This window comes from Bacillus sp. Xin1, from assembly GCF_013314535.1.
Lineage (GTDB): Bacteria > Bacillota > Bacilli > Bacillales > Bacillaceae_G > Bacillus_A.
This window is the reverse complement of record NZ_JABUAE010000012.1, coordinates 1-57671: the sequence shown is the minus strand read 5'-3', so window position 1 is coordinate 57671 and position 57671 is coordinate 1. Positions and strand designations below refer to the sequence as shown.

The 57671-nt window shown below is 35.6% G+C and carries 58 protein-coding genes, 2 pseudogenes, 2 riboswitches and 1 other annotated feature (1 of these 63 running past the window's edge); of the genes and pseudogenes, 44 read left to right on the top strand and 16 right to left on the bottom strand.

Annotation, left to right across the window (positions count from 1 at the left end):
• Window positions 1-1040: the 3' portion of a threonine ammonia-lyase gene (gene ilvA, locus HRG09_RS13280; RefSeq protein WP_174101247.1), read on the top strand. It extends 169 nt beyond the left edge of the window; the window shows 1040 of its 1209 coding nt (coding positions 170-1209); its start codon lies off the left edge, out of view; its stop codon occupies window positions 1038-1040.
• 49 nt (window positions 1041-1089) lie between these two features.
• Here the strand turns inward: ilvA and HRG09_RS13275 are convergent, their stop codons facing one another.
• From HRG09_RS13275 to HRG09_RS13265, 3 genes are all read right to left on the bottom strand, one after another.
• Complete coding sequence (locus tag HRG09_RS13275) at window positions 1090-1632, bottom strand: DUF3267 domain-containing protein (protein WP_174101246.1); 543 nt, start codon at window positions 1630-1632, stop codon at window positions 1090-1092.
• Window positions 1633-1750: 118 nt separating this feature from the next.
• Window positions 1751-3064: an anaerobic C4-dicarboxylate transporter family protein gene (locus HRG09_RS13270; RefSeq protein ID WP_174101245.1), complete on the bottom strand. Its 1314-nt coding sequence runs from the start codon at window positions 3062-3064 to the stop codon at window positions 1751-1753.
• Window positions 3065-3300: 236 nt separating this feature from the next.
• The gene (locus HRG09_RS13265; RefSeq protein ID WP_174101244.1) at window positions 3301-3681 is read right to left on the bottom strand and encodes a cytochrome-c oxidase; all 381 of its coding nucleotides are present in this window, start codon (window positions 3679-3681) and stop codon (window positions 3301-3303) included.
• A gap of 131 nt (window positions 3682-3812) precedes the next feature.
• A riboswitch (TPP riboswitch) is annotated at window positions 3813-3914 on the top strand.
• Window positions 3915-4018: 104 nt separating this feature from the next.
• Here HRG09_RS13265 and HRG09_RS13260 point away from each other — a divergent pair.
• The 5 genes from HRG09_RS13260 (at window position 4019) to HRG09_RS13240 (ending at window position 8839) form a co-directional block, all read left to right on the top strand.
• Window positions 4019-4339: an MTH1187 family thiamine-binding protein gene (locus tag HRG09_RS13260; RefSeq protein WP_174101243.1), complete on the top strand. Its 321-nt coding sequence runs from the start codon at window positions 4019-4021 to the stop codon at window positions 4337-4339.
• Window positions 4311-5087, top strand: coding sequence for an ABC transporter permease (locus tag HRG09_RS13255; RefSeq protein ID WP_174101242.1), 777 nt, complete (start codon window positions 4311-4313; stop codon window positions 5085-5087). The genes HRG09_RS13260 and HRG09_RS13255 overlap by 29 nt, the downstream gene beginning before the upstream one ends.
• The gene (locus HRG09_RS13250; RefSeq protein WP_174101241.1) at window positions 5084-6082 is read left to right on the top strand and encodes an ABC transporter substrate-binding protein; all 999 of its coding nucleotides are present in this window, start codon (window positions 5084-5086) and stop codon (window positions 6080-6082) included. The genes HRG09_RS13255 and HRG09_RS13250 overlap by 4 nt, the downstream gene beginning before the upstream one ends.
• Window positions 6079-6828, top strand: a complete 750-nt coding sequence (locus HRG09_RS13245; protein ID WP_174101240.1) for an ABC transporter ATP-binding protein — start codon at window positions 6079-6081, stop codon at window positions 6826-6828. The genes HRG09_RS13250 and HRG09_RS13245 overlap by 4 nt, the downstream gene beginning before the upstream one ends.
• A gap of 469 nt (window positions 6829-7297) precedes the next feature.
• On the top strand, window positions 7298-8839 hold the full coding sequence (locus HRG09_RS13240) for an ABC-F family ATP-binding cassette domain-containing protein (RefSeq protein ID WP_174101239.1): 1542 nt from the start codon (window positions 7298-7300) through the stop codon (window positions 8837-8839).
• 64 nt (window positions 8840-8903) lie between these two features.
• Here HRG09_RS13240 and HRG09_RS13235 read toward each other — a convergent pair whose 3' ends face one another.
• Complete coding sequence (locus HRG09_RS13235; protein WP_174101238.1) at window positions 8904-9221, bottom strand: hypothetical protein; 318 nt, start codon at window positions 9219-9221, stop codon at window positions 8904-8906.
• A 195-nt stretch (window positions 9222-9416) separates the two neighbouring features.
• A riboswitch (SAM riboswitch) is annotated at window positions 9417-9530 on the top strand.
• 88 nt (window positions 9531-9618) lie between these two features.
• Between HRG09_RS13235 and HRG09_RS13230 the strand changes: the two genes are divergently transcribed.
• From HRG09_RS13230 to HRG09_RS28925, 10 genes are all read left to right on the top strand, one after another.
• Window positions 9619-10431: a MetQ/NlpA family ABC transporter substrate-binding protein gene (locus HRG09_RS13230; RefSeq protein ID WP_174101237.1), complete on the top strand. Its 813-nt coding sequence runs from the start codon at window positions 9619-9621 to the stop codon at window positions 10429-10431.
• A 12-nt stretch (window positions 10432-10443) separates the two neighbouring features.
• Window positions 10444-11484, top strand: a complete 1041-nt coding sequence (locus tag HRG09_RS13225) for a methionine ABC transporter ATP-binding protein (RefSeq protein WP_174101236.1) — start codon at window positions 10444-10446, stop codon at window positions 11482-11484.
• Window positions 11459-12127 carry a methionine ABC transporter permease gene (locus HRG09_RS13220; RefSeq protein WP_174101235.1) on the top strand — a complete coding sequence of 223 codons (669 nt, stop codon included), beginning with the start codon at window positions 11459-11461 and terminating at the stop codon, window positions 12125-12127. The genes HRG09_RS13225 and HRG09_RS13220 overlap by 26 nt, the downstream gene beginning before the upstream one ends.
• 350 nt (window positions 12128-12477) lie before the next feature.
• A complete protein-coding gene (locus tag HRG09_RS13215) occupies window positions 12478-12849 on the top strand; it encodes a DnaJ family domain-containing protein (protein ID WP_174101234.1) in 372 nt (123 codons plus the stop codon).
• A 10-nt stretch (window positions 12850-12859) separates the two neighbouring features.
• A complete protein-coding gene (locus HRG09_RS13210) occupies window positions 12860-13174 on the top strand; it encodes a thioredoxin family protein (protein WP_174101233.1) in 315 nt (104 codons plus the stop codon).
• A gap of 13 nt (window positions 13175-13187) precedes the next feature.
• A complete protein-coding gene (locus HRG09_RS13205) occupies window positions 13188-13433 on the top strand; it encodes a hypothetical protein (RefSeq protein ID WP_174101232.1) in 246 nt (81 codons plus the stop codon).
• A gap of 287 nt (window positions 13434-13720) precedes the next feature.
• Complete coding sequence (locus HRG09_RS13200) at window positions 13721-13867, top strand: histidine kinase (protein WP_174101231.1); 147 nt, start codon at window positions 13721-13723, stop codon at window positions 13865-13867.
• A gap of 77 nt (window positions 13868-13944) precedes the next feature.
• Window positions 13945-14529, top strand: coding sequence for a TetR/AcrR family transcriptional regulator (locus HRG09_RS13195; protein ID WP_174101230.1), 585 nt, complete (start codon window positions 13945-13947; stop codon window positions 14527-14529).
• A gap of 63 nt (window positions 14530-14592) precedes the next feature.
• Window positions 14593-15834 carry an MFS transporter gene (locus HRG09_RS13190; protein WP_174101229.1) on the top strand — a complete coding sequence of 414 codons (1242 nt, stop codon included), beginning with the start codon at window positions 14593-14595 and terminating at the stop codon, window positions 15832-15834.
• Between the two features lie 76 nt (window positions 15835-15910).
• A complete protein-coding gene (locus HRG09_RS28925) occupies window positions 15911-16162 on the top strand; it encodes a helix-turn-helix transcriptional regulator (protein ID WP_098360104.1) in 252 nt (83 codons plus the stop codon).
• Window positions 16163-16430: 268 nt separating this feature from the next.
• Here the strand turns inward: HRG09_RS28925 and HRG09_RS13180 are convergent, their stop codons facing one another.
• Together HRG09_RS13180 and HRG09_RS13175 are read right to left on the bottom strand one after the other, a co-directional pair.
• On the bottom strand, window positions 16431-17714 hold the full coding sequence (locus HRG09_RS13180; RefSeq protein ID WP_174101228.1) for an MFS transporter: 1284 nt from the start codon (window positions 17712-17714) through the stop codon (window positions 16431-16433).
• Between the two features lie 107 nt (window positions 17715-17821).
• Window positions 17822-19135: an alkaline phosphatase family protein gene (locus HRG09_RS13175; RefSeq protein WP_174101227.1), complete on the bottom strand. Its 1314-nt coding sequence runs from the start codon at window positions 19133-19135 to the stop codon at window positions 17822-17824.
• A gap of 152 nt (window positions 19136-19287) precedes the next feature.
• On the opposite strand from HRG09_RS13175, the gene HRG09_RS13170 reads away from it, so the two are divergent.
• A complete protein-coding gene (locus tag HRG09_RS13170) occupies window positions 19288-19572 on the top strand; it encodes a YesK-like family protein (protein ID WP_262386308.1) in 285 nt (94 codons plus the stop codon).
• A 105-nt stretch (window positions 19573-19677) separates the two neighbouring features.
• Window positions 19678-19887: a binding site (T-box leader), on the top strand.
• 44 nt (window positions 19888-19931) lie between these two features.
• Window positions 19932-21362: a proline--tRNA ligase gene (gene proS, locus HRG09_RS13165; RefSeq protein WP_174101225.1), complete on the top strand. Its 1431-nt coding sequence runs from the start codon at window positions 19932-19934 to the stop codon at window positions 21360-21362.
• 308 nt (window positions 21363-21670) lie between these two features.
• Here proS and HRG09_RS28920 read toward each other — a convergent pair.
• Window positions 21671-21883: pseudogene (locus HRG09_RS28920) on the bottom strand (LPXTG cell wall anchor domain-containing protein); the annotation flags it as partial.
• 401 nt (window positions 21884-22284) lie between these two features.
• Here HRG09_RS28920 and HRG09_RS13155 point away from each other — a divergent pair.
• The 7 genes from HRG09_RS13155 (at window position 22285) to HRG09_RS13125 (ending at window position 28864) form a co-directional block, all read left to right on the top strand.
• Complete coding sequence (locus HRG09_RS13155; protein ID WP_174101223.1) at window positions 22285-23163, top strand: ROK family protein; 879 nt, start codon at window positions 22285-22287, stop codon at window positions 23161-23163.
• 128 nt (window positions 23164-23291) lie between these two features.
• Window positions 23292-23888: a TerD family protein gene (locus tag HRG09_RS13150; protein ID WP_174101222.1), complete on the top strand. Its 597-nt coding sequence runs from the start codon at window positions 23292-23294 to the stop codon at window positions 23886-23888.
• 23 nt (window positions 23889-23911) lie between these two features.
• Window positions 23912-24496 (top strand): TerD family protein, encoded by a 585-nt coding sequence (locus tag HRG09_RS13145; protein WP_174101221.1) that lies wholly within the window; start codon window positions 23912-23914, stop codon window positions 24494-24496.
• A gap of 79 nt (window positions 24497-24575) precedes the next feature.
• Complete coding sequence (locus HRG09_RS13140) at window positions 24576-25154, top strand: TerD family protein (protein ID WP_174101220.1); 579 nt, start codon at window positions 24576-24578, stop codon at window positions 25152-25154.
• 71 nt (window positions 25155-25225) lie between these two features.
• Window positions 25226-26011, top strand: coding sequence for a TerC family protein (locus HRG09_RS13135; protein WP_174101219.1), 786 nt, complete (start codon window positions 25226-25228; stop codon window positions 26009-26011).
• A 116-nt stretch (window positions 26012-26127) separates the two neighbouring features.
• Window positions 26128-27759, top strand: a complete 1632-nt coding sequence (locus HRG09_RS13130) for a YceG family protein (protein WP_174101218.1) — start codon at window positions 26128-26130, stop codon at window positions 27757-27759.
• Window positions 27760-27778: 19 nt separating this feature from the next.
• On the top strand, window positions 27779-28864 hold the full coding sequence (locus HRG09_RS13125) for a toxic anion resistance protein (RefSeq protein ID WP_174101217.1): 1086 nt from the start codon (window positions 27779-27781) through the stop codon (window positions 28862-28864).
• 34 nt (window positions 28865-28898) lie between these two features.
• Here the strand turns inward: HRG09_RS13125 and HRG09_RS13120 are convergent, their stop codons facing one another.
• Together HRG09_RS13120 and HRG09_RS13115 are read right to left on the bottom strand one after the other, a co-directional pair.
• Window positions 28899-31565, bottom strand: a complete 2667-nt coding sequence (locus HRG09_RS13120) for a cation-translocating P-type ATPase (protein WP_174101216.1) — start codon at window positions 31563-31565, stop codon at window positions 28899-28901.
• A gap of 296 nt (window positions 31566-31861) precedes the next feature.
• Window positions 31862-32086 carry a DUF1128 domain-containing protein gene (locus tag HRG09_RS13115; protein ID WP_174101215.1) on the bottom strand — a complete coding sequence of 75 codons (225 nt, stop codon included), beginning with the start codon at window positions 32084-32086 and terminating at the stop codon, window positions 31862-31864.
• A 166-nt stretch (window positions 32087-32252) separates the two neighbouring features.
• Between HRG09_RS13115 and HRG09_RS13110 the strand changes: the two genes are divergently transcribed.
• The 3 genes from HRG09_RS13110 to HRG09_RS13100 are packed head-to-tail and all read left to right on the top strand — an operon-like array spanning window position 32253 to window position 34105.
• On the top strand, window positions 32253-32717 hold the full coding sequence (locus tag HRG09_RS13110) for a low molecular weight protein-tyrosine-phosphatase (RefSeq protein ID WP_174101214.1): 465 nt from the start codon (window positions 32253-32255) through the stop codon (window positions 32715-32717).
• A gap of 53 nt (window positions 32718-32770) precedes the next feature.
• On the top strand, window positions 32771-33229 hold the full coding sequence (locus HRG09_RS13105) for a DUF4075 domain-containing protein (protein ID WP_174101213.1): 459 nt from the start codon (window positions 32771-32773) through the stop codon (window positions 33227-33229).
• Window positions 33230-33235: 6 nt separating this feature from the next.
• On the top strand, window positions 33236-34105 hold the full coding sequence (locus HRG09_RS13100) for a YihY/virulence factor BrkB family protein (protein WP_174101212.1): 870 nt from the start codon (window positions 33236-33238) through the stop codon (window positions 34103-34105).
• 251 nt (window positions 34106-34356) lie between these two features.
• Here the strand turns inward: HRG09_RS13100 and HRG09_RS13095 are convergent, their stop codons facing one another.
• A complete protein-coding gene (locus tag HRG09_RS13095) occupies window positions 34357-36282 on the bottom strand; it encodes a heavy metal translocating P-type ATPase (protein ID WP_174101211.1) in 1926 nt (641 codons plus the stop codon).
• A 269-nt stretch (window positions 36283-36551) separates the two neighbouring features.
• Here HRG09_RS13095 and HRG09_RS13090 point away from each other — a divergent pair, with 269 nt between their 5' ends.
• The 4 genes from HRG09_RS13090 to HRG09_RS13075 all read left to right on the top strand — a co-directional run bounded on the left by HRG09_RS13090 (window position 36552) and on the right by HRG09_RS13075 (window position 39616).
• Window positions 36552-37502 carry a DMT family transporter gene (locus HRG09_RS13090; RefSeq protein ID WP_174101210.1) on the top strand — a complete coding sequence of 317 codons (951 nt, stop codon included), beginning with the start codon at window positions 36552-36554 and terminating at the stop codon, window positions 37500-37502.
• Window positions 37503-37635: 133 nt separating this feature from the next.
• On the top strand, window positions 37636-38316 hold the full coding sequence (locus tag HRG09_RS13085; protein ID WP_174101209.1) for a lysoplasmalogenase: 681 nt from the start codon (window positions 37636-37638) through the stop codon (window positions 38314-38316).
• A gap of 329 nt (window positions 38317-38645) precedes the next feature.
• Window positions 38646-39179 carry a signal peptidase I gene (lepB, locus tag HRG09_RS13080; protein ID WP_174101208.1) on the top strand — a complete coding sequence of 178 codons (534 nt, stop codon included), beginning with the start codon at window positions 38646-38648 and terminating at the stop codon, window positions 39177-39179.
• 14 nt (window positions 39180-39193) lie between these two features.
• Window positions 39194-39616: a hypothetical protein gene (locus tag HRG09_RS13075; protein ID WP_174101207.1), complete on the top strand. Its 423-nt coding sequence runs from the start codon at window positions 39194-39196 to the stop codon at window positions 39614-39616.
• A 61-nt stretch (window positions 39617-39677) separates the two neighbouring features.
• On the opposite strand, the gene HRG09_RS13070 is transcribed toward HRG09_RS13075, so the two are convergent.
• Window positions 39678-42455: a coiled-coil domain-containing protein gene (locus tag HRG09_RS13070; protein WP_174101206.1), complete on the bottom strand. Its 2778-nt coding sequence runs from the start codon at window positions 42453-42455 to the stop codon at window positions 39678-39680.
• A 433-nt stretch (window positions 42456-42888) separates the two neighbouring features.
• Between HRG09_RS13070 and HRG09_RS13065 the strand changes: the two genes are divergently transcribed.
• The gene (locus tag HRG09_RS13065; RefSeq protein WP_174101205.1) at window positions 42889-43485 is read left to right on the top strand and encodes a DedA family protein; all 597 of its coding nucleotides are present in this window, start codon (window positions 42889-42891) and stop codon (window positions 43483-43485) included.
• A gap of 8 nt (window positions 43486-43493) precedes the next feature.
• Here the strand turns inward: HRG09_RS13065 and HRG09_RS13060 are convergent, their stop codons facing one another.
• The 3 genes from HRG09_RS13060 to HRG09_RS13050 form a co-directional block, all read right to left on the bottom strand.
• A complete protein-coding gene (locus tag HRG09_RS13060; protein ID WP_174101204.1) occupies window positions 43494-43922 on the bottom strand; it encodes an EamA family transporter in 429 nt (142 codons plus the stop codon).
• Window positions 43923-44080: 158 nt separating this feature from the next.
• Entirely contained in the window at window positions 44081-44227 is a 147-nt protein-coding gene (locus HRG09_RS13055; RefSeq protein WP_000817786.1) for a BH0509 family protein, read from the bottom strand.
• 153 nt (window positions 44228-44380) lie between these two features.
• Window positions 44381-44797, bottom strand: coding sequence for a pyridoxamine 5'-phosphate oxidase family protein (locus HRG09_RS13050; protein ID WP_174101203.1), 417 nt, complete (start codon window positions 44795-44797; stop codon window positions 44381-44383).
• Window positions 44798-44967: 170 nt separating this feature from the next.
• On the opposite strand from HRG09_RS13050, the gene cax reads away from it, so the two are divergent.
• A complete protein-coding gene (cax, locus tag HRG09_RS13045; protein ID WP_174101202.1) occupies window positions 44968-46023 on the top strand; it encodes a calcium/proton exchanger in 1056 nt (351 codons plus the stop codon).
• A gap of 280 nt (window positions 46024-46303) precedes the next feature.
• Window positions 46304-47101 (top strand): YfkD famly protein, encoded by a 798-nt coding sequence (locus tag HRG09_RS13040; RefSeq protein ID WP_174101201.1) that lies wholly within the window; start codon window positions 46304-46306, stop codon window positions 47099-47101.
• A gap of 46 nt (window positions 47102-47147) precedes the next feature.
• Here the strand turns inward: HRG09_RS13040 and yfkAB are convergent, their stop codons facing one another.
• Complete coding sequence (yfkAB, locus tag HRG09_RS13035) at window positions 47148-48275, bottom strand: radical SAM/CxCxxxxC motif protein YfkAB (RefSeq protein WP_174101200.1); 1128 nt, start codon at window positions 48273-48275, stop codon at window positions 47148-47150.
• Between the two features lie 258 nt (window positions 48276-48533).
• Between yfkAB and HRG09_RS13030 the strand changes: the two genes are divergently transcribed.
• Window positions 48534-48716: an SE1561 family protein gene (locus tag HRG09_RS13030; RefSeq protein WP_002174720.1), complete on the top strand. Its 183-nt coding sequence runs from the start codon at window positions 48534-48536 to the stop codon at window positions 48714-48716.
• A 160-nt stretch (window positions 48717-48876) separates the two neighbouring features.
• Here the strand turns inward: HRG09_RS13030 and HRG09_RS13025 are convergent.
• Window positions 48877-49271 (bottom strand): annotated as a pseudogene (locus HRG09_RS13025) (transposase); the annotation flags it as partial.
• A gap of 125 nt (window positions 49272-49396) precedes the next feature.
• Between HRG09_RS13025 and HRG09_RS13020 the strand changes: the two are divergent.
• The 8 genes from HRG09_RS13020 to HRG09_RS12985 all read left to right on the top strand — a co-directional run.
• Window positions 49397-49849 (top strand): hypothetical protein, encoded by a 453-nt coding sequence (locus HRG09_RS13020; protein WP_174101199.1) that lies wholly within the window; start codon window positions 49397-49399, stop codon window positions 49847-49849.
• Window positions 49830-50711, top strand: coding sequence for a tetratricopeptide repeat protein (locus HRG09_RS13015; RefSeq protein ID WP_174101198.1), 882 nt, complete (start codon window positions 49830-49832; stop codon window positions 50709-50711). Before HRG09_RS13020 ends, HRG09_RS13015 begins: the two co-directional genes overlap by 20 nt.
• A gap of 14 nt (window positions 50712-50725) precedes the next feature.
• Window positions 50726-51982: an AAA family ATPase gene (locus HRG09_RS13010; RefSeq protein WP_174101197.1), complete on the top strand. Its 1257-nt coding sequence runs from the start codon at window positions 50726-50728 to the stop codon at window positions 51980-51982.
• Between the two features lie 179 nt (window positions 51983-52161).
• Window positions 52162-53685: a class I fumarate hydratase gene (gene fumA, locus HRG09_RS13005; RefSeq protein ID WP_174101196.1), complete on the top strand. Its 1524-nt coding sequence runs from the start codon at window positions 52162-52164 to the stop codon at window positions 53683-53685.
• A 129-nt stretch (window positions 53686-53814) separates the two neighbouring features.
• Window positions 53815-54597, top strand: a complete 783-nt coding sequence (gene pdaA, locus HRG09_RS13000) for a delta-lactam-biosynthetic de-N-acetylase (protein ID WP_174101195.1) — start codon at window positions 53815-53817, stop codon at window positions 54595-54597.
• Between the two features lie 59 nt (window positions 54598-54656).
• Window positions 54657-55520: a DNA-3-methyladenine glycosylase family protein gene (locus tag HRG09_RS12995; RefSeq protein WP_174101290.1), complete on the top strand. Its 864-nt coding sequence runs from the start codon at window positions 54657-54659 to the stop codon at window positions 55518-55520.
• A 10-nt stretch (window positions 55521-55530) separates the two neighbouring features.
• Complete coding sequence (rlmD, locus tag HRG09_RS12990; RefSeq protein WP_174101289.1) at window positions 55531-56916, top strand: 23S rRNA (uracil(1939)-C(5))-methyltransferase RlmD; 1386 nt, start codon at window positions 55531-55533, stop codon at window positions 56914-56916.
• A gap of 329 nt (window positions 56917-57245) precedes the next feature.
• Window positions 57246-57671, top strand: a 426-nt coding sequence (locus HRG09_RS12985) for a peptidoglycan-binding domain-containing protein (protein WP_174101194.1), incomplete at its 3' end; no start/stop codon positions are given.

The following is a 57671-nucleotide window of genomic DNA, read 5'->3' as shown; positions in this document are numbered from 1 at the left end:
ATAAGATGGTTTCTCTTGATAAAGGTGAATTAGAAAATGGGGTTGTTGCAGCGTCTGCTGGAAATCATGCACAAGGTGTTGCCTATTCAAGTAATATGCTTGATATTCCCTGTACGATTGTGATGCCAAAAGGTGCACCGCTTAGTAAAGTACTTGCGACTAAACGATATGGCGCACATGTAGAGTTGCAAGGTAATGTATTTGATGACGCATTAGCTCATGCGCTAGATTTGAAAGAACAAACAGGAGCAAAGTTTGTACATCCATTTGATGATGATGCTGTAATTTCTGGTCAAGGGACGGTAGGTTTAGAAATATTGCAACAGCTTGATGATGTCGAAGCTGTTATTTGTCCTGTTGGTGGTGGTGGCTTAATTGCAGGTGTCGCGATGGCGATTAAAGAACAAAAACCATCAGTGAAAGTATATGGTGTACAAGCGCTTGCTTGTCCGGGAATGAAGCAATCCCTTGAAGAAAAGAAAGTAATGACGGTAGAGTCCTCACCAACTATGGCAGATGGAATTGCGGTGAAAAGACCGGGAGAACTTACATTTCAGCTTGTAGAGCGATATGTAGATGATATTTTTTGTGTAGATGAAATGGAAATTGCGAGAACGATGTTAATGCTATTGGAACGGAATAAATTATTAGTAGAAGGCTCAGGGGCTAGTTCGTTGGCCGCATTGCTCTATCAAAAGATTCCTGTGAAAGAGAAAAAAGTTGTGTCGATTTTAAGTGGTGGAAATGTTGATGTTAACTTTATTACTCGCATTATTGAACATGGGATGGTTGAAGCTGGCCGCTTTGTTCATATTGCAACAATGATTAAAGATAAACCAGGACATTTGCAGTACTTACTTGAAGTTGTAACGAGTTTTGAAGCAAATGTATTACATATTCATTTAGAGCGGATTGGAACAAAGGTGTTTCCGGGATATGCACAGCTCCATTTATCATTAGAAACGAAAGATAAAAACCATATTGAAGAAGTGTTAAGTGGGATAGAAAAGAAAGGGTACAACGTAGAAATTGTTGAATGAATAATTTAAACAAACGTTTGATGAAATGAAATAAGAGTTGACGAAATTGTCAGCTCTTATTTTCTAAGGCAATGCATCCAGGTTCGCTCGGATGATCTTGAATCATTGTTTCGCTGGGAAGGTTTTTGATGAGCTGATAAATCATCATATCACCTACACCGCTAGCCACTAGACCTACACTAACAAAAGTAAGTAAACCATATTCAAATGTAATACCGATTAGGAGCGGAATGATTCCTGTCACAATGACTGGGAGTAGCAGGGCTTTTTTATAATTTTGATTTTGCATAGGTATTTTGCAATGAGCATAGGGCATGAAATAACGCAGGATAATACCAAACTTAATGTCTTTATAACCGGCTTTTCCGAAAACAATAAAGCCGATTGCATGTAACAATTCGTGCGCAATTATCAATACGAAGTAAAGCACAAAAGAGGTTGTTAAAAATATATAATCAAGATTAATAGAAATTCCCCATAATAGAGAATAAATAATAAAAGTGATAATTCCCAATAGAAGAAGAGAAATATTAGCTATTTTTGTGCATTTTTTTACATCGATTAACAATTCTTTTTTCTCGCTTTGTACCATATTTCACCTCGAATAAATACTTTTCATATGAATTATATAACAAAAAATTCCTTTTTTAAGTTATGTGTGTAAAAAAAGGTACAAACCTTTTTATGATAAAAGATTTGTACCTGTAACACTAAAACATAATTGAAATTAACAACATCCCAATTCCAATGGAAGCAAACGTTGCGACAAGACCAGGAATCATAAAGCTATGATTTAATACATATTTACCGATACGTGTTGTTCCTGTACGGTCAAAATTGATTGCGGCAACGATTGTCCCATAGTTTGGAATAAAGAAATATCCGTTTACGGCAGGGAACATCGCAATGAGAAGTGCTGGTGAAATACCAAGTGATAATCCAAGAGGCATTAAAGCACGTACTGTTGCTGCTTGGCTATACAGTAAGATAGATAGGATAAATAACGCAATAGCGAATAACCATGGTGCACTTGTTACTAAATGTTGAATGGATCCTTGAATCATATTTAAGTTTCCGTTAAAGAATGTGTCTCCCATCCAAGCGATACCGAAGATTGCCACAACAGCTGTAGCACCGGCTTTAAAGACATTTCCAGATACAATGCTTTCTACATTTGGTTTACAGAAGATAATAATAAGAGCAGCAATTGTAAGCATGACCATTTCGATTGTATTTGGCATAGAAAGACGAACTAATTTTCCGTCTATCATCCATCCTGGACGAAGTGTTTCGAATGAACCAAGAAGAACAACAAGAACAGTTGCGAATAAGAAAAGAATAACAGATAATTTGGCACCTTTCGCACCGATAAATTCTTTCTTTTCTTCAAGTTTAGGAATCATACCTTCTTTTAAACGCTTTAAGTATTCTGGATCTTTATTTAACTCTTTGCCCATTTTGCTTGCAACGAAAGCCGCTAACATACAAGCAATAAAAGTAGAAGGAATACTCACTTTTAAAATATCTAGCAATGTAATTTTATAATCAGCTAGCATTGCTAAAAGGGCCACTGTTGCAGCAGAGATTGGACTTGCTGTAATTGCTTGTTGTGAAGCGATAACGGCAATTGACATCGGGCGTTCCGGTCTAATTCCTGATTCGCGTGATACCTCCGCGATAACAGGAAGTACGGAATAGGCAACGTGTCCAGTTCCAGCACACAATGTAAATAAATAAGTTACAATTGGTGCGAAGAATGTGATGCGCTTTGGATTTTTACGAAGTGCTTTTTCTGCAAGATGGACAAGGTAATCCATTCCGCCCGCAGCTTGCAGGGCACCGGCAGCAGTAATGACTGCTAAAATCATCAGCATAACGTCAATAGGAGGAGCGGTAGGTTGTAAGTGGAAGACAAAAACGAGGATTGCCATACCAACTCCACCCATTACTCCTAGGCCGACTCCGCCAAGGCGTGCGCCGATAAAAATGCAGACTAGTAAGGTAAGAAATTGTAGCCAAAACATGATAAAATACCTCCAAAATCCATATGGTAAGATATTTTTTGAATAATTTAATTTGAGTGATAATTATTAAATTAAACAAATGAAGTTCTGTTATATAAACCTTTTTTATTATATAACACATAAAAAGTAACATTCATTATATTTAGTAAAATTATTTTAAGAAAATGTGAAATGAGGATGTTAAGAGGGGAAAAGAAAAAAGCAGAAACGAGTTTATTCGTTTCTACTTTTTCCTTTTAAAGAATGCTATTGTTTTCTTTTATATGCACAAAAATATTAATAGTAAAGATAATAATGGAAAGAACAACAAGAATACTTCCACCAGCAACAAAAGGGATAGCTGCATGGTAACCGTAAATCTCAAAGGCAAGTGCAATCATCATAATCGGTAGTCCGATATTTAAGAGCCAAAAATGTAATTTACCAAGTTTTGAGGTGCCAGCTTCTTTGAAAATATAATATAAAATACCAGCTATCATCATAGAAGTCCATCCTAGTAATAAAACATGCACATGAACTGCGGTCAATTTGAAATTAGATGAAATTGACATAAATAATCCCATACAAACACCGATGACAAAATAAATAGAAGAGATTTGAATGAAGCGAATTCCCATTTTTATCCCCCTTAATATACTTGTAGTTTTGCTATGATAAAATATATGACCAATAGATTGTAAGCAGTATTATATTATAAAAAAATGTGCATTTGTTTGTTTGAAAAAATAAATCATGCTACAATGAAAACGAATTAAGACCGGGGAGCCAATTGGCTGAGAGGATGTAAGTAAGCATCGACCCTCAACCTGATCTGGATAATGCCAGCGTAGGGAGTTACTTAAAGTGATGTAAGCACATGTTATTGTATAATAACTTGCATACAAGGCTTTCCTGCGTATTTTGCAGGAAAGCCTTTTCTTTTTACAAAACATATTTTGCAAGGGGGATTTTAGTATGTCACAACAAGTTACCATTTCATTTTCAGTTGTACCACAAGCGAAAACGCAAGATGTGTATTCCGTTGTTGATAAGGCGATTGAAGTCGTACAACAATCTGGTGTTCGCTATGAAGTAGGTGCAATGGAAACAACGCTGGAAGGAGAATTAGACGTGCTTCTTGATGTTATTAAGCGTGCACAACAAGCTTGTGTCGATGCTGGAGCAGAAGAAGTGATTACTTCTATTAAAATTCACTATCGTCCAAGTACTGGTGTAACGATTGATGAGAAAGTTTGGAAGTACCGTGATGAATATGAAAAACCAGAAACGATTTAACATAACAATTACAACGATTTGGCTTATCCTTCTCATTACTATATGGGAAGGATCTGTTTCATTATTTCGAATTGAACCGTGGATTTTGCCAAAACCTTCTGTGATTGTTCAAGAGCTAATTGGAATGAAAGATTTATTGTTACCAAATACAATGCAAACACTACAAGAAGTTGTAATTGGTTTGTTTTTTGCGATTTTACTTGGAACAAGTATTGCAATTATTATGGATGTTATTCCGCTATTTCGCATTTTAATTAACCCGTTACTTGTTATCTCACAAACGATACCGATTGTCGTGCTAGCACCTTTATTTATTATTTGGTTTGGATATGGGATGCTTCCAAAGGTGATGGTCGTTATTCTTGTTTGTTTCTTTCCAATTGCTCTCAGTATTTTAGAAGGCTTTCAAACAGTAGATAAAAACATGCTTAAGTTATTACAAACAATGCGTGCAACCAAATGGCAAATCTACCAAAAGGTAAAATTTCCAGCCGTGCTTCCATACTTTTTCTCGGGGCTGAAAATTGCCGTTACATATAGCGTGATGGGAGCGATTATTGGGGAATGGCTTGGCGCGAGTGAAGGATTAGGTGTCATGCTTACGCGTGCAACAAAATCCTTTTTAACAGCGCGTGTATTTGGAATCGCAGCAATTATCGTCATGGTGACATTACTCTTGTATTTTATCGTAGAATTTATGGCAAGACTAACAGCACCATGGATCTATAGAAAGGACGATAAAAAATGAAAAAAGGTTTAAAAGTTATGCTAGCAGCGTTGTTAGCTGTAGGCGTGGTCGGTTGTAATGCGGCGAAGAAAGAAGAGAGTCCAGATAAAGAAAAGAAAGTAAAAGTTGTTTTAGATTGGTTTCCAAATACGAACCATACTGGGTTATACGTAGCAAAGACGAAAGATTATTATAAAAAGCAAGGGTTAGATGTAGAAATCATTCAGCCAGGTGATAACGTATCGGCAGAGCAAATGATTGCATCAGGAAAAGCGGACTTCGGTGTAAGTTATCAAGAAAATGTAACATCAGCTCGCGTTGAAGGAATCCCGGTCGTTTCTATTGGAGCAATTATTCAACATAATACATCTGCATTTGCATCGTTGAAAAAAGACAATATTACTTCTCCGAAAGATTTTGAAGGAAAACGTTATGGAGGTTGGGGAGCACCAGCAGAAGAAGCGACGCTAAAAACAATTATGGATAAACATCAAGCTGACTTTAGTAAAGTGGAAAAGATTGTTCTTGGACAAACTGATTTCTTTAAATCAATTGGTAGAGATGCAGATTTTGAATGGATTTATTATGGCTGGGATGGTATTGAAGCGAAACGACAAGGAAAAGAATTAAATACAATTATGGTAAAAGACTTAGATCCAGCATTAGATTTCTATAGCCCAGTCATTATTACAAGTGAAAAACATACGAAAAATGATAAAGACTTTGTGAAAAAATTCATGAATGCAACAGCAGAAGGATATAATTTTGCAATTAAAGAGCCAAAAGAAGCGGCTGATATTTTAATTAAAAATGTACCAGATATTAATAAAGAACTAGTACAAGAGAGCCAGAAGTGGCTAAGTACAAAGTATCAAGACGATGCAAAAGCATGGGGAGTGCAGAAGGAAGAAGTTTGGACGAATTACATGAATTTCTTATATGATAACAAAGTTATTAAAAAGAAAATTGATGTGAAAGATGCCTTTACAAATGAATTCCTTCCAAGTGAAAAATGAACGGATTACAAATAAAAGATGTTGTAAAAGCATTTGATGGAAAAAATGTACTAGAAAAGATTAGCGCTTCTATACAAGAAGGTGAGTTTGTCTCATTTGTAGGTCCAAGTGGTTGCGGGAAAAGTACGTTATTAAATCTGATTGCGAGCGTTGAAGAGGCGACTAGCGGTGAGGTAATCTACAACGATACTCTCGTTCAAAAGAAGGATATTGTAAGTTATATGCCGCAGCAAGATTTGTTGCTTCCGTGGCGCTCAGCACTGCAAAATATTGTTTTGCCATTAGAAATTGATGGAAAGCCAAAAAAAGAGCGATTGGCAGAAGGTATGGAAGCGTTGAAGCAATTTGGTTTAGCTGAATACGCAAATCATTATCCAGATGCATTGTCAGGTGGTATGCGTCAGCGCATTAGTTTCCTTCGTACGTATTTATGTGAAAAACCGATTATGTTGCTTGATGAACCTTTTGGTAAGTTAGATGCATTTACAAAAATGGAAGTGCATCGTTGGCTTTTAGATTCTTGGCATCAAGAGAAGCAAACGATTGTGATGGTAACGCATGATTTGGATGAAGCAATTCTATTATCTGATCGTGTATTTATTCTATCGCAAAGGCCAGCGACGGTTGTTGGTGAAGTGCATGTAAAATTACCACGTCCTCGTACAATGGATATGCTGACATCCATTGAGTTAAAAGAAGACAAAGAGAAGATTTTAGAGATATTAGCTCCTTATATGCGGAAGTAACAAAAGCCTCTTAATAATTTTTGGTATAATGATTGTTAAGAGGCTTTTTTGTGTGGAAATCGTTAATTTTAGATGTTACAAGTCCTTACGCAATGGAGAAGATGTATGAAGAAATTTTTTTGTGAAAAAGAGGAACAAACAGATTTATAACGAATAAAATATAAGAGCATGGTACATGCTTATTATAAGACAATAATGATTTATAAAGGAGTGAAAGGATAAGATGACTTTATCAACTGTTCTTCAAATGGTTTTAGCTTGATATGGGAGAAGTCTGCCCATTTTTAAAGTTTAAGCCAAATTGAAGACAGCAGATAAAGAACCTTAATCCTTTTTTACAATAATATTTTGTGATGGGTAAGGTGTATTCACCTTACCCATTTTTCATGTATACACAATTTAATAAGACCTTTATTTTGCTGTTCTCTCTATTTGGCTTGTTAGCGATAAAGAAAAGGAGAGAACAAAAATGAGTGTATTAACAGTAGAAAATCTTTCGCATACGTATGGGGATAAAACCATTTTATATAATGCTTGCTTTCGGTTATTACAAGGTGATCATGTTGGACTTGTAGGAAGTAATGGTGCCGGAAAATCTACATTGCTTCGTCTTTTAGCAGGAGAGATTTTACCAGATGGGGGAACAATTGAATGGTTTCCACATGTGAAAGTCGGTTTTTTACAGCAGCATATTGATCTACAAGAAGGAACAACAATAGAAGAATATTTGCAAAGTGCATTTTCTCATCTGTATAAGGTTGAACGTGAAATGATGGGTATTGCTGATAAGATGGCAAAGGAAACAGATTTAGAGAAGTTATTAGTACAGTATGGGGAATTACAAAATAAACTAGAAGGCTCAAATTTTTATCAACTTCATACAACAATAGAAGAAGTAGCAACTGGTTTAGGCTTGTTAGATTTAGGGATGAAAAAAGATGTTTCAAAATTAAGTGGTGGTCAGCGCACAAAGTTATTACTTGGCAAGCTTCTTTTAGAGAAGCCACACGTTTTATTACTTGATGAGCCGACAAATTATTTAGATACGCTTCATATTGATTGGCTAAGAGCATATTTACAAACGTATGAGCATGCTTATATTGTCGTTTCACATGATGAATCATTTTTAAACAGTATTACGAATGTGATTTATCATTTAGAAGGGAAAACAATAAAGCGCTACGCGGGGAGTTATGAAAGCTTTTTAGAAAGCTATCAACTTCAGAAACAACAATTACAAGCAGCTTATACAAGGCAGCAAAAGGAAATTGCAAATTTAGAGGGTTTTATTCAAAAAAATAAAATCCGAAAAGCAAAGCAAGCAAAAAGTCGTGAAAAGGTATTGGAGAAAATGAAAAAGGTTGGAAAGCCTAACGATGCACAAAGGCCGCGTTTTCATTTTCAAGTTCACAATGAGCCTGTGAGCCGCATATTACAAGCACAGCAGATCCAAATTGGTTATGCAGAACCATTGTTTACAGCCCTTAATTTACAAGTGAAAAGGGGCGAAAAGATTGCAATTGTTGGGCATAATGGAATTGGAAAAACCACAATGTTAAAAACATTACTAGGGCAATTAAAACCATTAAGTGGAACCGTAAGTATTGGAGAACGAGTACACCCTGCATATTTTGCTCAAGAAGAATTTGCGAAAGAAATTACGCCACTTGAGCAAATCTGGTCAGGACGTCCGGATATGACGCAAAAAGAAATCAGGCAATCTTTAGCAAGATGTGGTTTAAAGGAAGAGCATATTCGGCAGTCTCTTCACTTGTTAAGTGGTGGAGAACAAACAAAGGTACGTTTATGTGAGCTTATGTTAACGCGGAGTAATGTATTAATTTTAGATGAACCAACCAATCATTTAGATGTGTATGCGAAAGAAGCGCTAGAAGAAGCTTTGCAAAATTATCAAGGAACGGTTTTACTCGTTTCTCACGAGCCATCTTTTTATGAGTCTTGGGTGACACGAATTTGGAATTTGGAGGAAATGAATCGTACTAAAAAATAAGAGGGAAAGTTATTTAGGAGTATAAAATGAAAGCAGCCACAAAAAGTGGCTGCTTTCATTATGTTCATTGATTTACTTGCAAACGTTCTTGAATGAACAACAGCAACCTAACGATGCTGTCTTCTGTGTAAATATCAAATTTTTGTCGATGAAATTCACCATGTTCGTGATAGAAAATACATTCACCTTTGCCGGCAACTTCGTCTATTGACATATGAAAACTAAGAGGTGTCGCTACAATTGATCCGTTATCATCCCTTAAAAGAATTTGGCATAGCGTTTTTTGTTGTTCAACCTCATATAAAAAATCGTAATGAAAGGGTTGTGTTAGTTTTTCTATTTGAGATAGGAGTAGGGTTTGTATAGATGATGATTCACTCATAAAATGTAACCTCTTTTCGTGTATGTGCTGTTACTAAGTATAGTAATGATGCACATACTTTGTACATAGTAATTGCTCACTATTTCTATGATGTTTCAAAATGAAAATAAAATATATTCAGAAAAATACGATTGACAAAAATTTTTGAAAGATTTACTATTAGTACCATAACTTTTTGAAAAATTCATACAAATACTCTTATCCAGAGAGGCGGAGGGACTGGCCCTATGATGCCCGGCAACCGAGCTTATGAATAATAAGCTAAGGTGCTAATTCCTGCAAAACGATTTTCGTTTTGGAAGATAAGAGAGGAGCCTATTTTGTTTATTTGACACCTCTCTTATTTGAGAGGTGTTTTTTGTTTGAAGAGAGAGAATATATGTGGGGGGAACTGTATATGAAAAAATTGTTGTTAAGTATTGTAAGCGGAACGGTATTATTACTAGGTGCATGTAGTGCTGATTCGGGTACGGAGGCAAAAGCGCTAGATGAGAAAAAAGTTACAGTTGGTGTGACTGGGGGGCCACATGAACAAATTTTTGAAAAAGTAAAAGAAGTAGCAGCAAAAGATGGGGTGCAAGTCGACATAAAAGTATTTAATGATTATGTAGCGCCGAATGTATCGCTAGATGAAAAAAGCATTGACGTAAATAGTTATCAAACGAAGTCTTATTTAGATGTATTTAAAGCAGAACGCAATATGAAACTGACAGAAGTATTTTCAACGGTCACGTTCCCAATGGGAGTATATTCTAAAAGTTTGAAAGATGTAAAAGAGTTAAAAGATGGAGATGCGATTGCTGTACCCAATGATCCAACGAATGAACTTCGAGCGTTAAAACTATTTGAAAAAGCAGGCGTTTTAAAAGTGGATCCGAAAGCAACAGAAAAAGCAACTGCAAAAGATGTCATTGAGAATCCGAAGAATTTAAAAATTGTTGAATTAGAGGCATCGCAACTACCAACGCAATTAGGTGAAGTGAAAGCTGCAGCCATTAATACAAACTTTGCATTAGGTGCAAAGTTAAGTCCAGCTAAAGATTCTATTTTCCGTGAAGGAAAAGATTCACCATATGTGAACTGGGTAGTTGTTCGTACGGAGAATAAGGATGATGAAGTTGTAAAAAAACTGAAGAAAGCGTATCAGTCTAAAGAAGTAAAAGAGTTTATCGAGAAAAAATTCGATGGTTCTGTTTTACCGTCTTGGTAGGAGCTGAATATCATGATTGAATTGAAGAATGTTTCTAAAGTATTTACAACAAAAAAAGGTAAGATAGAAGCTCTGAAACCAACTTCTCTTAAAATAGAAAAAGGAGAAGTGTTTGGAATCATTGGATATAGCGGTGCAGGTAAAAGTACATTAATTCGTTGTGTAAACTTATTAGAAAAACCAACAACAGGTAACGTAATTGTAAATGAAAAGGATTTAACAACCTTATCTACAAAAGAGTTAGCAAAGGCGAGACAAAAAATCGGGATGATTTTTCAAGGATTTAACTTATTAAAAACAGTCAACGTTTATGAAAATATTGCATTACCTTTACGATTAGCTGGGATTTCAAAAACGGAAATTGAAAAGAGAGTAGAAAAGTATTTACGCATTGTTGATCTGTTTGATAGAAAAGATGCGTATCCAAGCGAGCTTTCTGGTGGACAAAAACAGCGTGTTGCAATTGCACGTGCGTTATCTTATGAACCAGAAGTGTTGCTAAGTGATGAAGCGACAAGCGCATTAGATCCTGAAACAACGGAGTCGATTTTAGATCTGCTACTAGAAATTAATGAGAAAATTGGGATTACGATTTTACTTATTACACATGAAATGAACGTCATTCAGCGCATATGTGATCGAGTTGCTGTGATGGAACAGGGCGCTATCGTAGAAAGTGGAACAGTGAAAGAGATTTTTACAAACCCACAACATAAAACAACGAAAAAATTTGTGAATAGTGCTTTAGCGGTTAAGATTCCGGAAGAAATACAGAAAGAACTAAAAAATACTGGTGAAATTGTAACGTTGTCCTTTGTCGGAAACTCTTCAGGAGAACCGGCACTTGCTGTTGCTACAAAGCGATTTCAAGTATACCCCAATATTTTATCGGGGAATATTACACAACTGAAATCAGAATCATATGGTAAACTCGTTGTTCATATGCAAGGTGAAAAGCACGAGGTAAAACGGGCTTTAACGTTTTTAAGGGAACAAGGAATTATCGTAGAAAGGGGAGAAGAAGAGTATGGGAAGCAAGTCCTTTTGGGATGAATGGAGTAAGATGATATGGGAAGCGACAATTCAAACTTTTCAAATGACATCCATTTCACTACTTATATCAGTCATTATTGCATTGCCACTTGGCGTCACACTTGTTTTAACAAGACCTGGTGGTCAACTTGAGAATAAAATCGTATATCCTATTTTGAATACGATTATTAATGTGATTCGTTCTATTCCATTTATTATTCTACTATTCTTCATTTTACCGTTTACGAAGCTACTTATGGGGACTTCAATTGGTGTGAAAGGTGTAATTGTACCGCTTGTTGTTTTTACAGCTCCTTATATTGCGCGGTTAATGGAAACGGCTTTACTAGAAGTGGATCGTGGTGTGATTGAGGCATATCAAGCGATGGGAGTTTCTACAGTAAAGATTATTTGGCACGTTATGGTGAAAGAAGCGCGTCCATCTCTTGTATTAGGACTTACAATTGCGACGATTGGTTTAATAGGTGCAACAGCAATGGCTGGACTTGTAGGAGCAGGTGGACTTGGGGATTTAGCATATCGATTTGGCCATTTACGGTATGAACCGGAAGTGATGTATGCAACGGTATGTATCTTAATTATTCTTGTTCAAGGCTTACAGTCTCTAGGAAATGGGATTGCTAGAAAATTGAAGAAAGATTGACGAAATGCGGTGGCTCTATTATAAGAGTTACCGCATTTTTTTATTTTTGGAGTATATAAACCAAAATAAAAAACGTCATAAATCCTTTCTTTTTAGGTGGAAGAGAGGAGGCGATTATGCATAGCGGCGGTTATATTCTGTTCCTGCACCATGCCAGGTTAAAACGAAAAGAGAAAATGAGTGAAAGTCACTTGTTCTTCTTCGGAACAGTGACTTATATGTCGAAAAATCAAAATGGGTTTATATAGGTATAAATAAATATGGAACCTGATTTTTTGTACACCATATTATGGTATAATTAGAATTTTTAATGTAAAATAATAGTAAAAATATGTAAGGGAGGGAGCAGCATGGATGTTTTCTTAAGCATTGCTGAAGAAAGGATTCGTCAAGCAATCAATAATGGTGACCTTGATGATCTTCCAGGTAAAGGGAAACCACTGCAATTAGAAGACCTTTCAATGGTACCTCCAGACCTTAGAATGAGCTACAAAATTTTGAAGAATGCTGGAATGATTCCGGCAGAGATGGAATTACAAAAGGATATGTTGAAAATAGAGGATTTAATCGCTTGTTGTTACGATGAAACAGAACGAGCAAAATTAAAAGAGGAGTTAACAGCAAAAACTCTTCGGTTTCAACAGTTAATGGAGAAGCGAAAAATAAAAGGAAATTTGGCATTTCGTATGTACCAAGACCAAATGTTTCGTAAATTGCGTTAAGAGGGATGGCATGAGAAATTTTCAAACGATAGAAGAATTAGTAGCATATATTGAAGCAAAAGATGTAGTGCTTTTATTCATCAAAACGGAAAATTGTGGTGTTTGTGATGTGATGTTAGAGAAAGTAAACCACTTATTAGAACAATATCAAGTTGTGGAAAAAATTGTAACTTCATTACGGGATATGAAAAAAATTTCAGCGGAGTATTTAGTATTTACAGGGCCAACCGTTTTATTATTTCATGAAGGGAAAGAGATACTGCGCGAGTCACGATTTATTTCCTTAGAGAAGATAGAACGAGTATTACAATTATTAGAAGAATAAAGGAGGGACTTATATGGGTTTTGTGATAGCGGCATTATTATTTTTAGTTTTCATTGGGGTGATTGTCAAATCAATTAGAGGGAATAAAAGAAAAGTAAATCTTTATAAAACAGGTAATGGTGATAGTACGACAACTACTACCTCTACACCATTTTTCTTTGCGGGGTCTGATAACTCAAATGACTGCGGAAGTTCTTTTTGGGGAGATAGTGGTTCTTCGGGCGGTGATGGTGGTAGCTGTGGCGGCGGTGGAGATTAATGAGAAATATGCTCTTTATGGGCGTATTTCTTTTTAAACAAACGTTTGATTAGTTAGCTTGAAGCCGCATAAAACCAGCTAAACAAACGTTTGTTTAAGAGTTTATCCCACCTCAAAATTCAGTGAAAGCAAAGAAGTTAGGTAGGGGATCAACTGCCCGTAAAAGCCCGATTGGTTCAACTAATAATCAGTGGGGAATGAAGAAAACCCTCACTGATTAAAGTTTCACTTTATAAGTTTAATCGATTGATAAATAAGGAATATATGATGTTATAAGGGGAATAAACATGGAGAAGAAACCAAAGATCAAAAATAAAGGGAAGGTAGCATTATTTTTATTCGTTGCAGGTGGAGTATTTATAGTCAAACTTGGATTTAAGATTGGAGCTATCCATACACTTCGAATATGGTTTGAGAATTTTTTTCCTAAATAAGGAATATTTCCTCTTGTAAAAGAGGTTTTATATTTGTTAATATTAGACTGAACAGTCGGTTTGTATGAGGTGTGAACATGAGAAAAAGTGCAGAAGAGATAAAAAAAGAAATAGCGTACCAAGCGGAAGAATTATTTTCACAAAAAGGATATGCTGCAACATCTATGGAAGATATTTGTGAAATTACAAAGCGTAGTAAAGGTAGCATTTATTATCATTTTAAAAGCAAAGAAGAATTATTTTTATTTGTAGTAAAACAACATACGTATGATTGGCTTGAAAAGTGGAATGAAAAAGAAAAGCAGTTTCATACGAGCACTGAAAAATTATACGGGCTTGCAGAGTACCATGTGGAAGATATACAACAGCCTATTTTTAGTGCAGTAGAAGAGTTTTCTACAAGTCAAGTCGTGAGTAAAGAAGTTTTGGATGAAATGCTGGCTTTAGCAAGAGCATCATACGGTGTTTTTGAAAAATTGATTGAAGAAGGTATACAATCTGGAGAATTCCGTCAAGGAGATACTAGGGATCTTATGTACATTGTAAATGGTTTATTATCTGGGCTTGGGGTACTTTACTATGAACTAGACTCTACAGAAATGAAACGCATTTACAAGAAGGCAATTGATGTACTGCTACAAGGAATGGCAGCTGAATCTTAAATCAGCACCTTTTCTTTTATATTAAATTAGACTGGACGGTCGGTTTAAAAAGGGAGGAATAATATGAAAGATTTATTCAAAAATCGAGCATTTATGCTTGTTATGACATCTGATATTTTACAGCAGTTTGCAATTTGGATTCGAAATATGGCACTTTTGTATTTCGTTATGGAGCGAACAAATAATGATCCCGTTTCAGTTTCATTATTATCTGTTATGGAATACGCGCCTATTTTTATTTTTTCATTCATTGGTGGTGCGCTAGCAGATCGCTGGAATCCGAAGAGAACGATGGTAGCAGGAGATATGCTAAGTATGTTATCTATTATAGGGATTGTTTTCTTGTTAAAGATTGATTATTGGCAGGCTATATTTTTTGCTACGCTTGTTTCAGCGATTGTTGGACAATTTTCTCAGCCTTCATCTTCACGGATATTTAAACGCTATGTAGAAGAAAAACATGTTGCAAACGCAATTGCAGTAAATCAAACACTACAGTCGTTATTTATGATTTTTGGGCCAGTTGTAGGATCGATTGTTTATACACAGCTTGGGCTGTTTATTTCACTATATAGCTTAATTGGATTGTTTGTGTTATCGGCTATTACTCTTTCATTTTTACCAAGATGGATAGAAAAAGAGAAAACGGAGAGTATTTCATTATGGAATGATATAAAAGAGGGATGGAGGTATGTCCTTCAAACAAAAAATTTATGTATGATTACCATTACTTTCGCAATTATGGGGTTAGCGGTAGGATTAACAAATCCATTAGAAATATTTCTTGTTATTGAACGTTTAGGAATGGAAAAGGAGGCAGTCCAATATTTAGCAGCGGCTGATGGAATAGGTATGTTAATTGGAGGCGTCGTTGCGGCAGTTTTTGCCTCAAAAGTAAATCCGAAAAAAATGTTTGTGTTTGGTATGATTGTATTGGCTATGTCATTTCTTGTGGAAGGACTGTCTACATCATTTTGGATTACTAGTTTGATGCGATTTGGCACGGGAATTTGTTTAGCTTGTGTGAACATTGTTGTTGGAACGCTTATGATCCAGCTTGTACCAGAGAATATGATAGGACGTGTAAATGGTACAATTTTACCGCTTTTTATGGGAACCATGCTAATTGGAAATTCACTAGCTGGGGGATTAAAAGAACTGACCTCACTTATTATTGTATTTTGTATAGCAATGTCACTTATTCTACTCGCGATTTTACCAATTTTACGTATGAAAATAAATGTAGAAGCTAGAAATAAAAAAGAGGATGCGAGTCAAAAGGGTGTTACGGATTCTTTGGTGTAGAAATTTTATTGTGTAATTTTACTAGAAAAGGAGCGATTTACGCTCCTTTTCTATATGGGAATTTTTTGACAACGATATCGGCCAAATATATACTGATGTTGTAAAAACGATTTTACAGGTTAGGAGAAAAAATGTGAAAAATCAAATTTACGAATTACGCACTGAAAATAATATTTCACAAGGTGCATTGGCTGATAAATGTAAAGTATCAAGACAGACAATAAATGCAATTGAAAATAATAAGTATGATCCAAGTTTAGCGCTGGCATTTCGTTTAGCTGAAGTGTTAGGGACAACGGTTGATCAATTATTTTTGTATAAGCAGTAGGGTTTTTATATAAATACGTATTGAAAGGTCGATATAAAACCATTCCTTTTAGATGGGAGAGAGTATCCGCTCATGGATAGAAGCGGTTAGTGCCTTTTTTAGCCCCGTGCCATGTGAAAACAGAAGGAGAAAATGAGTGGAGAACTTCTTTTGTTTTCATAAACACGACTTAGATGTCGGGGATTAAATGGGTATATGTGGTTATGAAAAGGTATCGATAGAATAATAAAAAATGTCCCTTTCTGTATGCAGAAAGGGACATTTTTTATTATAGTGTTTCCGATTTTGGAGTAGGTGGTGTAACAGAAGGTGCATTTTCCGGTACTCGTGTTAGTATGAATCCACCTATTATAAATAAAACGATAATACTGAGTACACCAGCATTTGTTTGTCCTGTTAATTGAGTAGTCACACCGACTAATACAGGTCCCATAATAGCTGCGAACTTACCAAAAATATTATAGAATCCGAAGAATTCATTTGCGGATTCTTTCGGTACTAATTTAGCAAAATATGAGCGGCTGAGTGCCTGAATTCCGCCTTGAGAAGTTGCAACAAGCATAGCTAAAATCCAAAAATCGAGTGTTGTTTTTAAGAAATACGCGTATGCACAAATAATGATATAAATAATAATACCGACATATAGCATTTTCTTACCTTTGAACGTTTCAGATAGTTTCCCATATAGCAAAGCGAATGGACAAGCAACAATTTGTGTTACAAATAAAATAATAAGTAGGTTTGTCGCACTAATACCAAGGTCTGTTCCATAAGCTGTAGACATTGTAATAATTGTATCGACACCGTCAATGTAGAAGAAATAAGCAAGTAGGAACAAAAAGACAGTACGGTATTGACGGATATGTTTAAAAGTATGAGCTAAACGCTTAAAGCTCATTGTAATCGGTTTTGGATGACGTTCAATATAATGTGTTTGCTCTACATTTTTGAGCATCGGAATTGTAAATAATCCCCACCAAAGAGCTGTAATGGCAAAGGAAATTTGACTAGCGATGCCAACTGATAATGGAATTGTTCCTTTCTGTGCAAGGATAATAAGAGTAATGCAGCCGATAAAAGGAATCGTACTGCCAATATAACCTAATGCAAATCCGCGTGTTGAAATACGATCCATTCTATCTTCTGTTGTGACATCTACTAAAAATGCATCATAGAAAATGTTTGCTCCGGCAAATCCAACTAAAGCGAGCATATAGTAACCTAGTAGTAAATACCATTGTGATGTTGGAACGATGGCTAGCATACTTGTAAAGATAATACCGAGTCCAAAAAAGAATGTGAAAAAGCGCTTTTTAAATCCTTTATAATCAGCAATTGTTCCAAGAATAGGAGCAAGGATAGAAATCAAAAGTGTAGAGAAAGAATTCGCGTATCCCCAAAAAGCTGTGGAAGTTGCTCCAGATAGACCTGCTTCTTTTGCAGCAGCTTTGAAATAAATTGGAAATAGTGCAGTTGTAATGACGAGGGAGTATACTGAGTTTGCCCAGTCATACAATATCCAGCTTTTTTCTTGTCTGGACATTTTTTTCATATCATGTTCCTCCTTAAATCGTTCTAACATTAGTGTACAAAAATAAAAATAGGAGAAAGAGAAACAGAGGTAAGTTTTACGTAACTTTTACATATATACAAACTTCTTTACAATTGAAGTAAATCCTCTATTACAGTTCCGTCGGTTTCACCAAGATGTAATCCGAGTAACCGCGCGATGGTAGGTCCTTCATCAATGAGGCGCATATATGGAATAATTGCACCTTGACGAATGCCTTTGCCAGCAGCCATAAAGATAGTCTCATAGTTTGGTTTTGTTGGAGAATAGCCATGTGTACCAAACGTGTATTTTTTACTAGGAGTTACATCTTTTTCTGTGATTTTTTTTATAAAGTCTCCTGTATGGTTTTGGGTGAAGTAATAGCCTTCCCTTGCTTCAAGCATAAAAAGACAGTTTCCATCAGCACCCTGCTCTTTTGCATTTTCATCATGAAGGATAGATTCGATTCCATTTTGTTTATCTTGAAGCAGTTCTTCAAGAAGGTGTTGGACAGTTTGTATCGTTTGGATATCATTTTTATCTTTTACATATACGTAAGCAGAACCATCACAGCTTTGACAATAAGCTTTCCAAGATGTTAGTTTTCCATTTTGATTTAATGAAATGAGTCCTTTTTGATGGAATAGAACGTTTAATTGAATCGCTTTATTTTCACTTAGAGCACTATGATCGCCGAGAGCAATAATTGTACTTTCTTCGTACATACCAGCTTCTTTTAATGCTTTGATAATCTTCCCGAGTCTTTCATCGTGTCTTTGAATAGCGGCTATTGTTTCTGGAGAAGAAAATCCGTGATAATGCCTTTGTGTATCTAAATCTGTAAAGTGAACAAGCATGACGTTAGGTTTTTTCGTTTGTATGGTATGTACAGTAGAGGCGAGGACAAAATCATCAAGCTCAGGTTGTGATAATCCGTTTCTAATATGGCCAAAACGACGATTTAAATCTAGTTGATATAAAGGGCTTCCGCTAAATAGCGAAACAAGGACTTGATTTTGCCACGGTCTGTTTGGGAAGATTTCAGGTAAGTTATAATCTATTTTTGCTCTTCCTGTAACAGGCCATAGAAGGGCAGCGGTTGTTAAATTGGCTTTTCTTGCTTCATCATATAATGTTGTTCCTTTAATGGAATGGCGGTACCAATGCCAGTCTGGTGATTCTCTTCCAGGCTGAAGTAATGTATTGCTTACAACGCCATGTTTGTTAGGATAGTTACCAGTTACAATAGTCGCGTGACTTGGATATGTTACAGAAGGATAAATGGCTTCTACTTTTTTGGCAATTGCACCTCGTTCGATTAAAGAGCGAAAATGAGGAAGTTCTTGTAATATAGGAAAATCTAAAGCTGATAAACAGTCAAAAGATAAAACAATTACACGATTTGTTAATGGATGGTCCATTATCATATACCTCCTGTTATATAACTTATTACTATATATTACTATTAATACCTAGTGATAAAAACTTATTTTTGAAGAAAGTTTAGTATTTATTTTTTGAATTTTAAAACATATAATAAATTATAAGGAAATGAATGGAAGGAGGAAATGGGATGGATGGATTTGAAGTTTTTGTTATGATTGGAGCCGTAACAATTCTCGTTGTATTTGCTATTTCATTTTTATTAAAGAAGCAATTTCCAAAGAGGTCGTTTGATATTATATTTGCACTTATTTTAATTCTTCTTTGTTTAGCTTTCTTTCCGTTTACTATCTTCGTTATTGGTGGGTGGGATGGAATGGGGTATGGCATTGCATGTTTCTTTGTTTTAGTGGGAACAATCATTGGCATGATTACTCATCAATTTGTAAAACTCTTTCGGAAAAGTTATGTGTAAATTCAGTAAAAAATTGAAAAAAAACGAAAAAAATATATAAAAACAAGAAAATTAGTTATTGTTTTAAAATAAAATTTATATTATGATATTCAACAAATTTATCTTGTTATAACGATGAAAAAGGATTAGTACATATCTCACCTTTTTTGTAGAGAGAGAATCCGTTTGGCTGGAAGATTCTTAAAAAGGCGATATGGAACCTACCTTTGCGTTCTGCATGTGCAGCGGGAAGTTCCCGTTATCAAAAAGAGAGCATGTACAATTTATTTGTGCATGAATCAGGGTGGTAACGCCGGCAAAAGCTCGGTCCCTATTTAGGGGACGCGGGCTTTTTTTATTTTCTAAAGGAGGAAAAGAATATGGCAAAAGAACAAGTACAGGCTATTACAAAAATGGAAGAAGACTTCGCTCAGTGGTATACCGATATTGTGAAGAAAGCTGAACTCGTTGATTATTCAAGTGTAAAAGGTTGTATGATTTTACGTCCATATGGGTACGCATTATGGGAAAATATACAAAAAGTGATGGATGAAAAGTTAAAAGCATCTGGTCATGAAAATGTATATATGCCAATGTTTATTCCAGAGAGCTTACTGCAAAAAGAGAAGGATCATGTAGAAGGGTTTGCACCTGAGGTAGCATGGGTTATGCATGGTGGAGATGAAAAATTAGCCGAACGACTCTGTATTCGTCCAACCTCTGAAACGTTATTTTGCGAACATTTTTCAAAAATTGTCCAGTCTTATAATGATTTACCTAAACTATATAATCAATGGTGTTCTGTTGTTCGCTGGGAAAAAACGACGAGACCATTTCTTCGCACAACTGAATTTTTATGGCAAGAAGGTCATACAATCCATGAAACGGCAGAAGAATCTCAAGAAGAAACGTTAAATATTTTGAATTTATATGCCTCTTTCTGTGAAGATTACCTAGCAATTCCAGTAATTAAAGGACAGAAAACGGAAAAGGAAAAATTTGCAGGAGCGAAAGCAACATATACAATTGAAAGCTTGATGCATGACGGAAAAGCACTTCAAACAGGAACATCTCATAACTTTGGTACGAATTTCTCTGAAGCGTTTGATATTAAATTTTTAGATCGTAATGGAAAATGGCAATATGTACATCAAACATCTTGGGGAGTATCAACTAGGATGATCGGTGGACTTATTATGGTTCATAGCGATAATAATGGGCTAGTGATGCCGCCAAAAGTAGCACCAGTACAAGTTATCATTGTACCAATTGCTCAGCATAAAGAAGGTGTGCTAGAAAAAGCAATCGAGCTACAAGGAAGTATTCAAAAAGTTGCACGAGTGAAAATGGATGTTAGTAATAAAACACCAGGTTGGAAATTTAATGAGTATGAAATGAAGGGCGTTCCAATTCGTTTAGAAGTTGGTCCAAAAGATATAGAGAAGAATCAAGTGGTACTCGTTAGACGCGATACGAAGGAAAAAGAATTTGTGTCAATGGATAAATTAGAAGAGCGTATTACATCGTTACTTGATGAGATTCACGATTCTCTATTTAATAAAGCAAAAACATTTCGCAATGAACACACATATAGTGTTACAAACTTTGAAGAAATGAAGCAAGCAGCTGATGAGAAGCAAGGATTCATCAAAGCGATGTGGTGTGGTGAGCTGGCTTGTGAAGAAAAACTAAAAGAAGAAGTAGGAGTTTCTTCACGGTGTATGCCATTTGAGCAGGAATCATTAGCAGAAGCGTGCGTATGTTGTGGTGAAAAAGCTGAACATATGGTGTACTGGGGCAAGGCGTATTGATTTTTTGATTTCCGGAAAATTCCGTTTTTAAAAAATAAGATTAGCTTAAATATGGCGTATTCTCTACGAAGTAAAATAGATAACAAGTTAGGGAAATCTCGCCTTCTCTAACAATAATATTTTGGTCATTTGTAGTTGCGATCTAAATTTTCTTTTCATAAATACTCCTGATATTTTGAAAAGGATAATGTGTAAGTTTTAAAATGGACCTTCATCCTGAATTTATAATATTTTAGGTGAAAGTCCATTTATATTTTAGTTGAGCTATTTGTATTATGTATTTCATAGATGGAGTTATTTTGTTTTAATTATTTTACTTTTTTTCTACGAACAAATAGTGTGATTCCAAATAGGAATGTAGTAATTCCCATTAAGATTGCTGCAGGATAATGTGTTGCAGTATTAGGTAATGTATCACCTTGTCCTTTTACTTTACCACCATTGCCACCTTGAGAGCCGTTACCACCTTTGGAGCCATTGCCGCCTTGAGAACCGTTACAGCCTCCTTGTGAATCATCGCCATCTTGAGCCACTGCGTTTACGCCAAGGTTATGAAATTCATATTTCGTTGCATGTCCGCTACTTAGACCGCTAAAAAAGGATAAAGATAGTGCTAATGCTAAAGTGGTGATTTTTATCATTGGTGTCCTCCTAAATATCAAATAATACTCCATCTAAAATACATCCTTTTGTAATATTTCATAGCAGAAGAGATTTCATGAAAAAAACCTATATATAGAAAAAATGGTAAGTTTTGAATCGATCGGTTTTTCACTTTAATATAGAAAATGATTCAAAGAGGATATGTTAAAATTATTAGTAGGGTGATATTTTCTGTAAAAGTTGGATCGGTATATCTTGTAAGCTCCTATTATTTTAGTACAGAAAAATAGAAATCATAATGGTAGGGAGAAGTGGCAAGATGAAAAAATATATTGCGTTTGATATTGGGGGTACACAGATTAAGTATGGGATTGTTTCAGAATTTGGAACAGTACTAGTACATCAAATTGTTTCTACAGAGGCACATTTAGGTGGCGAACAAATTGTTCAAAAGCTTATCAGTTTATCTCAAAATTTAGTGAGTAAGCATAATATTTCTGGAATTGGCATTAGTACAGCAGGAATTGTTGATATTCAGAAAGGAATGATAACTGGCGGCGTGGATCATATTCCGAGCTATACTGGTATCCCTATTGTTGATAAGTTACAATCTGTGCTAAAAGTGCCTGTCTCGATTGAAAATGATGTGAATTGTGCAGCGCTAGGAGAAAGGTGGAAGGGAGTAGGAAAGCAGAAAAAGAACTTTATTATGCTTACTCTTGGAACAGGAATTGGTGGGGCTATCATTATTAATGAAGAATTATACCGAGGGCATTCATTTAGTGCAGGTGAATGGGGAAACATGCGAGTAGAAGGTGAACGGTTTGAAGAGATTGCATCTATTTCAGGATTAATTCGTCTTGTAAAGCAATATAAAGGTGATAGTAACTGGAATGGAAAAACAATCTTTGAGTTATACGACCAGAAAGATAAAGAAGTTATTCAAGCAGTTCAAGTATTCTTTAAACATTTAGCGATTGGAATTAGTAATCTTGCGTATATCTTTAATCCACAAGCGATTATTATTGGCGGTGGTATTACGCAGCGTGGGAATGTATTGTTAGAAGAAGTGAAAAAAGAGGTGCAGAAATATTTGGAACAAGGAATCTATCAAAATTGTGAAATCAAACTAGCGAAAAATCGTAATCATGCGGGTATGATTGGATCGATTTACCACTTCTTACATCCCCATGAATAAATGACGTGAATGTTTTCATATAATTGAAAATTTATTCTTTTTTTCAATCGACAAATAATGCTACAATATAAGAGAAGAATACAATATTTTCCCATTTGGAAAGTACCTTGTAGAAAGGAAGAAACTTCATGCCTATTATTTTAGAAAAAGGACAGAAGATTGACTTAACGAAGGGACAACCAAGAGTAGCAAAATTGCAGGTTGGCTTAGGATGGGATCCGATGGGACAATCAGGAGGATTTCTATCTTCGTTATTTGGAAGCAAACCAAACATCGATTGTGATGCATCTGTGATTATGCTAGAAAATGATCGTTTTTTAAATAAAAATGATCTTGTTTACTTTGGTAATAAGCTATCTGCTTGTGGAAGCATTATTCATTCAGGTGATAATTTAACAGGTGAAGGTGCTGGCGATGACGAAACGATTTTCGTAGAATTACATAAAGTTCCGAGCCGTATTAATCGTTTAGTATTTGTTGTAAATATTTATGATTGTGTGAATCGTCGTCAAGATTTTGGAATGATTCAGAACGCGTATATTCGGATTCAAAATCCGCAAACACGTGAAGAATTAGCGCGTTATAATTTATCGGAAAATTACGGCGGAAAAACAACGTTAGTTGCAGGTGAAATATATCGTCATGGCAGTGAATGGAAGTTTTCTGCAGTTGGAGAAGGTACACAAGATAAAAATTTAAGTGAGATTGTATCACGTTATCAATAATACAATTTAAGGAGGAATAATATATGGCATCGATTTCGTTAAAAAAAGGACAGAAGGTAGATTTAACAAAAACAAATCCAGGTCTTTCTAACGTTCTTGTAGGTCTTGGTTGGGATACGAATCGTTATGATGGACAAAATGATTTTGATTTAGATGTTAGTATTTTTCTGGTAGGTGCAAACGGCAAAGTATCAGGTCCAGAAGACTTTGTTTTTTATAACAACCCAAAGGGAGCAAATGGTTCTGTAGAGCATTTAGGAGATAATCGTACTGGCGCAGGTGAAGGTGATGATGAAACAATTAAAGTAGATTTAAAGAGTGTTCCTGCGCATATTGAACGTATTTGTTTCACAATTACAATTTATGATGGGGAAAGCCGTAGCCAAAACTTCGGACAAGTATCTAATTCTTTCGTACGTATTGTAGATGAAGAAAAAGGTGCAGAGCTAATTCGTTATGATCTTGGTGAGGACTTCTCTATTGAAACAGCAGTAGTAGTCGGTGAATTATACCGTCATGCTGGTGAATGGAAGTTTAATGCAATTGGAAGTGGATTCCAAGGTGGATTAGGTGCTTTATGTAACAACTTTGGTTTAGATGTAGAGTAATGAGAAAAATATACATGAGTGAATATGTACTTCACTCATGTATATATTTTTAGAATCATAGTACAAGAGGTGAATATAAATGGTTATTCAATTACAAAAAGGACAGAAAATTGATTTAGGTAAAACAAGCCCAGGTCTTACCAAGGCAGTTATCGGTCTTGGATGGGATATTAAATCATATGACGGCGGATCTGATTATGATTTAGATGCATCTGCTTTCTTATTAGATGCAAATGGAAAATGTACGAAAGAAACAGATTTTATTTTCTATAACAACTTACAATCTCCTTGTGAATCAGTTTTACATACAGGTGATAACCGTACTGGTGCTGGCGACGGTGATGATGAGCAACTTGTTGTAGATTTAACGAAAGTTCCAGCAGATGTACATAGAATTGCAATTACCGTTACGATTTATGATGCAGAAGGACGCAATCAAAACTTTGGACAAGTTGCAAATGCATTTGCTCGTCTAGCAAATGAAGAGACAAATGAAGAAGTCCTTCGTTTTGATTTAGGGGAAGATTTCTCCATTGAGACAGCAGTTGTCTTTTGTGAATTATACCGTCATAATGGACAGTGGAAGTTTAATGCAGTAGGAAGTGGATTCCAAGGTGGATTAGGTGCGCTTGTAAGAGCGTATGGCTTGGATGCGTAGGAAGGAAACGAGTGTCGTTTCCTTTTTTCGCCTTTCTATAAATCTAGCAGAGAATAGGGGATAATAGTAAGATGAGCATTTTACAAGGCATTCTTGATACGTATGCCCAATTTTTTGATTTGGACATGTGGATTAAAGTGTTACAAGATCCAGTATCATGGGGGCTAATCGGTACACTTGTTGTACTCGAAGGTTTATTATCTGCCGATAACGCACTTGTGTTAGCGGTAATGGTAAAACATTTACCAGAGGAAAAACGTAAAAAAGCATTATTCTATGGACTTATTGGTGCTTATGTATTCCGTTTTATTGCAATTGGAATCGGGATGTTCTTAATTAAACTATGGTGGGTTAAAGTACTGGGTGCACTTTACCTTGCTTGGTTATCAGCGAAGTACTTCATTGATAAGAAAAAAGGTGAAAATGAAGAAGAAGCTCATGGTATGAACCAAAACAGCATTCTCTTTAGGATATTTGGCGTTTTCTGGGGAACAGTTGTTATGGTTGAATTAATGGATATTGCTTTTTCAGTAGACAGCGTTCTTGCAGCGTTTGGTGTTTCCAATGAAGTTTGGATTCTACTATTAGGTGGAATGCTTGGTATTCTAATGATGCGTGGTATTGCCGGCGTATTTTTAAAATTACTAGAACGTATTCCTGAGCTTGAATCAACGGCATATATTTTAATTTTAATCATTGCTGGGAAGATGTTATTATCTGTCTGGCATATTGAAGTGCCACACTGGTTATTCTTTATGATTCTTGTTATCGCATTTGGCGCAACATTTATTCTGCACTATATGCGAAAAGGACAAGTTCAAGAAGAGATTGCAGCTACTAAGCAAGAAGATAAATAATTGAAATGGGTTAGCTCGTTATACGAGCGCCCATTTTTTATAACCTAAAATGGTTTATAATAAAGAGATAAGATATTATTTCTTAAAAAGTAAATGTTTTTCGGAGGTGAACTGTCGTGTTTTCGCGTTTTACACTTCATCCACATGCATTAAAAGAAGAGGCTGATTTAAAACAATTTGAAACGATTTTAGAAAAGCGTCCGCAGTATGAATTAACAGAGAATGGGCTGAATTTTAGTTATATAGCTTGTCGCATTCTTGGCGTCTCAAACGATGTAGATGAATATTTTAATGAACTATTTGATTATAGCGAAGCAAAAGGTATTACTGTACTGCACGAACAGAATTTAAATAAAGTGATCGATTCTGAGAAGCTCCGGCATATTCAAGAAGTATTCACGCTTCATCAGGAAGCGCCGAATGGTCTTACAGTAAATCGTCTTGTTGCACATTTATCAGGAAAACAATTGTTGCCTAAAGTTGATAATCCAGATTTACAACACTACATACATACAACATTTATCTCTATATTGAAATTATATGAGAAACAACATAATCAATCATTAAAAACAGAAGGTTTTCGACGTTTCTTAATTGATATTATTAAATTAAGCGAAAATTACGTAGCAAAATGGTTTTCGACAATTAATTATAAGAAACAAATGCCTCGCATCATTTGGTATGGAGATGCGAAAGAGAGTCGTATCTATTTCTTATATTTCCTTATTATGCTTGGTTGTGATGTTTTATATTATCATCCAGAAGGAAAGGATGGCTTTGAAACTGTCGATGATAACGAAAAAACTTTTGTTATTTCCCATCCAAGTCGTATTTCATTAGAACCATTTCCAGATCGGCGTAGGGAACGTGTCGCAACGGTAGCTTACCAAGCATCGAAAGAAATAGAACAAGTACTCCATCATGATAATTCTTTATTATACAAACCGTGGCAATTCCGTACCTATACACCTGTGGCACGTACACTGAAAACAACATATGATGAACTATTTTTAATCTCGAAAGAGAAAGCATTTGTACGCCCAACATTCTTTGTGGAAAATCAGCATATCTATATTCCGTCTTTATTTGCGAAAATATCAGGTGTTTCAAAAAACGATAAAGAATACTTCCAACGATTAAAGGCGGTCACATCATTTGATAACAGCTTATTAATTAATACATTTCCATTTACAAAAGAACAAAAAGCAAACTTTCAATTTCATTATCGAGATGCATTAGATCGTGCGGGGAAACTACATCCTGATCAAATTATGAACAGTCATTGGTGGCCGCATAAGCGTTTACCTGAAGGACTACAACATGGAATTGCAGAGGCAATTATTCATACGTGTGAAAGTGAACTTTGTAAATCTGTTGGAAAAGAAACGAAACAAGAGGTAGCACTGTATGTTTTTGCGCAGCTTTCCCAAATTCCGCCTCGTATTTTAGAGTTACTTGAGAAATTTGATTATTCGCAAGAAGTACCAAAAATTGTTATATTTAATAATGAGAAGAGTGGAGAACTAACTCGTTCTGATGCTGTTTTGTTGTTGTTCCTAAATCAAATTGGAATTGATGTACTGCACTTTAATCCGACAGGAAGAAATGATATTGAACCATATATTGAAGCAGGAGCATTTGATTCGCATTGGCTGGAAGAAGTGAATTTTGATCTTGAATTTCATGGTCCATCGGCCTATAAAAATTTATCTCAAACAATAAAAGGGCTATTCCGTCCATTTTTATAAAGAAGGGGAGAAATAACATATGAATAATAATCCTATCGTATTAGATCCAAAGACTGAATTAAATGAGCAAACAGCACAAGATCTTCGCATGCAGCTGAGACAAGATGCTGAAGTGCAACGTATTTATAATGCTGTTGATATTAAAGATCAACTGGAATTAATTGAGCTTGGAAAAGAGCCTTCTATGGAAATTTCTCGTTTTGCAGATCAGATTTTACATACAATGTCTTTATCAAAGATGGAAGATTCCGGTAATTTATTAAAACAACTTGGCAAAATCATGGACAGGTTTGATAGTAAGGATTTTGCGGAAGAGAAAAGTGGATTTTTCTCCCGTATGTTTAAAAAAGCAGATAAAATGATTGAACAAATCTTTAGTAAGTATCAAACGATGGGCCGTGAGATTGACAAAGTATATGTGGAAATTACGAAATATCAAGATGAAATGAAAAAATCGATTGGTACGCTAGATGGATTATATGAACAGAACTTAAAATATTATTTAGACTTAGAGAAATACGTAGTAGCAGGAGAAATGTTACTAGATCGTCTAAACACAGAACTAGTTCCAATGTATGAAGAGCGCGTTCGTAATAATGATCAGTTGGCAGGGATTGAATTAGAATCTCTGAGAAACTCTGTTGAAATTTTAGAGCAGCGCATTGATGATTTAGAGAAGGCTCGTATGGTTGCACTATTAACAGCACCACAAATTCGCATGATTCAGCGTGGTAATAACAAATTAATTGGCAAAATTAATACAGCATTTATTACAACAATCCCTATTTTTAAAAATGGAATTATTCAAGCTGTGAATGCGAAGCGTCAAAAGCTTGTTGCGGATTCTATGGCAGAACTTGATCGTCGCACGAATGAGCTACTTAAGAAAAATGCACAAAATATTGCAACGCAAAGTGTAGAGGTAGCAAGACTTTCTGGTTCTTCTAGTATTAAAATGGAAACACTTGAAGAAACATGGAATATTATTTCAAGAGGTATGCAAGAAACACAGCAAATCGAAGAGCAAAACAAACGTGAGCGTGAAGAAAGTCGTAAACGTATGGCGGCACTTACAGAGAATATAAAAAAAGAATTGCAAGGTTAATATAAAAAGGCAATGAGGAGACCCTCATTGCCTTTTAACTTCTTTTAAACACCTTTATAATCTCATTTACAACAAGCGGAATTATACTTAGTAATATAACAAATCCCCAGTCTTTTAATGTTAAGGCGTGTACCCCAAATATGTTAGCAATCGGTGGGATTGAAATAATACATATTTGCATAAGTACACCGATCAGTAGGGAGAAAACTAAGTATTTATTTGTAAATATTCCAATTGAAAAGATTGATTTTGTGCTTGAGCGTAAGTTGAATGAATGAACGAGCTGTGAAAAACTAAGTACGACAAACGCCATCGTTTGGGCATGTTGTAATGCATCGTCATTAATTTGAGATGGGAACAACGGGAAGATATTTGTATCTCCAGTATATAATTTTGCTCCAACAATAAAGGCGATTAAAGTAAGAATCCCTATTACAATCCCGTTTAGAATAAGAAAAGAAACACTACCTTTAAACAAACTTTCTTTTGCACCACGTGGTTTGTCTTTCATCACATCTGGGTCTTCAGGATCAACACCGAGAGATAGAGCAGGGAGTGTATCTGTAATTAAATTCACCCACAAAATGTGAATCGGGCGAAGCGGTGTAGCCCATCCTAGTAAAATAGCTAAAAAGAGTGCAATAATTTCTCCAAAGTTGCAAGAAAGTAAGAAAAGAATTGATTTTTTTATGTTGCGATAAATATTTCTTCCTTCTTCAACAGCTTTGACAATAGATGAGAAGTTATCATCGGTTAAAACCATGTCAGCCGCACCTTTAGCGACATCTGTTCCTGTAATCCCCATTGCGACTCCAATATCTGCTTGTTTTAAAGATGGTGCATCATTGACTCCATCCCCGGTCATAGAAACAATATTTCCTTTTGCACGTAGTGCCCCAACAATTTTAACTTTATTCTCAGGAGAAACACGTGCAAATACGTTTAGATGATTAATTTCATTTGCTAATTTTTCGTCTGAAATACAATCTAATTCGGTTCCAATCATGACTTCGGATTCCTTTTCAGCAATACCAAGCTCTTTCGCGATAGCAAAAGCAGTATCTTTATGATCTCCTGTAATCATAACGGTACGAATTCCTGCCTTTGTACATTCGGCAATAGATGCTTTAACTTCTGTTCGCGGCGGATCGATCATACCAACAAATCCAATGAATACAAGGGTTTCTTCTACATGATTGATGCGAATATTTTCTGTATCATACTGTTTGAAAGCAAATGAAAGCACTCGTAAAGCTTGTTGTGACATTGACTGAGCAGCCTCTAATATTTGTTGTTTATCTGTTTCTGTTAAGACTTCCGTTTTCCCATTTATAAAGATATGAGTACAACGAGGTAAGAGTTTATCAATTGCGCCTTTTGTCATGCTGTAATAGTTGTCATTGTACTCATGCAGTGTTGACATCATTTTACGTTCGGAGTCAAATGGCAATTCGTTTACACGCTTATGTTGTGCTTCTAACGTATCTTTTTGAAAACCCAAGGCATTACCGGCAACAAGAAGGGCAATTTCTGTTGGATCGCCAGTCTGTGATTCAGTTGTATAAGATGCGTCGTTACATAAAATCATATTTTCTAATAATAAGCGTTGAGCGCTATTTTTTACGTTTAAATTCTCTAGTTTATCGTATGTATGATCACTATAAAAATGAGTAACTGTCATTTTATTTTGTGTTAATGTACCCGTTTTATCTGAACAAATAATCGTAACAGAACCGAGTGCTTCAACAGCTGGCAGTTTTCGAATAATAACGTTTTGTTTAATCATACGCTGTACGCCAATTGCGAGAACGATAGAAACAATTGCAGGTAATCCTTCTGGAATTGCAGCAACTGCTAAGCTAATGGCAGTCATAAACATTTCTAACGTGTCTCGGCCTTGAAAATATCCGATGCAGAACATAATGATACAAATTGCTACAGCTACAAATCCTAAATATTTTCCGACTTGAGCTAAGCTTTTTTGAAGTGGTGTTGCATCGTCGTCAGCTTCATGTAACATAGTAGCGATTTTTCCGATTTGTGATTTCATACCTGTTTCAACAGCAACCCCAACGCCACGTCCATAAGTGACGAGTGTTGACATAAATGCCATATTTTTTTGATCGCCTAGTGGTGCTTGTTCTTCATTTTGAAGAGAAGGATGATACATAGAATCTTTGTCAACAGGAACAGACTCTCCTGTTAAAGCAGACTCTTCAATTTTTAAATTGGCGGTTTCGATAAGGCGTAAGTCACATGGAATATAGCGTCCGGCATCAAGCATAATAATATCCCCTGGAACAACATCTTCTGATGGAATTTCTTTTAATTCACCATCACGTTTTACGATGGCTTTAGGTGTAGCCATTTTTTTTAATGCTTCTAAAGCTTGTTCTGCTTTTGATTCTTGAATAACACCGATTGCAGCATTTAGTACAACAACAAGGAAAATAATGCTGGCATCGGCCCATTCACCTACAAAGGCTGAAATAAGAGCGGCAATTAAAAGAACATAGACGAGGACATCATTAATTTGGGAAAAAATACGTTGCCATAGAGTTCTTTTTTGTTTTGTGATGAGTTCGTTTCGACCATATTTTTTTAATCGAATTTGCACCATTTCAGCTGTTAAACCATGTTGCTCGTTTGTTTCAAGTGAAAATATTGTTTGCTCTTTCGTTTTACTGTACCAATTGCTCATAGATAAGCACCTCCGGTAAACACAGTTAGCAATGGTAATGTGATGAGTAGTAGATGTGCGTTCGATGGTGAGGTTCTTCTATTATTGTACAGTATTTGGAAAATAGATGTAGAAAAACGGGGGGATGTCATGAATTTGTTAGAATTGAACTACCCTCACTTACCTTTGATAGTTCCGTTTGAGAACGAGATGAAGCCTATTCATATGCATATTACGGTTCTAACGTGTTTTCCGTCTTCACTTCGTTTAGAAGGGTTAAAAATAAAGAAAAGCCCCTTTATTCAAGGGACTCTTCATTATTTTTTAATTAACATACCCAATTCTTCTGTAATAGCTTGCATTTCACTAATACTAAATGTTTCACGTTTCATTACATGATCATAAATGTCACGTAAATCTTCGTACATCTCTTCATTAAAGCTTTCAGCGCGCATTGCTCCAGCGTTTACCATGCGTAACTTTTCTTTAATTGCTTCTACCATATATTCAACATTTTCTTTTGATTTTACGGATAAATCCACCGAAGTGTCCCCCTTTGAAATAACATAAGGATATCTTAACATTTTTTATCATTTTCGTTAATGAATCTTTTCAATCCTATTAAATTAGTAGGAATTTCCTTTATAATTAATAATTGGTTGTTTATACTATATATATAAGAAAGCACCAAGAAGGGAAGAAACAAATATGATTCAAGTATTGTTTGTTTGTCTTGGGAACATTTGCCGTTCTCCTATGGCAGAAGCAATTTTTCGAAATCTTGTCATACGAGAAGGGTTAGAAGGTAAGATTCAAATTGACTCTGCTGGAACAGGAGATTGGCATATTGGTCATCCGCCACATAAAGGAACACAAAAAATTTTAAAAGAAAATGAAGTCTCTTTTGAAGGAATTAAAGCACGGCAAGTAGAAAAAGAAGACTTAACAAAGTTTGATTATATTATTGCCATGGACAACAAGAATATAGCAGATTTAGAAAGTTTAGGTAAAGCTGGAGGCTATATTGGTAGACTGTCCGATTTTGTTCCAGACGGTGGCTGGACGGATGTTCCTGACCCTTATTTTACAGGGAACTTTCAAGAAGTATATGACCTTGTAACAGAAGGGTGTGCAAAATTGTTAGCATTCATTCGAAATGAGCAAGGAATATGAGAAAAATTAGAAAGAAATACTTTCTAACATAAGAAATGAAAGGGTGAAGGAATATGGCAAAGAAGAATAATATAGCTCGAAACATTGCGATTGGTGTAGCAGCGGGTGTAGCTGTTTCCATGCTTAAGAAAGAAAATCGTGAGAAAGTGAAAAATACAGCAGAAAAAGCAAAATCAAAAATGATTGAAATTGGCGAGAATGCAAAGATTAAAGAAAAAGTGCAAACTGTTACAGATAAAGGGCGCGAACTTGCAGATTTTAATGTAGTAAAGGCTAAGGTAGCGGAAATTAAGAAATTAACACCAGCTGTTGTTGAAACACTAAAAGAAACGAAAGAAATTTTTAATAAGAAAAAAGCTGAGCCACAAGAAAAAACAGAAACAATTGAAATCCAAGCAATTTCTCCAATATCAGAGGAAGTAAAAGGAGAAGAGCCAGTGATTGCTGAAGAAAAAAAAACAGAAGCATACATTGAATTGAAGCAAGATAAAGAAGAGAAGAAAAGCGTCTAGAGAAATATGAAAAAGTTTCTAGAGAAAGCAAGGGGAAATCGTGTCTATTCGTTTGGAAAGGATCTATATGACCGAACGATGCGAGATGACGTAGCGGGCTTAGCAGCACAGCTCGCTTATTTCTTCTTGCTTGCGATTTTTCCTGGGCTTGTTTTTTTAATTACACTTCTTGGATTTATTCCCATTCATACAGAGGATGTGCTCAGTTTATTAGAGAATTATGTGCCAGAAGATGCAATGAATTTAATTGAGGTGAATGTCGATAGCGTCGTAAACAAACAAAATGGTGGTTTGCTATCATTTGGTTTATTATCGATGTTATGGTTTGCATCAAATGGTGTAAATGCAGTGATGAATGCTTTTAATCGTGCTTATGACGTAAAAGAAACACGCTCTTACATTACAACGAGAGCGTTGTCCATTGTACTCACACTGGCAATAATTTTTATGATTGTCTTCGCTTTAATTGTCCCTGTTTTTGGACAGGTAATTGGAGCTGCTGTTTTTAAAGCGCTCGGCTTATCAGAGAGTTTTTCTTTCGTATGGAGTATTACACGATTAGTAGCCAGCTTTTTAGTGTTATTTTCCTTATTTAGTTTCTTATATACATTTGCGCCTGATCGAAAGTTAAAAAGAAAAGAAGTTGTATCAGGAGCATTATTTGCAACAGTTGGATGGATTGTGGTATCGTACTCATTTGCTTATTACGTAGACAAATTTGCTAATTATGCAAATACATATGGTGGTCTCGGTGGTATTATCATTTTAATGTTATGGTTCTATTTAACGGCCTGGGTTATTTTACTTGGTGGTGAAATTAATGGTCTCTTGTATTCTTATCGAGCAAGTGACAATAATTCCCGTAATGGAAAATAGCGTTCTGTTCCATAATAAAAAGGAACAGGGGGGATTCAAGATGAGTAACAATAAAAAAAATCATAATAATAAAAGCCAAGGTAAACAAAAAAGTAGTTCACATCCAAAACATAAAACGAGCAGTAGTGCGAATGGACATAACGGCTACCATTAAGCACAAGCGACTCGCTTGAAGCGTGAAGCTACCGAATCATCTAGCTACTAGAGCTGGATATGGAAGAAAAAACGGGTTCCCTACTTAGGGAACCCGTTTAATTATTTCCTTTCAATAAGCGTAATCCGTTTAAAATAACAAGAATTGTACTTCCTTCATGGCCAATAACGCCAAATGGAAGAGCTAAAAATTGCAAGAAGTTCGAACAAATGAGCAATGCGATTACCGCTAAAGAAAAGATAATGTTTTGTTTTACGATGCGATTCATTCGTTTTGATAAACGAATGGCCTGTGCAAGGCGAGAGAGTTCATTTTTCATTAGAACAACATCTGCTGTTTCTAAGGCAACATCTGTCCCTTCACCCATCGCGACACCAATACTTGCTGTAGCGAGTGCTGGAGCATCGTTAATTCCATCGCCAACCATTGCCACTGTACCGTATTTTTCTTTTAGCTGTTTTACTGTGTCTACTTTTGTTTCTGGTAAGCATGATGCGTAGTATTCTTTTATATTGCTTTCAGTCGCAATTGCTTTAGCTGTTTGTTCGTTATCACCGGTGATCATGATGGCTTCAACACCAATGCTCTGTAAATCACGAATTGCAGCAATTGTTTCCTGGCGCAACGTATCTTTTAGAGCAATAAGGCCAAGAATTCCTTCTTCATCACTAATATAGACAACAGTTTTTCCTTCTTGTTCAAGCGTAGTAGCGATACCATTATGAAAAATTTTTGTTTCTTCTCCAATAAAATCGGCCTTTCCAATCTTGTAAGGTGTATTTTCTAAAACTCCTCTTAAGCCAAATCCAGTGACATCTTCTACACTTTCTGGTTTCGTTAATGCAATGTCATATGCGTGTTTTGCGTACTTGACGATCGCTTCTGCGAGCGGGTGTGTGGAATGACTTTCAATAGAAGCTGTAATATATAGTACATCTTTTTCTGTTATTCCATTGCGTACGTAAACATCTGTTACAGTCGGTTTTCCCTGTGTTAATGTTCCCGTTTTATCAAAGGCGATTGCCTTTACGGAGGCAAGGCGTTCTAAATGAATACCACCTTTAAATAAAATACCGCTTCGTGCACCATTAGAAATAGCAGATAATGTTGCGGGTGTAATTGCTGCAACGAGTGCACAAGGAGAAGCGACGACGAGTAAAATCATAGCGCGATAAAATGTTTCGTTCCAGCTCCAATCCAGTATGAAATGAGGAACGAACATCATAAGAGCAACAGCGATAAGCACACCTTTTACATATGTTCCCTCAAATTTTTCGATAAAAAGTTGGGATGGGGATTTTTCACTTTGTGCGTTTTGAACGAGACGAATAATTTTTTGAAACAACGTTTGGTCGCTTCTTTTCGTAATTTTAACTTCAATAGCCCCGCGTAAGTTTACAGTTCCAGCGAATACTTCATCACCTAATTTTTTCTCATTTGGGATAGGCTCCCCGGTGATTGCTGCCTCATCAATATTTGTTTCACCACTATGAATTGTACCATCAGCAGGTACGCGTTCACCTGGCTTAATTAAAATAATGTCATCAATTTCTAACTGAGCTACTGGAATACGTTCTTCTGTTCCATGAGAAATGCGCAAAGCTTCTTCAGGTTGTAAATCAAGCAGTGCTGAAATTTCTTTTTGACTTTTACTTAATGTGTAAGATTCCATTGCACCGCTTAGTGCAAAGATAAATATTAAGATTGCACCTTCTGCCCAGTATCCAATAATAGCGGCACCAATGGCAGCGAAGATCATTAACATTTCTACATTCAATTCTTTTTCTTCTATTGTATCTTCAACGCCTTCTTTGGCTTTCGCATATCCTCCAATTATATAGGCGAGGATATAAAAAACTACTCCAGCAGTTGTTACTTCGTTTTTTGTGAATAACCAGCCTGCTAAAATGAAAACACCAGATAGGATTGCAAAGATTAGTTCATAATGTTTTTGAAATGACTGAATCCAAGATGGGTTAGACATACTGTTTTTTGATGGTAATGTTTTTACTTCTGAGTTCATGATTACTCGCTCCTTTCATATTCTTATTGAGAAAAAGAATCAAAATCGAAAGCCCTATAAAACGACGAAAGCTGCCATCCATACGGATAGCAGCATTTCTATTGAAAAAATTTATCAATTATTACCTTGTAATTATTCTATATTATATCATATGTCTCTACTTGAGGATATGTTTTTGCTTATATACAAAGTTGAAAAACTTGTTTTTTTGCTTTTCCTTTGGTATATATGAATATTGTTCGTAAAAAGGTCGGAAAGGAAGACAACAAGTGAAGACAGAGAAATTTTTTACTCATCCGATTGGTGTATTTGTTGCAGCACTCGCAGCGACATTTCTATGGGGAAGCGCATTTCCTTTTATTAAATTAAGTTATGCTGAACTCGGAATTCGGCCACATGAAGTTGGCGAGCAAATATTATTTGCTGGTTATCGTTTTTTCTTATCAGGTGTGATGCTCTTATTCTTTTTTAAAGCACTAGGAAAAGATATGCATTTCAAAAAAGAAACAGGGAAGCAATTAGTACAAATTGGTTTGTTTCAAACATTCCTACAATATGTGTGTTTTTATATTGGTATGAGTTACAGTTCTGGTATTGAAGGTGCTATTATTTCGGGGACTTCATCTTTTTTTCAAATTTTACTCGCACATTTTTTGTATAAAGACGATGCATTAAATATTCGAAAAGTAATCGGTGTGTCTATCGGTTTTTGTGGTGTAATTCTTGTGAATGTTCCAAGTGATGGGAGTATGGCATTTCATTTTGGAATTGGTGAATTATTGCTTCTTGGGGCAGCGATGATGTATTCATATGGGAATATATTGGCGAAAGAAGGAAGTAAAACATTAGATGTAGGGTACATGACAGCATATCAGATGATTTTTGGATCCATTGGCTTATTATGTATTGGCATTTTTCAAGTTGGATTTATGCCTTTTATATTTAATATGAAAGCACTGTGTATGTTACTATATTTATCCTTCTTATCAGCGGCAGGATTCTGTATTTGGAATACAGTTATGAAGTATAACAAGGTTGGAAAAGTATCGATGTATATGTTCTTTATACCGGTATTTGGTGTTTTATTATCCAGTATGATTTTAGGAGAAGCAATTCATTCATTTGTTTTATTTGGCTTAGCGTGCGTAGCGGCAGGGATTATCGTAGTAAATCGAACATCAAATATACAAAAAGCAGAACAAGAGAAACAAGCAGCTTAAAATAAATGAGAGTATTGTTTTTTTCATGCTCGAAGAAGAAGGACAGAAGTTCTTCTTTTTTTAAAATTTTAGAGGAAAAAAGAAGTTATATCACGAAGTACATTATTATCTGTTCATTAGAGGAGCACATATTATGAATGAAATTTATATATTATTAATTGGGCAAGCCCTTTTATTTGTTTTGGGAGCATTTTTTGCAATGGCGAAGACAAGACAAACTAACAAAAATGAGCCGTTACCATTATTGATTCGTCTCACGCTTAGTTTTTCTTTAACAGGAGGTGCGATTTGGATTTGGTTACAAAATCCATCTGTAGAGTACCGACAGTGGGCTGCAATTGGTATGACTTTATCTACGGTTGGTGATTTATTCATGGCGGGGCTCATACCGTTTGGGCATCGGCTAATCGGTGGTATGGTTACATTTGCAATTGCGCATTGTTTTTATGTAACGGCATTTTTACAAACGGGTATTTCGTGGAAGGGATTCTGGATTGGTGTAATTGCCTACGGTCTATTTTTAATAGTTGGCTGGTTCTTTTTTATTCGGAATCAAGGGCAAGATAAGTTGTTTACAATTGGTGCGCTCGTATATGGTTTATGGGTTGGTGGAATGGCATGCTTTGCATTTGCATTATACTATGCCAATAGCGGAATATGGTGGATCCCAGCATTCGGTGGGTTACTATTTGTGATTTCTGATTTTATTATCGGTGTGACAGATATTGGCGGCCGCAAAGTAAAGTATGATCCGCTTTGGATTTGGCTAACATATGTTGCTGCACAGATGTGTATTATTTATGCTGGAATATAGAGTGAAATTGTAATCGGTGGGGGCTCTTCATCCCCCACCGATTACTAGCTCTCACCAATCGGGCTTTTACTGCACGAAAATAGCGGGATAAAAAATAGAGAACTGCTTGTGAAAAGCGGTTCTTTTTCTATAGGTGCAGTGGAGTATCTTTTATTCATTATTAAGCTTAACCAATTAGAGCTTTGTAGTTACTTTGTTATTACTAAACATTGAAATCTGTATGATCAATCACTGATGTAGGATAAGTAATACGAATAATTAACAGAGAATATAGAATTTATTTACAAATGGATCTTATAATGGAAGGATAAGAGAGAAAGGGGAAATAAATGAAAAAGAAAAGTCGCTTTTGTGAACTTTTTGAAATAACGGCAATTGCGTGTTTATTATTTTTTTTAATGAAGATTTTTGTGTTTTTTCCAACAACTGTACAAGGAGCATCTATGAGGCCAACATTGCAAGATGGGGATAAGGTAATTATTAATAAGTTAGCAAAGAGGTTTGAGACTTATGAGCGTGAAGATATTATTGTAGTAAAGACTGATAACTTTTATGTAAAGAGAATTATTGGGCTTCCAGGAGATGTAATTGAGATGAAAAATGATCAATTATATGTAAATCATCAGGTAAAAAGTGAACCTTATCTGGATAAGAATAGAGAGCATGCGAAACAACTTCTTATTAACTTAACTGAAGACTTTGGTCCTATTACAATTCCAAAGGATAAGATTTTTGTTATGGGTGATAATCGGTTAGTGAGTAAAGATAGTCGTAACGGCTTAGGGCTGATTCATAAAACGGAAGTGCTTGGAACATTAACAGCAATCTATTATCCGTTTGATCATATGAGAATTGTGAACTAGAAGGAAGTGATAATATGGAGGATATTATTGGACACATTCTAGTAGGGATTGGTCGGGCAGTAATTGCATTAGGTGAAGTGTGTGTTGATGCGGGGAAAGGCATTGTTAGAGGAACGATTGGTGTTGTAAAAGTAGCTGGGGACTTTATGTTAGATGAAGTGGTAGAGAAAGTGGTGGAGAGGTTATTTGAACGAGAAAAACGGAAAAAGAAAAGAATGAAGAGGCATGTGGAAAAATTAAAGAGGTATGCATGGTTTAAAGTTTTATATGAGGATAAGTGCTGCCAGGAAGTTCTAGATTATAATGAAGCATACAGAAATTTATTAAGTAAACGTCGGTATATACATAAGTTAATTCATAAAGAAGAAGAGAGAAAGAAGTTCATTCAGCGTGTAAGAGTTGATGCAAAGGTTAATAATGTTATTTGGGATATGTGAGATAGAATGTAAGCAAAAAACCAAGCAATTGTTATGATTTGCTTGGTTTTTTTGTTCTTATTTAAATTGTTGGTGCCTTGTTACTTTCTATTTTTGTTGAAGTCGGTTTATTATTTAGCATGAATTTGTATTGTAATAACTGCAATTTAAATAATGTTAAAGGATCGTGATATGTTTCTGGATTTGTTTTTAGTTTTGTTAATGCATTTTCATCCTGATTTATTTCGAGATGTGTTGCTTCTACAGTCTGCTTTAATATGCTAAGAGGTTCTTTAAAGAACATCATAATGTCACGTTCTAATGAGCTTTCAAATAATTCAAATTGAAGGAAGAACTGTTCAGAAATCGTTGTTGTTACATCTATATAGTCTTCGGTCTCAATATAGTTTTTGTATTTGTTGTAAAGCATGGATTGATTTTTTTGCATGTTACCGAATAGTTTTCCAGCACTTTTTAATAGAAATTGTGTTGGTGTGAAGCGTAGTAAAATATTTACGTCATCAACTTTAATTCGGTTTGTCATTCTTGCAACATCTCGGCGCCAATCATCAAGTAATTGAAAATCACATGGTAGTTTCATTCGTTCTTCTTTGTATAATTTATTAAATGCTTCACTCATTTCATCTAAATAAGATTGACTTTGAATAAATTCGTTATGTGCTTTTTCAATCCATTCCTGAATAGAATGCGTAAATTTAGGTAATATCACTTGTTGCAAATGTTTTTGTATTCTTTCATTCATTGCTGCATTTAGTTCTTCAGGAACTTGTTTAAAGTCACTATCTTCCTGAATTAAATCAGAGCAGCTCTGCAATAATTCAGGAATTTGATCTTGAAGGTCATGTATAATTTCATCTTTTGTTAAACGATATGAGTCTGTGATAGAGCAAGTTTTATCTTTTTGAATAGCAGTTAGGTTATTAATAAAGCCAGTTAGTTTTACTAAAAGGCGCTTGTTCGAACCGATGGACTTCTCTAACGTATTTTCTAATTGTACGCGTTCATTTAAGAGATACGTGATAGTCTTTTGAATAAACCATAATAGTTTTTCTGTGCGCTCGGTTTCTATATTTCTATTATTAAAGTTTGAAGTAATGGATTCTGTTAAATTACTTAGCTGCTCGCTGCTCTCTTGTAAAGGCGAGTAAGGAAATACGTGTGCATTTGGAAAATGTACATGTATTTTAGACTCGATTTCAATTAGCTCTTTATTTGTCGCTTCCTCATTAAGAGTGGTATCGGTTTGATTTAAAACAAAATGAACTTGTAAAGTTGGTAGTTGTTCTTGCATGTACAGAAGTGTATCAATTTCTTCATCAAGTAAAGATGAAGAGGCTTTAAGAACATATAATAGATTATCAGCTGCATGTAAGTGATCTAGATTTTTGTTATTGCCAGTGCCATCAAAAACTGGTGTAACGATAAATGAGAATTTATTTTTTCGTAAAAACCTACATGGAAGTTTAAATTCAATACATTTCTGTCTAGATTCTACTTTTGAAGGAATGTCCATCATTTTGTAAAATTCATCCAAATTAGAAGTCTTTCGTATTGTTAAATCTGTAAGTTCTGTAATTTCTGTCTGTGCATTATCCTTAAATACGATAGCGGCTTCAGGTGAATCTTTTAGTATACTTTCCCCTAATATAGAATTGATAAAGGCTGATTTACTAGTACCATTTGTACCTATAACGAGAACTTGTTGTACGTTTACATCAGAAAGTTCCTGAACAAGCCATGTGAAAGAATGGCTTAAGTCTACATCATTCTTTTCTGCCCATACGACAATCGTTTCAAAAAGATTTGAGACATTGTCTAGGTCAACTGCGTTATATATTGTGGAACTAGAAAGTAGCGTTTCAGCGCTTTTTACAAGTAATGTATCAAGACTCTTAGGTGAAACTTTATTCCATGCTACTGTTGCAGCAGAAACAAATAGAGAATGTTCTGTTTTTGTTAAGCTAAACCAATTCGTCAACAAGTCTGGAATAAGTTCTTGCAGTCCATGCATCAAGTATTGTCCTGTAATTAATTCGCAGTATGTGTCTTGATAAAGCGTAACAATTTCATCCCATGCGTCGTAAGAATCTACTTCGACATGTAAAAACAGGTGATTGATTGTTTGAATCCATAATAAGTAGGTTGATTCATCTTGATAGCTTTTCCAAAGAGAAGAGGCCAGTTGTTTAAATTGAATTGAATCGACTGTATATAAAACTTTTAATGCTTCATAAAAATATTTTGGTTTCATTTGTTTTGTGAATCCTTGATTCACATAATTTGTTAAAATCTCAAACCAGTGTAATGATTTCGTCCGAATTCCTTCTTGCACAGCAAGGTCAATCGCATTGTTCCGATCCTGCTGTTTTTCATAAAAGGAGCGAGCGATAGCAGTGATATTTGGATAGTCTGGTTGGAAAGAAACAGCTTCACTAATGACCTTAAAAGCAAGTCCTAAACGATTTTGTTCCATGTACAGAGAAAGAAGTTGTAAAGACACTTCCATTGTTAATGTGACGTCTTCTGTTTGAATCGATGTATAAATTTCTTCAGCCATTGAAAATAATCCTAATTCAAAATAAGCGTCTGCTATATTTTTTTTGGCCCATAGAGAGAGGTCATTGTTTACTTTCTCCCATTTGAAAATGGCTGTTTCGAAATCTTTCTGGTGATAATAAATTTCTCCTTGTGCGAAACGAATGTTAGAGATATTAGAAAATTGATTTTGAGCTTCATTTACATATGCTTCTCCAAGAACTTGAGGAGCTTGAATAGAATCCTGTTCAGTTAAGAATGTTTCATAGTATACCTTTTGAATCAATTGTTTTTCTATGGTCATGTTTTTTCCCCCTATATAATTTAGAAAAATGATTTTTATGTAAAAGGGTGTATAGTACTCTATATAGACAGAAGCTGCATTTTATAGTTTTAAATATATGTTTATTGCCTATATCATTTTCCTTGAGAGTCAAACCGTTGCTAAATGTAACTTTTCTTTATTGTAACAAAAATCAAGCTTGTGAAGTCGGATTTTCTTATAATTATGAAGTGAAGTATAGATTTATCCCGCTATTGGTGAACAATAGGCACCAATACCTCAAGATTTTGAAAATTGATGATTAAAAACAGTGAGAGATTTCATTACAGATCAAATGAATAGGAGTAGAGTTCATTATAAAAACGATGTATAGTGAATATGTATACCATGTTTGCTAAAAAGATAGAGAGGGCACAATATGGAATAACGATCGTGCATAGGATGTGTCATCCGAATGGAACAACATATTGGTGAGTTAATCGCACATTATGGATATTTCGGAATTATTATAGCTCTTGCGGGTGGAATTGTAGGCCTGCCAATACCAGATGAATTTTTACTGACGTTTGTTGGTTATAATATTTCGAAAGGAACTATGTCAGGGACAGCTGCTTTTCTAAGTGGAATGGCAGGTGCGATACTTGGAATTACTTTAAGTTATATACTTGGGTTAAAACTTGGACTTCCTGTATTAAAAAAGTATGGTCCGAAGATACGAATTAAAGAAAAGAAAATTGAAAAAACACATGTTTTGTTTGAAAAATATGGTCCCTTTTTATTAATGATTGGATACTTTATACCGGGGGTTCGTCATTTAACTGCATATTTTGCTGGTATGTCGAATTTAACGTTTTGGAGATTTTGTCTATACGCATACGGTGGTGCTCTCATCTGGATTAGTGTTTTTATTGGACTTGGATGGAAGCTTGGAGAGAAATGGCGCTTTGTTGAATATAGTTTGCATCATTATGGGATTTGGATTGTAATTATCTCAGTAATCGTCATACTTATTGTATGGTTCTACATAAGAAGGAAAAAAACCGCTAATTAAGCGGTTTTTTAGCTGAAAGCAATAAAGAGAACACCTGCTGTAATACATACAACACCCATTCCAGTCATGAAGTTTAAATTTTCGCCTAATATAATCATTGCAAGAATAATTGAAAATACAACGCTTAATTTATCTACAGGAGCAACTTGTGAAACCTTTCCTGTTTTTAAAGCGAGAAAATAAAATAGCCATGATGAGGCACCAGCTATACCACTTAAGGTGATAAACAGCAATGCTTTTTTATTCATTAGAACGTCACCGATATTTTGGAATTTTCCTTGTATCATAATTACGCCTATCATGAATAGTGCCATGATGATTGAACGGATAGTTGTTGCCACATTGGCATCGATTCCTTCTAAACCAAATTTCCCGAAAATGGATACAAGTGCTGCAGCAATTGCTGATAATAATGCGAATAATAGCCATGAACTCATAGTAAAATTCCTCCAGTCTGGTACCATTATACATGAAAATGGTTCTCAAGTATAAATGAAGATCATTAGTATTCGGATATACGGATGTTAAATTCGTGTTGATATAGAAATATAACTATAAAAGAGCAAAGCCCACCTAACAGGTGGGCTTTGCTCTTTTATTCTGCAATTTCTTCATATAAAAAGTACGTTACATTATAAATATGTTCTACTTCATCATCTGTCATAAATAAAAGTTCATCACGTTCAATTCCTTTTTTCTTTTCGATAAACTCAATCATGTTTTTCCGTTCTTCTCTTTTCATCATTTTTATTTCTCCTCCCAATCTGTTTTAATACAGTTTATTTAAGTTACTGCTATTATATAACAGAATCTTTAGAAAGTTCCAGCTTTTTTATATTTTTTTACTAAGAACTTTTCGACAAAACAAGCCCTGTTAACAGGGCTTGTTTTCGTACTATAGTCGTAAAAACTCTGGCTGAGTCGTACCATCGCTATCGATGTAGTAAATTGTATTTGGATTAATTTTTATCAGAACGTAGTTTGGATCTTCAGCCCCTAGTAGCCAACGTTTTAAACTATTATTCCAAAATTTATGTTTTAATGTTGGATCTTCTTCAATTGAGGCAGTGCCTTCTACTTCAATATAATCTTCATCCCATTTCTTTCCTTCTCGTCCAAGCAGTACATGAACATTTGGGTTCTTCTCAATATCTGTTAATTTTTTTGAATTACGATCTGTTGCGACGTATAGCACAAAATCTTCATGAAAAAACATCATAAAACAGCTGTGGGGTTTATTCTCACGAACGGTGGCTAATACACCTGTTCTTTGTCCTTGAATAATAGTTGCGATTTTTTCTTTTAAGTGCATTTTTTTACCCCTTTCTATTATTTGAAATTTTTGTGTGAAAAAATTTATGATCTTATATACTTTTTTCTTCAATCCCATTTTTTAAACGTATTTGTGATGAAATGGGACAAGTTAGGAAAAGAATAAGGATAGTAGTGAGGAGAAATACATACGATGGAAGGATGGAGAATATGTTCAATAAAATTTTCTTAATACTTGCACTGGTGGGTGTACCACTTTCTGTACTTGGAAATACATTGCATTGGCCACAAACAATTATGTTTGCTGTATATTGCGTTACCATTATTGCTCTTGCTGCTTTCATGGGAAGAGCGACGGAAAGTTTAGCTATTGTTTCTGGACCAAGAATAGGTGGATTATTAAATGCAACCTTTGGGAATGCAGTTGAGCTTATTATTTCAATTTTTGCATTGCGAGCAGGATTAACAGAAGTTGTACTTGCTTCACTAACAGGTTCTGTTCTTGGAAACTTATTACTAGTTGGCGGTCTTTCCTTTTTCGTAGGGGGACTCAAGTATAAAAGGCAAAGTTTCAATGTTTATGACGCAAGACATAACTCTGCCTTACTAATATTTGCAGTTGTCGTGGCATTTGTTATTCCCGAAGTTTTTTCGATGAAGATGGGAATAGAGAAAACATACCAGTTAAGTATTGGGGTTTCAATCATCATGATCATCATGTATTTAGCAGCACTGTTTTTTAAGCTAGTTACGCACCGTGGTGTATACCAGCATAAAAGTGATGAAGTAGAGCATGAGGAAGAACCGGAATGGTCAAAGGGGAAAGCTTTGCTTATTTTGGCAATTGCAACAGCGGCTGTAGCTTATGTATCAGAGGCACTTGTTCATACATTTGAAACAGTCGCACAATCATTTGGCTGGTCGGAATTGTTTATTGGGGTTATTATTGTTGCCATTGTTGGGAACGCAGCTGAGCATGCCTCTGCAATTATTATGGCTTATAAAAATAAGGTGAATATTGCAGTTGAAATTGCAATCGGTTCTACATTACAAATTGCCATGTTTGTTGCTCCTGTACTCGTATTATTATCGATGTTCTTTACAATGAAAATGCCCCTTGTATTTACAATACCAGAACTTGTAGCGATGATTACTTCTGTCTTTTTAACAATTGCAATTTCAAACGATGGCGATACGAACTGGTTTGAAGGAGGAACATTATTAGCTGCTTATTTCATTATGGGAATTGGTTTTTACTTGTTATAAAAAATTTGGATAACAATATTATGCAGAGAAAACAATAGAGGTAGTTAGTATGTAAAATTTGATTTTTTGACATATAAATCGTGGTTATGAAGAGTAGATAGTAATCTACACGGATTGTTTCTCTTTGTTTTCACCTGGTATGAGGTAGTAAGAAAATCTGACCGTTTCTATGCATGGCTGGATGTTCTCTCCCTTGAAAAGAAAAGTTTTTCGTTTTTAAATTTGTATTTATATGTCTATTTAAAAGTATGCATTCTTAAATTAGGAAGGAGTAAAGCAGATGAAACGAGTGTATAGCATATGTCTTTCAACTATGGTCTCGTTTATTTTATTATTTCCTTGCAGCAGTTTTGCAAAGACAACAGTAAATGTAAAGATGCCTTCATCTGTTTTGAATATTTCAAAAGGCAATACCTATCCAAATACAGTGCAAGATTTGCCGCATTTGCAGCCAAGTCAACTTGCGAAAGAATTGCTGAAAACATCGGATATTCGTATTGAAAATCCACATTTAATTCGAATGTTTAATGAAACTTCGATTTCAAACGCTCCTCTTGCAGTGGGATATAGGGCGAAAATTTATTTGGGACAATGGCCTTTAAATTATGAATCAACAGATACAACAATGAATTGGGAATATAAGCAAGTGAATCGTAATGTGTATGACAACCGTGGTGTAGAAAAATTATATCCACTTCGCTACAAACAAGAAGCACAAAAAACTGTAGAAGGCGGTTTAACAGCATATATTAAAGATGCAGAAGATGTTAAAAAAATGATTCTTTTAAAGGCAATGGAAAAGGTTCAATTACCGCTTTCTTTTAAAACAACCATTGGTTACGGGACAGGGAATGAGCGTGTATATAATATCAGTCCTAAACAACTTGGATATTTATATGCATATACACCAGCAGTAAATGAAAAAGGAAAAGTTACATTCGGAGAAGTGTATCTTGTTTTAAAAGGAAACCAAAAGAAGCTTGTGATTAAAAATATTACGTCACAAGGAATTGGGGCTGCGATTCCAATTCAAGATTATTTGTCTTTTAAATTTGTTTCTTCACCTCATCCACAATAGTAGGATAAATACAAAACCGTCAGCCTAATTGGCTGACGGTTTTGCATTAAAGTATAAGGTTGGATTCCTTTGTTAAGAAATCCTCAGTTGGATAATAGCTATTTTTTACAAGGATATTTGGTCCAAGGCATTTTACAGCAGGGCAGTGGCAGCTTAATGATTTCGCTGTTTTTGAACTAAACCATTTGTCATAGGCTTCTTGTAATGTGTTTGTTTGAACGTTACCAAGTAGTGGAATATCACCAAAGTCTGTTACGATAATACTCCCATCAAAAATATTTACATTTAAGCGGGAACGCCCATCTGGATCATTTCGGACAGTTACGTTTTTACTTGTGTGTAGTTTTTTTAATGTAGCTAAATCACGCTCATCATCACTACATGCATAGAAAGGTAGTGTACCAAATAACATCCAAACGTTTTCTTCACGAATATCTAATAAATGCTCGATTGCACTTCGGATTTCATCTTTTGTTAAAATTTCAAGGTTGCTAGCAAAATCACTTGGATACATAGGGTGTACTTCATGACGTTTACAGCCCATTTCTTCGACGATTTGACGGTGAATGTGTTCGATATGTGGTAAAGTACGTTTGTTTAACATTGTTTCTGCTGATACAAGAACACCTGCATCTGATAAAGCTTTACTATTTGTAATCATTCTTTCAAATAGTAAAGCGCGTTGTTCATAAGTAGGTTTGCGCTCCATCATTGCAAATCCACCTTCAACGAAATCATCAATTGTTCCCCAGTTATGTGAAATATGCAACACGTCTAGATAAGGAATAATTTGTTCGTAACGGGCTAAATCTATAGTTAAGTTTGAGTTGATTTGAGTGCGAACGCCGCGTTCATGGGCATATTTTAAGAGTGGTGTTACATAGTTGTCGACGGATTTTTTTGAGAGCATTGGCTCTCCACCCGTAATACTTAAAGAACGTAAATGAGGAATCTCATCTAATCGTTTTAATAAAAGCTCCATTGGAAGCGGATTTGGATCTTTTGGCTGTAATGTATAACCAACAGCACAATGCTCACAGCGCATATTGCATAACGTTGTTGTTGTAAACTCAACGTTTGTTAATAGTAATTTGCCGTACTCTTCAAGGTCCATATACGCTTCCCATGGATCGTAAGAAGGAGTAATCGGCTTCATTGTTTGTGATATACTCATCTGAAATACTCCTTTGACTATTGAAATAACAATTTGTCCATCCTCTATAATAGAAGAATATAGACGTTTTATAAAGTGAAACTTTTTGTAACAAGAATTTCTTGATTTTCTTATTTCGTTTTAAAAGAGAAAGAAAGCGCATTACATTTCTGTTTATGTAGAATGAAGTGCTGTGACAAAATTGATGAAAATTCATGTTCATGACAATCATTTTTGCGGTATAATAAAAACAACTCGAATAAAAAGGAGAGTGCCTTCGTGGGAAAAGCAATTCAAGATAAAGATTCACAATTAGTATATTTGAAAGAACGTTTAAATATGTTCATCGAAGTAATCGATACAATTGAACCAGAAGAAGTAGAATTAGAAGATGTAGATCGTCTTCTTGCAATGTTAGATGAATTAGAACTGAAATGTGAGCAATTTAAAAAAGACGAATAATATATTAAAGCGGCTGCCAATCATGTTTTGGTAGCCGCTTTTTATATGGTGAAGCTGTCCCAAAAGGTCGTTAAAAACGACCTTTTGGGACAGCTTCTTCTTTTTTACCTTTATATGGATGAAAAAATGCTTTGTGGGAAAGAAAACTGTTGATTACCTCTTATAGCTGTGTGTTTTTAACGTCTTGTTTAGTTGTTGATGCCAATTTCCGCAGATTATGGATAACACAAATAAGACCCTATTTCACTCTATTTTTGGAAAGGCCTCGTAAGAAGAAGCGTTGGAAAAGACGATTGTAGTTTAATATGACAAAACGCAGATTCTACATCTACTTTTCGTTTGTCATATAAATTTTTTACCCTCTTCTGCACTTAAATGTTCTCGCACTTCTTTTTGCTGTTTCTGATTTTTTACAGAGACACTGATGGGTTTTGTTTCTTTTCCTTTTGCACATGTTTCTTGAAATGGAGTCTCCCAACATTCTATATACCGGTAGATTATTTTGATTGTCGTATAGCCATTACTTTTTTTGTTTTCTTTCATGTAAAAAAAGATCCCAAAAGTAGCTATTCAGCTATTTTTGGGACAGCCACCAAGAAAATCTGTTTTCGTTTTCTACTTTACAATTTAAATAGGAAGAAAATATAGTTTATAATATAAAGATGAAGAGGAGGAATTATATGGAATATAAGTTAATGGAGCCTATATTACAAGAAAAACAAGCAAGAGAAACAAAAACGTACAATATTTACAATTTGTTTATTATTGGACTCATTTTTGGAATTATTCCAGTTATGATTTTAGGAACTTGTAATGCGATTTGGTTAAAAGAGTCCAAACAGAAAATATACGGACTCTTTATAATAGGAATAATGACTTTACTAGCAATGTTCATCTGTGCTGCCTTAATTGGCAATATCGATGTGCTGCAGATTGTTTCTCGAATAGCTGCTGCAGTCGTAGCAGGTGCGTATATATATGCAATGCGAGAGCGATTTCGAATTCATAATTTAGTAAATGGAAGCGTAAGGTCATTACGATGGATAGGTCTTATCGTTGGGATAGTTGGTATCATGGCTCAAACGGCATTGTTAGTAGGAGGGGAGATGCTGTATGTCAACTTCACAGAGTGAAACGATGTTGTTGCAAGAGGCGCAGCATTATTACGGGATTGGTCATATTGAAACAGCACAGCAAAAATTAGAAACGCTGCTTTCTTATAATCCGCAGCATGCGGAAGCATTGTACAATTTAGGATGCTGCTATGCAGATTCAGAACAATATGATGAAGCAAAAGAGCTTTGCATATTAGCGTTGCAGCATGGTTATAAGCCGGAAGAAGTTTATTATACACTTGGGCATATATATACATACACGAATGAACTTGAAAAAGCGGAGCAAAGCTTTTTGAACGTTCTGTATTCAGATCCTTCCCATGCGCAAGCAATGGCGAAATATGCATTTATTTTATTAAAAACAGGCCATATTGAAAAAGCCAAACAACTCATACAAAAGGCAGTAGAAATTAACCCGAATCATCCTACCGTTCTTCATTATCAATTTGTTTTATTACTTGCAATAGGAACGAAACAAGAAATAGAGAAATCCTTAAAAGATAATTATTATGGATCAAATAACGAAGTTCACTTTTTAGTACAGTTAGGAATCCATGCAGCAACAAGGAAGAGGTATAGAGAAGCATACAAATATTACCGACAAGCGTTTTTGTTGGAACCTAATAATAAAGAATTACTTGAAATCTTAGAAGAAGCGGAAGAACTGATTCATCCGATTTTCTTTCCGAATGTTCTTGTGGATAAAGTGGGTGGTCCGCTTATCTTTTGGGCAATATCTTTTGGAACATTAGGTTTATTCGCTGTATTAGGCTGGGAAAATATAGCTGGAATTGCGATTTTATTTTATCTCATCATTTGTATATGGAGCTGGCTATCTACACCGATGTACAAATTGTATAAAAAAATAAAAAAATCATGACGGGGGAAAACAAGGTGAATAAAATAGATGTGTTAAAGCAAGTGTTAGCACAAGATGAAGAAAATGGATCGGTTTGGTATTTAATTGGAGTTGAGTATAAAGAACAGGGAGATATAGCAAATGCGTTGCAAGCTTTATCGAAAGCCCTTCAGTATGGTGATCAAGAATGGAAGGATAAAGTTGCCGCTGAATTGGGAGCCTTATCACAAGTGCTTACAAGTTCGAAAGAAGCATTACATATAACAGAAGAGGGGAGCCAATTTGAAAAAAACGAGCATCACGTAATAGAGCGAGCTCCGGAAAAGGAAAAACAGTTACATACAGATTATGTAAACAAAAATGTGGAAGAAAATGTGATTCCGATGGACGTGCTTCAAGGTGGAAGAAGTAAGCAAAAACGTGAGCAAGACCAGATTACATTTGAGGATGTCGGTGGTTTGCATGATGTAAAAAAAGCGATTCAAATGAAAATTATTAAACCGTTTACTTCACCAGGATTATTTGAACGTTTTAAGAAAAAAGTTGGCGGTGGCATTTTATTATACGGTCCTCCTGGCTGCGGCAAAACATATATTGCAAAAGCAACTGCAGGGGAGTGCAGAGCACATTTTGCGACGATGAGCATTACCGATATTCTGGATCCGTATGTTGGCGTGAGTGAACAAAATGTACGGGAAATTTTCCGATATGCTCGTTCCAAAAAGCCATGTATTTTATTTTTAGATGAAATGGATGCGCTTGGATTTAACAGGAGCAAAGTATCGGGACATCCAACATTAAGAACAGTCATAGATCAATTGTTAACAGAAATCGAAGGTATTGATACGAATACAGACAAACTATTGTTAATTGGTGCGACCAATATGCCGTGGGATATTGATCCTGCGTTTAAAAGACCGGGTCGCTTTGATAAAATGATTTTCGTTTCCCCACCTGATTTAGAAGCACGGAGCAATATTTTTCAAATTAAGCTGGCAGGAAAACCAAGTTCAATAATAGATTATGATATGTTAGCTAAAGAAACAGAACTGTATTCCGGTGCTGACATTGAAAATGTAGTAGAGCTGGCCGTAGAAAATGTTTTAGGAGAAATTATGACAACAGGTGTGGAGCGAATCATTACAATGAAGGACTTAACCGATGCTATAGTAGAAACGAAGCCGTCCACGTTGGAGTGGTTCCGCACGATTAAAAATTATATTAAATATGCAAATGAGAGTGGTGCATACGATGATGTACAAGCGTATTTAAAAAGATATAAAAAAATATAATCCCTTTCAGACGCTATTGAAATAGAAGGAATAGAAAAAAAAGAGTATAATCAAGTTGTGAAAAATTTCATCTGATCTTAAGAGTCATGAAATAAAAAAGAAAAGACTCTAGAGAATGAAGAGTGGAAATTTCATTATGTAACGTTTTGGTAGCGTTCACAATTGAGGGGGAAGTAACGATGGAAAAGCTTCAAGAAAGTATGTATCAACTAATTGTTGAAACGTCGACGAATTTACCGAAAGATGTTCGCCGTGCAATTCAACGAGCAAAGGAACGAGAAAATGCAGGGACTCGTTCTGCAATGGCACTTGGCACGATTACAAATAACATTAAAATGGCAGATGACAATATCTCGCCGATTTGCCAAGATACAGGGATGCCAACGTTTAAAATCTATACACCAGTTGGTGTGAATCAATTGAAACTGAAAGAGGCCATCTATAGTGCGCTTGAGCGGGCGACAAAGGATGGGAAACTTCGTCCAAACTCTGTGGATTCTCTTTTCGGAGACAATAGTGGTAATAACTTAGGACCAGGTACACCTGTTATTAAGTTTGAGCAGTGGGAGAAAGATTATATTGATGCTCGTTTAATTTTAAAAGGTGGCGGTTGTGAAAATAAAAATATTCAGTACAGCTTACCTTGTGAATTAGAAGGACTTGGACGAGCAGGTCGTGATTTAGAAGGAATTCGTAAATGCCTTCTTCATGCAGTATATCAAGCGCAAGGGCAAGGCTGTAGCGCAGGTGTAATCGGCGTTGGTATCGGGGGAGACCGCACGTCAGGTTATGAGTTAGCAAAAAACCAATTATTCCGTACATTAGATGATGTGAATCCAATTCCAGAATTACAAAAGCTTGAAGATTACGTATTAGAGAATGCAAACAAGCTAGGGATTGGTACAATGGGATTTGGCGGCGAAACAACTTTACTTGGTTGTAAAATTGGCGTATACAATCGTCTGCCAGCTAGCTTCTATGTATCTGTTGCATACAATTGCTGGGCATACCGTCGTCTTGGTGTAACAATTCACCCTGAAACTGGGGAAATTATCGATTGGTTATATCAAGAAGGGGAAAATACGCTTCAGCAAGAAGAAAATCAAGAAAACAGTGAACAGCGTGAAATTGTACTGCAGGCACCAATTACAGAAGAGCAAATTCGTGAACTTCGCGTTGGTGATGTTGTAACAATTAATGGCATGATGTATACAGGTCGCGACGCAATTCATAAACATTTAATGGATAACCATTGCCCAGTAGACTTAAATGGACAAATCATTTATCACTGCGGTCCAGTTGTTGTGAAAGATGAAAATGACAATTGGAAAATTAAAGCGGCAGGTCCAACAACAAGTATTCGTGAAGAGCCATATCAAGGCGATATCATGAAGAAGTTTGGTATTCGTGCTGTCATCGGTAAAGGCGGCATGGGAGCAAAAACATTAGCGGCACTAGCTGAACATGGCGGCGTATATTTAAATGCAATTGGGGGCGCTGCACAGTATTATGCCGAATGTATTAAAGAAGTGAAAGATGTCGACTTCTTACAATTTGGTATTCCGGAAGCAATGTGGCATCTACGTATTGATGGCTTTAAAGCTGTTGTAACAATGGATTCTCACGGTAACAGCTTACACGCAGATGTAGATAAAACATCGCTTGAAAAATTAGCAACCTTTAAAGAACCCGTATTTAAATAAGTAAAAAATGCATCTCGAATCATTCGAGATGCATTTTTTGTTGGCATATATGGAAAAACATGCTCAGCATGAAAGGAATATTGAAAACAGAAACTACAGGTACGATGATATATGGAAAGGAGACTATTTATGAAGCATAAATGGTTATATATAGGTCTCATTTTTTCAATTATAATGGCACTTGTTCCAGTTTCGACTTTCGCGTATACGAATGCACCAAATCACTGGGGGATTCCACGAGCGAAAAATGAGACGCCACCAGATGCTGGGGGGAAATTTACTAATTTAGTCCACAATAATGGTGGCTTTTATTTGGGAGATACAAAGAAAAAGGATATATACTTAACATTTGATAATGGATATGAAAATGGATATACTGCAAAAATCTTAGATGTATTAAAAGAAAAGAAAGTACCAGCCACATTTTTTGTAACAGGTCATTATATAAAAGGGCAAAAAGATTTATTGAAACGAATGGTAAATGAAGGGCATATTGTTGGTAATCATTCACAGACGCATCCAGATTTTACAACAGTAAATGATGCAAAACTTCGTGAAGAATTGCAAAGTGTTACAGATGAAATTAAGAATGTTACTAGACAAAAGGAAGTAAAATATTTACGACCACCCCGTGGGATTTTCAGTGAACGTACATTAGCGCTTGCAAAAGACATGGGCTATTATAATGTATTTTGGTCACTTGCTTTTCTTGATTGGAAAGTCGATCAACAACGAGGATGGCAATATGCGCATAATAATGTTATGAATATGATTCATCCGGGAGCAATTATTTTACTACACGCAGTGTCAAAGGATAACACGGAAGCATTAGCGAAAATCATTGATGATTTACGCGAGAAAGGGTATCATTTTAAAAGCCTAGATGATTTAGTAAAAAGCAATCAACCGTAAGCATGTATGCTTACGGTTTTCTCATGCTATAATGATGTGTAAAAAGGATGGGGAAACGTATGTGGAGCGAACATGTTACGTTAAAGGATTCATACCATTTTGAAGAAGTTTTAAGGCGGCTGTCTTTTGATCCACTTAATGTTGTTCAATTAGAAGAGAGGGTCGTTTATGTTCCACTTCTTATGGATGAAGAACAAATTGTTGTCCGCGTTCAAGGAATTGGTACGCTTCAAAATCCACAATTTTGGGTTTCAAGCCAGACAGGTGAACAAGAGAAGGTTATGAAACGCATCTATTCCATTTTTCAATGGAATGAATCTTTTCAAGATATACAAACCCATTTTAGAAACACATCATTACGTCCGCTTTTTGAAACATATGCCTATACACCACTTATTTTAGAGTTTGATTATTTTGCTTGTCTTCTTCGTTGCATTATTCATCAACAAGTGCATTTGAAATTTGCTACTGCTCTTACAGAACAATTTGTAAAAAGGTATGGAACAGAGAAGAATGATGTTTTCTTTTTTCCAACACCAGAAAGGGTAGCAAATATTTCGGTAGAAGAGCTTAGAAATCAGAAATTTAGTCAACGGAAAGCGGAATATATGATAGGACTAGCAAAACATATTGTGGAAGGTAAGTTAAACTTAGCGGAACTAGAAAAACAAACAGAAGAAGAAGTATCAGCACAATTGTTACCAGTGCGAGGTATCGGTGCATGGACAGTACAAAACTTCTTGTTATTTGGACTCGGGCGGAAAAATATGTTCCCGAAAGCAGATATCGGGATTCAACGTGCACTTCAAGGGTTATTTCAACTAGAAAATAAACCAGATGCTACACTTTTAGAACAAGTGAAACAAGAATGTGAACCATACTGCAGTTATGCAGCGTTATATTTATGGAAAAGTATAGAGTAGAGGTGTAACAATAATGCAAAAGCAACAAGAAAGTAAGTTACAAGTTGGCCAAACGTTTCCTGTGACAATTAAGCGTCTTGGGATTAACGGAGAGGGCGTTGGTTATTTTAAAAGACAAGTTGTTTTCATTCCAGGTGCATTACCAGGGGAGGAAGTTGTTGCAGAGACAACAAAGATTCAGCGTGGCTTTGCAGAGGCGAAAGTAAAGACGATTCGAAAAGCTTCACCGTATCGTGTAAAAGCGCCGTGTCCAATATATGATAAGTGCGGTGGCTGTCAGCTTCAGCATTTAGATTATCAAGAACAGTTAAAGCAAAAGCGCGATATTGTTGTACAAGCGTTCCAAAAATATATGAACAACAGTCTGGAAGAGAAAATTCGTCCAACACTTGGCATGGAAGACCCATGGCATTATCGCAATAAAAGCCAATTACAAGTGGGGCGAAAAGATGAAAAGGTTATTACAGGGCTATATGAGCAAAACTCACACCGCTTAATTGATATTGCTCATTGTATGATTCAGCATAAGGCAACGAATGAAGCAACAAAAGTGGTTAAGCGTATTTTAGAGAAATTAAATATTTCTATTTATAATGAACGCAAAGGAAAAGGTCTTGTACGTACAATTGTAACGCGCGTTGCAGTTCAAACAGGGGAAGTGCAAGTTACATTAATTACAGCAAAAGACGAATTCCCGAATAAAGAGCAATTTATTGTAGAAATACAAAAGCAAATGCCATCAGTAAAATCAATTATGCAAAACGTGAATGGTCGTAAAACATCTGTTATCTTTGGAGATAAAACGTTCCGCTTAGCTGGAAAAGAAGTCATTCAAGAAACACTTGGTGATTTATCATTTGAATTATCAGCACGTGCATTCTTCCAATTGAATCCAGAACAAACTGTTGTCCTTTACAACGAAGCGAAAAAAGCTGCTGCGTTAACAGGAAAAGAAAAAATTGTTGATGCATATTGCGGTGTTGGTACGATTGGGCTGTGGCTGGCAAATGATGCAGCAGAAGTACGTGGTATGGATGTGATTCCAGAAGCGATTGCAGATGCAAGGAAAAATGCGAAGCGTCACGGATTTACAAATACAAAGTACGAAGCTGGAAAAGCAGAACAATGGCTACCAAAATGGGTCAAAGAAGGCTGGCGTCCAGATGTAATCGTTGTTGATCCACCTCGTACAGGTTGTGATGATAAATTACTGGAAACCATTTTAAAGGTGAAACCAAAAACGGTTGCATACGTTTCTTGTAATCCTTCATCGCTAGCACGCGATGTGAAAACATTAATGAAGAGCTATGAAGTGGAGTATGTACAGCCAGTGGATATGTTCCCGCATACGGCGCATGTGGAGAATGTAGTGAAGCTTGTTAGAAAAGAAAAGTAAAGGTGTAACAATGATAGGCCTTATCGAAAAATCGATAAGGCCTAATTTTTATTTAGGATGAATTACCCTGAACCGTATCACAAGTAAATGAGTTTCACTCGTTTCTTGCACCATATACTAAACTTTGAGTTAGAAATATAATATCCATTTTTTCCAAAAAAAAGAGAACCTCATATATACAGGTTCTCTTTTTTTATTGAAAACATGTCTGAGAGTAAGAGGGGAGATTTGGTTTGAAATCATCGAAAGTTTCACATAATAAAACAAAAATATTGGGGGAAAGCAATTTTGTTTTAGATTAAAATTTAAATTTAAGGATGGTGTATTGAATGAAAAAGTGGAAATCAAAAATTAGTTCTCGTAAAAAAAGGGCTAATATAGGTAGGATTTTAGGAAAGAGTATCGGCACTTTTGTGTTAGCTCTCATACTGTTGATATCAATGTCAACAGTAAGTTTGGCTGTTGGTAAAGGAGCACATGGGCCGGATGTTTATGTGATTCAAGGAATGTTGAAATCACTGGGTAGTTACTCAGGTAATATTAATGGTGACTATGATAGCCCCACAGTCAGAGGAGTTAAATATTTTCAAAAACAACATGGGCTACCTGAAACAGGTTCAGTAGATAGTCGCACGTTACAATCAATCATTTATTCTTATTCAAATCTGAAATCACTTTTGGATCCTGGTGGGAAAGGTCCGGGAGCAGGTGAGGGTCCAGGAGCAGGCAAAGGTCCGGGAGCAGGTGAGGGTCCA

Excerpts from the sequence above, each read along its gene's own strand:
- HRG09_RS13275 (WP_174101246.1), bottom strand. The coding sequence starts at position 1,632 with ATGGTACAAAGCGAGAAAAAAGAATTGTTAATCGATGTAAAAAAATGC.
- HRG09_RS13270 (WP_174101245.1), bottom strand. The coding sequence starts at position 3,064 with ATGTTTTGGCTACAATTTCTTACCTTACTAGTCTGCATTTTTATCGGC.
- HRG09_RS13265 (WP_174101244.1), bottom strand. The coding sequence starts at position 3,681 with ATGGGAATTCGCTTCATTCAAATCTCTTCTATTTATTTTGTCATCGGT.
- HRG09_RS13260 (WP_174101243.1), top strand. The coding sequence starts at position 4,019 with ATGTCACAACAAGTTACCATTTCATTTTCAGTTGTACCACAAGCGAAA.
- HRG09_RS13255 (WP_174101242.1), top strand. The coding sequence starts at position 4,311 with ATGAATATGAAAAACCAGAAACGATTTAACATAACAATTACAACGATT.
- HRG09_RS13250 (WP_174101241.1), top strand. The coding sequence starts at position 5,084 with ATGAAAAAAGGTTTAAAAGTTATGCTAGCAGCGTTGTTAGCTGTAGGC.
- HRG09_RS13245 (WP_174101240.1), top strand. The coding sequence starts at position 6,079 with ATGAACGGATTACAAATAAAAGATGTTGTAAAAGCATTTGATGGAAAA.
- HRG09_RS13240 (WP_174101239.1), top strand. The coding sequence starts at position 7,298 with ATGAGTGTATTAACAGTAGAAAATCTTTCGCATACGTATGGGGATAAA.
- HRG09_RS13235 (WP_174101238.1), bottom strand. The coding sequence starts at position 9,221 with ATGAGTGAATCATCATCTATACAAACCCTACTCCTATCTCAAATAGAA.
- HRG09_RS13230 (WP_174101237.1), top strand. The coding sequence starts at position 9,619 with ATGAAAAAATTGTTGTTAAGTATTGTAAGCGGAACGGTATTATTACTA.
- HRG09_RS13225 (WP_174101236.1), top strand. The coding sequence starts at position 10,444 with ATGATTGAATTGAAGAATGTTTCTAAAGTATTTACAACAAAAAAAGGT.
- HRG09_RS13220 (WP_174101235.1), top strand. The coding sequence starts at position 11,459 with ATGGGAAGCAAGTCCTTTTGGGATGAATGGAGTAAGATGATATGGGAA.
- HRG09_RS13215 (WP_174101234.1), top strand. The coding sequence starts at position 12,478 with ATGGATGTTTTCTTAAGCATTGCTGAAGAAAGGATTCGTCAAGCAATC.
- HRG09_RS13210 (WP_174101233.1), top strand. The coding sequence starts at position 12,860 with ATGAGAAATTTTCAAACGATAGAAGAATTAGTAGCATATATTGAAGCA.
- HRG09_RS13205 (WP_174101232.1), top strand. The coding sequence starts at position 13,188 with ATGGGTTTTGTGATAGCGGCATTATTATTTTTAGTTTTCATTGGGGTG.
- HRG09_RS13200 (WP_174101231.1), top strand. The coding sequence starts at position 13,721 with ATGGAGAAGAAACCAAAGATCAAAAATAAAGGGAAGGTAGCATTATTT.
- HRG09_RS13195 (WP_174101230.1), top strand. The coding sequence starts at position 13,945 with ATGAGAAAAAGTGCAGAAGAGATAAAAAAAGAAATAGCGTACCAAGCG.
- HRG09_RS13190 (WP_174101229.1), top strand. The coding sequence starts at position 14,593 with ATGAAAGATTTATTCAAAAATCGAGCATTTATGCTTGTTATGACATCT.
- HRG09_RS13180 (WP_174101228.1), bottom strand. The coding sequence starts at position 17,714 with ATGAAAAAAATGTCCAGACAAGAAAAAAGCTGGATATTGTATGACTGG.
- HRG09_RS13175 (WP_174101227.1), bottom strand. The coding sequence starts at position 19,135 with ATGGACCATCCATTAACAAATCGTGTAATTGTTTTATCTTTTGACTGT.
- HRG09_RS13170 (WP_262386308.1), top strand. The coding sequence starts at position 19,288 with ATGGATGGATTTGAAGTTTTTGTTATGATTGGAGCCGTAACAATTCTC.
- proS (WP_174101225.1), top strand. The coding sequence starts at position 19,932 with ATGGCAAAAGAACAAGTACAGGCTATTACAAAAATGGAAGAAGACTTC.
- HRG09_RS13155 (WP_174101223.1), top strand. The coding sequence starts at position 22,285 with ATGAAAAAATATATTGCGTTTGATATTGGGGGTACACAGATTAAGTAT.
- HRG09_RS13150 (WP_174101222.1), top strand. The coding sequence starts at position 23,292 with ATGCCTATTATTTTAGAAAAAGGACAGAAGATTGACTTAACGAAGGGA.
- HRG09_RS13145 (WP_174101221.1), top strand. The coding sequence starts at position 23,912 with ATGGCATCGATTTCGTTAAAAAAAGGACAGAAGGTAGATTTAACAAAA.
- HRG09_RS13140 (WP_174101220.1), top strand. The coding sequence starts at position 24,576 with ATGGTTATTCAATTACAAAAAGGACAGAAAATTGATTTAGGTAAAACA.
- HRG09_RS13135 (WP_174101219.1), top strand. The coding sequence starts at position 25,226 with ATGAGCATTTTACAAGGCATTCTTGATACGTATGCCCAATTTTTTGAT.
- HRG09_RS13125 (WP_174101217.1), top strand. The coding sequence starts at position 27,779 with ATGAATAATAATCCTATCGTATTAGATCCAAAGACTGAATTAAATGAG.
- HRG09_RS13120 (WP_174101216.1), bottom strand. The coding sequence starts at position 31,565 with ATGAGCAATTGGTACAGTAAAACGAAAGAGCAAACAATATTTTCACTT.
- HRG09_RS13110 (WP_174101214.1), top strand. The coding sequence starts at position 32,253 with ATGATTCAAGTATTGTTTGTTTGTCTTGGGAACATTTGCCGTTCTCCT.
- HRG09_RS13105 (WP_174101213.1), top strand. The coding sequence starts at position 32,771 with ATGGCAAAGAAGAATAATATAGCTCGAAACATTGCGATTGGTGTAGCA.
- HRG09_RS13100 (WP_174101212.1), top strand. The coding sequence starts at position 33,236 with ATGAAAAAGTTTCTAGAGAAAGCAAGGGGAAATCGTGTCTATTCGTTT.
- HRG09_RS13095 (WP_174101211.1), bottom strand. The coding sequence starts at position 36,282 with ATGAACTCAGAAGTAAAAACATTACCATCAAAAAACAGTATGTCTAAC.
- HRG09_RS13085 (WP_174101209.1), top strand. The coding sequence starts at position 37,636 with ATGAATGAAATTTATATATTATTAATTGGGCAAGCCCTTTTATTTGTT.
- lepB (WP_174101208.1), top strand. The coding sequence starts at position 38,646 with ATGAAAAAGAAAAGTCGCTTTTGTGAACTTTTTGAAATAACGGCAATT.
- HRG09_RS13075 (WP_174101207.1), top strand. The coding sequence starts at position 39,194 with ATGGAGGATATTATTGGACACATTCTAGTAGGGATTGGTCGGGCAGTA.
- HRG09_RS13070 (WP_174101206.1), bottom strand. The coding sequence starts at position 42,455 with ATGACCATAGAAAAACAATTGATTCAAAAGGTATACTATGAAACATTC.
- HRG09_RS13065 (WP_174101205.1), top strand. The coding sequence starts at position 42,889 with ATGGAACAACATATTGGTGAGTTAATCGCACATTATGGATATTTCGGA.
- HRG09_RS13060 (WP_174101204.1), bottom strand. The coding sequence starts at position 43,922 with ATGAGTTCATGGCTATTATTCGCATTATTATCAGCAATTGCTGCAGCA.
- HRG09_RS13055 (WP_000817786.1), bottom strand. The coding sequence starts at position 44,227 with ATGAAAAGAGAAGAACGGAAAAACATGATTGAGTTTATCGAAAAGAAA.
- HRG09_RS13050 (WP_174101203.1), bottom strand. The coding sequence starts at position 44,797 with ATGCACTTAAAAGAAAAAATCGCAACTATTATTCAAGGACAAAGAACA.
- cax (WP_174101202.1), top strand. The coding sequence starts at position 44,968 with ATGTTCAATAAAATTTTCTTAATACTTGCACTGGTGGGTGTACCACTT.
- HRG09_RS13040 (WP_174101201.1), top strand. The coding sequence starts at position 46,304 with ATGAAACGAGTGTATAGCATATGTCTTTCAACTATGGTCTCGTTTATT.
- yfkAB (WP_174101200.1), bottom strand. The coding sequence starts at position 48,275 with ATGAGTATATCACAAACAATGAAGCCGATTACTCCTTCTTACGATCCA.
- HRG09_RS13020 (WP_174101199.1), top strand. The coding sequence starts at position 49,397 with ATGGAATATAAGTTAATGGAGCCTATATTACAAGAAAAACAAGCAAGA.
- HRG09_RS13015 (WP_174101198.1), top strand. The coding sequence starts at position 49,830 with ATGTCAACTTCACAGAGTGAAACGATGTTGTTGCAAGAGGCGCAGCAT.
- fumA (WP_174101196.1), top strand. The coding sequence starts at position 52,162 with ATGGAAAAGCTTCAAGAAAGTATGTATCAACTAATTGTTGAAACGTCG.
- pdaA (WP_174101195.1), top strand. The coding sequence starts at position 53,815 with ATGAAGCATAAATGGTTATATATAGGTCTCATTTTTTCAATTATAATG.
- HRG09_RS12995 (WP_174101290.1), top strand. The coding sequence starts at position 54,657 with ATGTGGAGCGAACATGTTACGTTAAAGGATTCATACCATTTTGAAGAA.